The sequence below is a fragment of the Pyruvatibacter sp. genome (assembly GCF_040219635.1).
Taxonomy (GTDB): Bacteria; Pseudomonadota; Alphaproteobacteria; order CGMCC-115125; family CGMCC-115125; genus Pyruvatibacter.
Genome location: NZ_JAVJSC010000001.1, coordinates 1 through 57,671 on the forward strand (window position 1 = coordinate 1; position 57,671 = coordinate 57,671).

A 57,671-nucleotide genomic window follows, 5' to 3' on the forward strand; every position below is an offset into this window, starting at 1 on the left:
ACCCACCACCATCAACAGCATGAACATCACGTCTGTCAGGGCTGTGGCAGGTGTGGCAGCGCGCTACACCCACGAACTGGATAATGGCAGCCGGTTCCTGCCCGAGGGCTATGTCCGCGCGCTGCAGGAACTTGCAGACCCGGGCCAGCCGATCTCAGGTTCGGTTGTGGGCGGGGGCACGTTCGTCTCAAGCCCCACCAAGCGCGACAAGTTCTCCACCGGGGTCGGCGCAGGCTTCACCTATGAGTTCACGGACGTGTTCTCGGTACGCCTGCTCTACGACGGCGAGTTCCAGGACGATTACCGCGAGGACTCAGTCACCGCTGCGGTGCGCCTGGAGTTCTGAAAAAACCTGTGACCTGAGAGCGACTTCATTCCACAATCCTGTCACGTGGATGAGCGATGCATGGTCGCGTGCCGCCGAACCCAACGCTGCTGGCATGAAGAGCAGCCGAGTGGCTGGTTGTTGGCCCACGCCTCGCACCATGCACCTCAGGCGCAACAATCATAAATCCCGGCACGCGCCGCTGCTTTGCGGATACACTCGCGACCAAGGCGGCGACTCAGCGCTGCCTTCTCCATGTCTCGCGGAAATGAGCTTCGAAATGGCCGCTACCCAAATCAGACTACGTGCTCTTGAAAAGCACGACCTGCCGTTTGTGCATGAACTCAATAACAATCGCAGGGTGATGAACTACTGGTTTGAGGAGCCCTATGAATCATTCGTGGAACTGGAGGAGCTTTACCTCAAGCACATCCACGATTTGTCTGAACGGCGTTTCCTGGCGATTGACCAAGCCAACGAACGCGTCGGCCTCGTCGAGCTTGTCGAGATAAGTTACATCCACCGCCGCGCCGAGTTCCAGATCATCATTGCCCCGACGCATCAGGGAAAAGGCTGCGCGAAACGCGTCACCACGCTGGCCCTCGACTATGCGTTTTGCGTGCTCAACCTCAACAAGGTGTATCTTCTCGTTTCAACCGAGAATGCCGCCGCCATCAGTGTTTACGAACAGACCGGATTCATCCAGGAGGGCTGTTTGGTCAACGAATTTTTCGTCGATGGCGCCTATCAGGATGCAATCCGCATGTACCAGCTTCAGGAACCATTTCTGGCCCGGCGAAAAAACTGAGTCCTTCCTCCCTCAGCATGATCGTGCGACCTGGAGACAGGCGCGAGCGGCGGGAGTGGCTGGTTGGGGGACTAGGATTCGAACCTAGACTGGCGGAGTCAGAGTCCGCTGTCCTACCATTAGACGATCCCCCAACGGGAAGCGCGGTTTACCCTAGAGTTTCGCGGTCTGTCAAACCTCTTGGGTGCCGGGCCCTCGTTGGTGTTGGCCGCCCCGCTTTTGCATAATCGAATACATATCCTTAAGCGGGCGTTTACCGGGATATTGCAAACTGCGTTCGCTCGCACCTGCATACCACTAGACGGCCTGAGGCGAGCAAAAGGTACACTTTTTGCGTGCAAATCAGGAGTGCGGCCCGGTGAAGGATATGTCCCGCGAGACAAAAAGAGATCTCTCCGGCATGGATATCGTGCTGGTGGAGGAGTCATCGTATCTGCGTTCTATACTTACGCAGCTGGTGAAAACGTTTCAGCCAAAATCGCTGGATGTTCATCATGACGAAGACAGCGCCATTTCACGGCTGGCATTCGCCCCAACGGACTGCGTCCTGGTGGACTGGCGCCCTGAGGACGGAATTGGCCCCAAACTCATGAAGTTTGTTCGCCGTAACACGGCCTGCCACTCGCCCGAAGCAGGCGTAGTAAGCATGGCGTCGGTGGCCTCGCGCGACAGCGTGGAGCTATCGCGCGATCTGGGCTCGAACGTCTATTTGACCAAACCGTTCTCAGCGACAGACCTTCGCAAGAAAATTGAAGCGTCAATATTTGCTCCCCGCAACTTTGTAGTGGCAGAAGGATTTGTCGGCCCCGACCGGCGTCACCGCAAGGCATCGTTTGATGGCGGGGATCGCCGTGGCAACGGCCCGCTGACGCAAAACGAAATTGATTCGATGATGGCCACCTAAGCCGGGTATCAGTTTGCGCACCTGCGGGCTGGCAAATCGTGTCGGCACAGTGGTACGGTCACTTCAAGTTCAACATATTGGCGCGTGACGCAGCTCATTTGAAGGTGTGGCGCGCGCGGAGTGGAACGGGTGGACGAACCGCACGATACAGTGCGGGCGGCCCCGGCTTCCCCTGGCGACGCCGGCCCTGAGCCGCAGCGCGACGCCGGAGCGCCCGGCGCCGCGCGCGAGGAAACACCGCCCTCTTCGCCGCCCGGCGCAGAGCACGCCGTCTTGTCTGCGACGGGAGCCGACAATCCGTCAGGAGTTTCAGCCACACAAAAACCTCTGCGTCACCAACGCAACAAAAATCGTGGCGACAAGAGCACCCCTGCCTATGCAGCTATAGATCTGGGCACAAACAATTGCCGACTTTTGGTAGCCCAACCGGCCGGCGGTACGTTTGAGGTTATTGATGCATTTTCGCGCATCGTTCGGCTTGGGGAGGGTCTGGGTAACAGCGATGAGTTAAGCGCGGAGGCAATGGACAGAGCGGTAGGGGCGCTGCGCATCTGCGCTGCCAAAATGCGCCGCCGTAATGTCGCCCGTGCGCGCGTTATTGCCACCCAGGCCTGCCGTCATGCGGTCAACTCAGGCATGTTCATTGAACGCGTCGCCCGCGAGACGGGCCTCGAACTGGAAGTCGTAACGCCAGAGGAAGAAGCCCGCCTGGCTGTTTTGGGGTGCACGCCCCTGCTGGACAAATCAGCCAGCAGGGCATTGGTGTTCGATATCGGCGGGGGCTCAACCGAGCTTGTGTGGCTTGATATGACGAACATAGGCCCGGCCGGCGAACCTCATGTGTTGGCCTGGGCATCCCTGCCGGTTGGCGTTGTAACTCTCGCCGACAGATACGACGGCCGAACCCTGAACCGCACCGGGTACGAAAAAATGGTGCAGGAAGTGACCGCGCTGCTGAATGACCGTCCGTGGTCTGAGGAAATGGACGCACAGCTTGATGAGGCTGTAGCCAAGGGTGATATCCACCTGCTTGGCACGTCCGGCACCGTCACCACCATTGCCGGCATCCACTTGGGCTTGCGCCGGTATGACCGTTCAAAAGTGGACGGCACCTGGATTGATTTTGCCGATGTCTCCGCCGTCACCCAGGCTCTCAGCCTGATGACACTTGAGGAACGTGCAAACGTGCCGTGCATCGGCAGGGAGCGCGCCGACCTTGTATTGGCAGGCTGTGCTATCCTCGAAGCTATACAGACGTCGTGGCCCTGTCGCCGCCTGCGCGTGGCGGACCGGGGGTTGCGCGAAGGCATTCTCATTACCCTGATGCGCGAAGACAGGCGCAATCAGAAACGCAAGCGCCGCCGCAGGCGTGGCGGGCGTAAAAGGGCGCAGCAGACAAACCTATGAGCAAACGCAAGGCCGGAAGTGGCACCACCAGCAACACTGCAGGCAGCACACGCGAACTCAAACAGCGCGTTAAGACTGCACGCGGCCGCAAGAACTCGTCCACCCAATGGCTGCAACGCCAGCTGAATGATCCGTATGTCGCAGCGGCCCGGCGCGACGGTTATCGCAGCCGGGCGGCCTACAAGCTGCTTGAAATTGACGACAAACATCATTTCCTCAAGCCCGGTGCCCGCGTGGTGGACCTGGGGGCGGCGCCCGGCGGCTGGACGCAGATTGCCGTCAAGCGCACCGGTGCTGCAAACGGGCGTGGCGGACATGTGGTGGGCATTGATATTTTGCCCATGGAACAGATAGCCGGTTCCACCGTCATCGAACTGGATTTTCGGGCTGATGAAGCGCCCGATACCTTGAAGGAACTGATGGGCGGTCCGGCAGACGTGGTGCTGTCAGATATGGCGGCGTCTGCTACCGGTCATAGGCCGACTGACCATCTGCGCATCATGGCGCTGTGCGAAATGGCACTGGATTTTGCTGTTGAAGTGCTCAAGCCCGGTGGCAGTTTTCTGGCCAAAGTGCTGCAGGGCGGTGCCGAGCGCGACCTGATGAAGGCCCTCAACCGGAACTTTGCCGCCGTCCGTCACGTAAAGCCGAAGGCCAGCCGCTCCGATTCGGCTGAAATGTATGTGCTGGCGACAGGCTTCAAAGGCGGATCCCGCTCTGTTCAGGGCAATTCCGAGGCCTGAATAACCCCTACATCGGGCCGAATGGTCACATGCAGGGCACGTTTGCGTTTGTGCAGCGCAAAACAGTTTGCCGTGCGTCCGCATCATGGTATTTACCCCCGCCAACACCAAGAGCCTGCGGCGGTTCTGTCACCCGGCAGACAAAGAACGCAGAAGCGGAGGTTGGCTTGCAAATCCTGACTGGAAATATCCCCGAGGCCCTCACATTTGATGATGTGCTGCTACGCCCGGCTGCGTCCGATGTTCTGCCCGGTGAGGTAGATACCCGCACGCGGCTGACCGCTGAAATAGACTTGGGCATACCGATTATTTCATCCGCCATGGACACCGTGACCGAGGCCCCGCTGGCCATCGCCATGGCGCAGGCCGGCGGCGTTGGCATTCTTCACCGAAACATGTCACCGGATGAACAGGCCGAGCAGGTGCGGCAGGTCAAGAAGTTTGAAAGCGGCATGGTGGTGAACCCGGTCACCATCGCACCTGATGCCAAGTTGCAGGATGCGCTGAGCTTGATGGAGCAGCATCGCATTTCCGGCATTCCAGTAGTGGAGAGCGACAACAAGCTGGTGGGCATTGTCACCAACCGCGACGTGCGGTTTGCCAGCAATCCAAACCAGCCCGTGTATGAACTGATGACGAAGGAAGTCATTACGGTGCGCGAAAATGTTGGTCAGGACGAGGCCAAGCGCCTGCTGCACCAACACCGCATTGAAAAACTCGTGGTAGTGGACGACGCTTATTGCTGCACTGGCCTCATCACCGTCAAGGACATGGAGAAGGCAAAGCTTCATCCCAATGCCTGTAAGGATGAGCAGGGTCGCCTGCGTGTTGGTGCGGCAACATCAGTAGGTGACGACGGCTTCGCCCGCACCGAGGCGTTGATTGCCGCCGGTGCTGACGTGGTGGTTGTCGATACAGCGCACGGCCATTCATCCCGCGTGCTTGATGCTGTCCGGCGCATCAAACAGCACAGCAACTACACGCAGGTAATAGCGGGCAACGTGGCTACGGCAGAGGCAACCCGCGCGCTGATCGAAGCTGGTGCGGACGCCATCAAGGTGGGCATCGGCCCCGGCTCAATCTGCACCACACGCATGGTGGCGGGCGTCGGTGTGCCGCAGCTTTCTGCCATTATGGAATGCGCCAACGAAGCCAAAGGATCCGGCCGTCCGGTGATCGGCGACGGCGGCATCAAGTATTCCGGCGATCTGGCAAAGGCCATTGCGGCAGGCGCTGATGTCGCCATGCTCGGCTCGCTGTTCGCGGGCACTGACGAAAGCCCCGGCGAAGTCTTTTTGTACCAGGGCCGCAGCTACAAGGCCTATCGCGGCATGGGCTCCATCGGCGCCATGGCGCGCGGCTCCGCTGACAGATACTTCCAGGCCGACGTCAGCGACCAGCTGAAGCTTGTGCCCGAAGGCATTGAAGGTCAGGTGCCCTACAAAGGCCCGCTCGGTGCCGTGCTGCATCAGCTTGTCGGCGGCCTGCGTGCGTCTATGGGCTACACCGGCTGCAGGACTATTCCCCTGCTGCACGAAACAGCACAGTTCCAGCGCATCACCAACGCCGGTCTGATTGAAAGCCACGTCCACGACGTGACCATCACCCGCGAAACACCCAACTATCCGAGCCCAAGCCGTTGACCCCAGGCGCGCGCGTCGCAGCGGCGATCGAGATCATTGAGGAGATCGAGCGCGGGCTTCGGCCCGCCGACGATGTGGTGCGTCAGTGGGGTCGTAGCCACCGGTTTGCCGGCTCCAAGGATCGTCGGGCTATTTCCTCGCAGGTCTATGCCGTGCTGCGGCGGCGCGGATATTATGCCAGGGCCGTGTCTGCGGCTCCACGCGCATTGGTGCTCGCAGACCTTGTGCTGGGCGAGGGCAAGGCTCCGCAGGAGGTTGCCGCACTTTTTTCAGGCGAAGGCCATGCGCCTCTGGCCCTCAATGATGATGAGCACACACTCATCAGTACACTGAGCGGTTTGCATCGGGATGGCCTGCCGTCTTATGATGTGCCGGAGTTTTTGTTGCCTGAGCTTACCAAGGCTTATGGTGAAAATCTTGATGAGGCGCTAGCCGCACTCGATACACCTGCGCCGCTTGACCTGCGGGTCAACACGCTCAGGACAACGCGCGATGACGCCGCTGCGGCACTCGCAGCCGTAGGCATTGAAGCAGCGCCGACACCCCATGCGGCCACTGGCCTTCGCGTTGTCGGCAACCCTCTCATCGCAGGCACCATCGCCTATAAGGAAGGCCATGTAGAGCCAATGGATGAAGGCTCGCAGTTGGCGGCTGCCCTTGTTGATGCCCGACCCGGTATGCAGGTGGCAGATCTGTGCGCTGGTGCTGGCGGCAAGACGCTGGCGCTCGCGGCCACCATGCAGAACAAGGGGCAGATATACGCAACTGACAGCGATGCGCGCCGCCTCGGTAACCTGGCCCCGCGTATGAAACGCGCCGACGCTCGCAACATCCATCCGATGAAATGGCCGCAGGACGGCAATTTCGGCGAACTGCATGGCAAGTGTGACCGGGTCCTGCTGGACGTGCCGTGCTCAGGCTCTGGTGCCTGGCGCCGACACCCCGAGCTCAAATGGCGCATTGACGATGCCGCGCTGGAACAGGTCACCAAAACGCAGGATGCCCTGCTGCGCACAGCCGCGCCCCTGGTCAAGCCTGGTGGCAGGTTGGTGTACATCACCTGCTCGGTTCTGCCGGTTGAAAACGAACGCCGCATTGAGGCTTTTTTGGAGGCAAACCCGGACTTTTCGCTCGTGGTTTCGCCAAACGATCCGGCGCCCTCTGGCGCGACCGGCCTGCGCCTTCAGCCTCATACCCACTCAACGGACGGCTTTTTCATCAGCCGCCTTGAACGCAACACTTCCACTTGAACGAGCCCGCAATGACGCAAAGCCCCCAGCCAGACATTCCAGCCGGCGCCGACGACCGTATACTGATCATTGACTTCGGCAGTCAGGTCACCCAGCTCATTGCGCGGCGTGTGCGTGAGAGCAATGTCTATTCCGAGATCGTGCCGTTTGATAAGGCGGACGAGGCGATTGACCGGCTCAACCCCAAGGCAATCATTTTGTCGGGCGGTCCTGCCAGTGTCACCGGCATGGGCACGCCGCGTGCACCAAAGCGCGTGTTTGAGCTTGGCATTCCCGTGCTGGGCATTTGCTATGGCGAACAAACCATGGTGGCGCAGCTTGGCGGCAAGGTGGAAGCCGCAGACGAACGCGAGTTTGGCCGCGCCGAGTTTACGGTCATGCAAACCAGCCCTTTGTTTGATGGCGTTTGGGATACAGGCTCCAGCGATCAGGTGTGGATGAGCCACGGCGACCGGGTGATCGAAATCCCCGAAGGCTTCAGCGTCATCGGTACCAGCGCCAACGCGCCGTTTGCGGCGATCGCCGATGAAAAGCGCAGATTTTATGGCGTTCAGTTTCACCCTGAAGTTGTCCACACGCCGCGCGGTGCAAAGCTGCTGCAAAACTTCACACAGAACATAGCCGGGTGTGCCGGCAACTGGTCTATGGCTGCGTTCAGAGAAACCGAAATCAAGCGCGTACGCGAACAGGTGGGCACGGGCAGGGTGATCTGCGGTTTGTCCGGCGGTGTGGATTCATCCGTGGTCGCCGTATTGCTGCACGAAGCCATTGGCGAACAACTTACCTGCGTGTTCGTGGATACCGGCATGATGCGCATGGGCGAAGCCGACGAAGTGGTGACGCTGTTCCGCGACCACTACAATATCAAGCTCGTGCATGTGGAAGCGCAAAAGCTGTTTCTGGACAAGCTGGAGGGCGTCACCGACCCTGAACGCAAGCGCAAGATCATTGGCGCGACTTTCATTGATGTGTTCGACGACGAAGCCAAAAAAGTAGGCGGCGCAGAATTTCTGGCGCAGGGCACGCTCTATCCCGACGTGATCGAAAGCGTGTCGTTTGCTGGCGGCCCTTCGGTCACCATCAAGTCACACCACAACGTGGGTGGCCTGCCTGAGCGCATGAATATGAAGCTGGTGGAACCGCTGCGCGAACTGTTCAAGGACGAAGTGCGTATTCTGGGCCGTGAGCTTGGCCTGCCGGAGCTATTTGTGGGCCGCCATCCGTTTCCTGGTCCTGGCCTTGCCATTCGTATTCCCGGCGAGATCACCGGCGAGCGGCTGGATATTCTCCGTAAAGCGGACAAAATCTACCTCGAAGAAATCCGCAACGCAGGACTCTATGACGACATCTGGCAGGCCTTCGCAGTGCTGCTGCCAGTCAAAACAGTTGGCGTCATGGGCGATGAACGCTCTTATGAGTTTGTCTGTGCCTTGCGAGCTGTCACCTCAACCGATGGCATGACGGCCGATTACTACGACTTCAGCCACGCATTTCTGGGCCGCACTGCAACGCGCATTATCAATGAGGTGCGTGGCATCAACCGGGTGGTGTACGATATCACTTCCAAACCGCCCGGCACGATTGAGTGGGAGTAACTGTTTTGCGTAGCCATACCCCGTATTGCCTGATTCCGGGCCTTGTTCTGGGGGTTGTACTTGGCCTGGTACTCCCTGCGTCCGGGGCCGTTGCGCAATTCACCTTCCCGGAGCCTGTCGAGCAGACAGAACCGCAAACACCACAACCCGCGCAAAACGAAACATCTGCGCAGTCAGCCACCCCTGAAATTGTCTTAACACCCCCGCCGCTTCCTGAAGCGACCGCTGCGCCTGAAACATCCCCCGATACTGAGGCTGCCGCCGATACCGCGACAGCGGTCAGGCCGGATGACGTTAACGGCATCGTCGAGAACGAGCTGTGCCATGCACAGTTTTTTGACGACGGCACCCCGGCTCAGGCCGTTATCCATTGCACCCGCGCACTTGAATCCGGCGATCTGTCTGAAGGCGATATCGTCACCGCACTGGTCAACCGCGGCGTGGCCTACAAACTCAACGGCCAGCTTGCTCTCGCAATCGAGGACTACACAGCAGCCCTGGAAAAATCACCCGAGGCCGGTGACATCTACACCACCCGCGCCAACGCATTCCTGGAAATGTCGCAGCTTGATGCGGCCATCTCCGACGCCAACAAGGCACTCGCCTTCAATCCTGAATACGCTGCTGCCTACTATGTGCGCGGCAGGATCTTTGAAGCGCTTGGTCAAAACACATTTGCCGGCGACGATTTCATGCGCGCCTATGAACTGGCCCCCGACAACAAAGACATAGAAGAAAAAGCCTGGGCCTACGGCAGCAACCAGAACTAACGCCCGCAAATCGATCTTAGCCGCTGTTTGTGCAGCAATTGCGTTTAACGGGTGCACTCACTAGTGTGCCGCACCGCACAAAACGGCATTTAAAAGGCCCTCCATGTCCGCCCAGAATACCACTCGCCGCAAAACAGTGCCGCAGATTCGAAACTCCAAGGGCAATACGCCGGTGGTGTGTCTGACGGCCTATCACGCACACACCGCCCGTCTGGTGGACCCGTATGTTGACCTGCTGCTGGTGGGCGACAGCCTGGGCATGGTCATGCACGGCATGGAAAACACGCTTGGTGTCTCGCTTGAGCTGATGATCCTGCATGGCAAGGCCGTGATGCGCGGCGCCGATCAGGCGGTTGTGGTGGTGGACATGCCGTTTGGCACCTATGAGGAAAGCCCGGCAATCGCTTTTCGCAATGCCGCCCGCGTAATGCATGAAACCGGCTGCACCGCCATCAAGCTTGAAGGCGGCGCGCGCATGGCCGAAACCATTCATTTTCTGTCCGAGCGGGGCATACCGGTGATGGCCCATATCGGCCTGACGCCGCAAAGCGTGCAGACCATGGGCGGCTACAAAACCCAAGGCCGCACTACCGATGAATGGGCCGCCCTTGAGGCCGACGCCAAAGCCGTGGCGGATGCAGGCGCTTTTTCTGTAGTGCTGGAGGGCATTGCAGAGCCACTTGCCGCCCGTATAACTGGCCAGATCGACATCCCGACCATCGGCATCGGCGCATCTCCGGCGTGTGACGGGCAGATTTTGGTGCTGGAGGACATGCTGGGCCTCAACCCGCAGCCCGCCAAGTTCGTCAAGGAGTTTGCAACGCTGGGGGCCGCCATCGAAGGGGCAGCGCAAGCCTATGCAAAGGAAGTCCGCGCCCGGCATTTTCCGGCGGAAGAACATACTTACGCGATGAAGAAATAGCTGCCTGGCTCAGGTCATTACAGCGGTCCCCACCCATATCCTTTATGGGTGGTATCCTGCGCCCAGCCCGGCTAATTTAGCGCATTCCTGAAACTTAACTTTCCAAACAGCCAGCGAGCCCGCCTCCGTGAGCGATATTTTCCGCGAAGTTGATGAAGACCTCCGCCGCCACCGCGCCGAGGAAGTGTGGAAGCGCTATGGCACGTATGCCATTGCGGCCGCTATCGGTCTGATCGTGATTGTCGCGGGTTTCACCTTTTGGAGTGCGACCCGGCAATCAGCCTCCGAGGACGCCGCACGGGCGTTCGTAGCTGCCGGCCAACTGGCTGCCGATGGCGATGTCGCCGGTGCCGCCGATGCCTACGCGGCTATCGCGGCTGATGCGGGTGGGGGATATGGCACGGTGGCCAGTATGCGCGCTGCCGGTCTCAAGGCTGAGGCAGGCGATGTGGTTGGCGCTGTTGCAACCTATGATGCCATCGCTGCGGGCGGCGGTGATGAACTGCTACGTGGCCTCGCCAGCATCAAAGCGGCACTTCTTCTGGCCGATACAGCGAGCACGGACGAGTTGAAAGTGCGCCTCACGCCCCTGGCGGAGGATGACAACCCATGGCGTTTTTCTGCGCTTGAGCTATTGGGCTTTACGGAACTGCGCGACAACAACCGCGAGGCTGCCGGCGAATATTATCAGGCACTGGCAGACCTGGAAGGCGCGCCGCCGCTGGCTCGTGAGCGTGCACGGACCATGTTGCGAGGCCTGCAACTCGATGGCCCCGTGGCGCGTCAGCTTCCAGCAGACCCTGCGGCAGACGCAACTGTGGAAGGTGAGGACGCCCAATGACCGTTTCACGCTTTTTGCCAGCACAGCATTTGTCGTCCCGTGCAGCGCTGGTGCTCATCGCAGCGCTGGCTCTTGGCGCGTGTGATACGTTCAACGATCTCATCAGCCCGTCTGATGATCCACCGCTCCCCGGCGAGCGCATTTCCGTGCTGGCCCTTGAGCAGCAGCTTGAAGCTGACCCGCGCATTGCAGGCCTGCAGGTTGTGCTGCCTGCGCCATATGTCAATGACAGTTGGGCACAACCGGGCGGTTTCCCCGACAACGTGCTGCACCACCTTGACGCCTCAGAGGTTTTGGCGCGGGTCTGGCGCGTGAATGCCGGGCAGGGGTCAACCGGCGACGGGCGGCTGACTGCACCCCCCATCATTGCTGATGGGCGCGCCTATGTCCTGGATGCTGAAGGCAGCGTGCGGGCGTTCGACGCTACAACGGGCAATCGGCTGTGGGCCGTTGACCTGACACCTGAAGATGCAGACTCCGAAGAAGGGTTCGGCGGCGGCATTGCGTATGATGCCGGTGCAGTTTTTGTCGCCACGGGCTTTGGCACAGTGGTGGCGCTTGATGCCACCACCGGCGAGCAGTTCTGGGTTCACAATGGCGGTACGCCCTTCAGGGCGGCCCCCTCGGCTGTCGGCGGCCGTGTGTTCGCCATTTCCTTCGACAACCAGATTGTGGCACTGGCGCAGGCGTCCGGTGACGTGCTGTGGACGCATTCCGGTATTCAGGAAACCGCCGGCATCCTCGGCTCACCAAGCCCTGCCGTCTCCGGCGATACGCTGGTTGTACCGTATTCCTCCGGCGAGGTTTTTGCGCTGCGCGTCGAAAACGGTCAGGAAATCTGGAACGACACGCTGACCCGTGTTTTGTCAAACACGGCACTGGCCAATATCAGCGACATTGCCGGGCGTCCGGTCATTGACCGCGACCGCGTGTTTGCGGTCAGCCATGCCGGGCGCATGGTTGCCATCGACATCCGTACCGGCGAACGCGCATGGACGCGCTCCATATCTGGCGTGCAGACACCATGGGTGGCCGGTGACTTTATCTTTCTGGTCACGACCAGCGCTGAAGTGATTGCGCTCTCGCGGCGTGACGGGCGCATCAAATGGGTGACGCAGGTGAGCCGTTTTGAGGATGAGGAAGACCGCGACGGTGCCATATCCTGGTCAGGTCCTGTTCTGGTGGGCGACCGGTTGTTACTTGCATCTTCTACCGGCAACGCGTTGGCTCTTTCGCCTTATACGGGCGAAGTGCTGGGCGACATCGAGATTCCCGACGGGAGCTTCATCGCACCAGTTGTTGCCAACAAAACCGTTTATATTCTGACGGACGGCGCGGACCTTCTGGCCTTCCGATAGACCGGCCCCTTTTGGCCCTCATGGCCTTCACGGCCCCCGGCGCGGCAGGAGCCGCATAGCATGAGCTTTACTCTGGCAATCGTCGGCCGCCCCAATGTGGGCAAATCGACTCTGTTCAACCGTCTCGTCGGCAGGCGGCTTGCGCTGGTTGATGACACCCCCGGTGTCACCCGCGACCGCCGGGAAGGTGTGGCCGAACTTGGCGACATGACGTTTTCAGTCTTTGACACAGCAGGCTTCGAGGATGCCAGCGGCGACGTGCTGCCCGCCCGAATGCGCCGCCAGACCGAAGCGGCAATCGCAGATGCGGACGTTTGCCTGTTTCTGGTCGATGCCCGCACCGGCGTGACACCGCTTGATGAAGAGATTTCCCGCATTCTGCGCAAAGGCAACACGCCGGTGGTTTTGGCCGCCAACAAATGCGAAGGCAAGGCAGGTGAAGCGGGCCGCATGGAGGCTTACAAATTAGGGCTCGGCGAACCACTGGGTATTTCCGCCGAGCACGGCGAGGGAACATCCGACCTCTACGCAGCTCTTGTCCCCTTTGCCGAAGCGTCTAAAGCCTTTGACGACTATGAAGACGAAGATGCTGAAGCGGCAGTCGACAAGCCAATGCGCGTTGCCGTGGTGGGAAGGCCCAATGCGGGCAAATCAACTCTCATCAATACGCTGATCGGCCAGGACCGGCTGCTGACCGGCCCCGAAGCAGGGATTACCCGCGACAGCATCTCGGTGGACTGGAAGGTCGGTGATCGGGCGGTAACACTTTGGGATACGGCCGGTCTGCGGCGCCGCGCCCGCGTGACGGAAAAGCTCGAAAAGCTATCCGTCGCTGATACCTTGCGTGCCATTGATTTCGCAGAAGTTGTGGTGCTGCTGATTGATGCCACCCAGCCGTTTGAAAAGCAGGATCTGCAAATCGCCGACCTGGTTGTGGACGAAGGCCGCGCGCTCATTCTGGCCGTCAGCAAATGGGATCTGGTAGAGGACCGAAGCGCCGCATTGCGTGAAATTGACCAACGCATTGATGAATTGCTGCCGCAGGTAAAAGGCATTGAAGTGGTACCTATTTCCGCTTTGACCGGGCAGGGGCTAAACAAGCTGATGCCTGCCGCATTGCGCGCTTATGAGCGCTGGACAAGACGTATTCCGACTGCAGGCCTTAACCGCTGGCTGGAAATGGCTGTCGGCAGGCACCCACCGCCTGCAGTGCAGGGCCGCCGCATCCGCCTGCGCTATATGACGCAGGCCAAGGCTCGTCCGCCAACCTTCATTGTATTTTCCCAGCGGGCTGAAAAACTGCCTGAAAGCTATGTGCGGTATCTTGTGAACGCCCTGCGGGAGCGTTTTGACCTTGATGGAGCGCCTCTGCGCCTGATGCTGCGTAAGGGAGATAATCCGTATGCAGACCAGCGCACAAGGCGCGGTACGCCGCAAAAGGCAAAGATCAAGAAGCGGGCGGCCAACAAGCCTGTCAAAAAGGCCTAGCCTTCAAAACGCCTGGTTTCGCCATTGGCGGTAAAGTCGGGCAGGGCCATTTGCACAAACATCGGCGCAATATCATTTGGGTGCGGCAATGTTTGCGGGTCTTCGCCGGGCATGGCCCGTGCGCGCATGGCGGTGCGTGTAGGGCCAGGGCTCAGGAGATTGGCACGCACGTTGGTGGACGCCACTTCGGCCGCATAGGTTTTCACCAGCGCTTCAAGGGCTGCCTTTGAGACCGAATAAGGCCCCCAGAACGGACGGCACTTCTGGGCAGCACCCGACGTGACAAAGATCGCGCGTCCCGCGTCTGCAGCCTGCAACAACGGATCCATCGAGCGTAGCAAACGCCAGTTCGCGTTGACGTTGATATCAATGGCGGTATGCCAGTCTTTCGGGGTCACATGCCCGATGGGTGAAATTACGCCCAGTGCACCAGCATTACCCACCAGCACATCAAGGTGACCCCAGCGCTCATAGAGCGCCGCACCCAGCCGGTCCACACCCTCATAATCCGTCAGGTCCAGCGGCACGAGCGTTGCGGCACCACCCGCAGCCTGGATTTCGTCATCAAGCTCTTCAAGACCACCTTCGGTTCGCGCCACAGCCACAACATGCGCGCCTGCCTTTGCAAGTGCGAGTGAGGCCGCATAGCCAAGGCCCCGCGAGGCCCCGGTGACAAGAGCAATTTTTCCGTCGAGTTGTCCCGCCATGCGTCAGGCAATCTCTGCCAGGAGCGAAAGCTGCGCACCGGCCCTGTCACCGTCTTTGTCGGTCAGGCTGGTGGGGTAATCGCCGGTGAAACAATGGTCGGTCAGTTGTGGCTGGTCCGGGTTGCGGCCGTTATATCCCATGGCCTTGTAAAGTCCCTCAACGGACAGGAACGCCAAACTGTCCACGCCGATATAGGAACGCATGCCCTCAAGATCAAAGCGATGTGCCAGCAGCTTCGACTGGTCGGGCGTGTCGATGCCGTAAAAATCTGAATGGGTAATCGGCGGGCTTGCGATGCGCAAATGCACTTCGCGCGCGCCCGCGTCTCGCATCATCTGTACAATCTTGATGGAAGTTGTGCCGCGAACAACGCTGTCATCCACCAGCACAATGCGTTTGCCTTCCACTTGCGAGCGGTTGGGATTGTGCTTGAGTTTGACCCCAAGTTGACGGATCTGCTGGGTCGGCTCGATGAATGTGCGGCCCACATAGTGATTGCGGATCAGCCCAAGCTCAAACGGCAGCCCGCATTCGTTGGCGTAGCCAAGCGCAGACGGCACGCCGGAGTCCGGTACCGGAATGACAACGTCTGCTTCTTCATGAGATTCGCGGGCAAGCTGCGCACCAAAGTTCTTGCGCACATCATATACGCTTTTGCCGCCCACAATGCTGTCGGGCCGGGCAAAGTAAATATGTTCGAATACACACGGTCGCGCAGGCTGTGGTGGAAATGGCTTGTGACTTTCCACACCCTCTTCCGTACACACCACAATTTCGCCTGGCTCCACCTCGCGCACAAAATGCGCACCGATGATATCGAGCGCACATGTTTCAGAGGCAAAAACTGGAGACCCGTCGAGGTCGCCCATCACCAGCGGGCGAATGCCGCGCGGGTCACGCGCGCCAATAAGTTTTTTTGGTGTCATGCACACAAGGCCATAGGCACCCTCGACCTGCGACAGCGCATCGACAAGCCGCTCAATGATGCGTGGCTTGTCTGAGCGGGCCACAAGCTGCAGCACGGTTTCAGTATCGGATGTGGACTGAAAGATGGCCCCTTTACGCACAAGCTGGTCGCGCAGGGTGAGTGCATTTGTCAGGTTGCCGTTGTGCGCAATGGCAAAGCCGCCGCCCCACAGGTCAGCAAACAGCGGCTGCACATTGCGCAGCACTGTCTCGCCGGTGGTGGAGTAGCGGTTGTGGCCGATGGCAGCAGAGCCTGCCAACCGGTTTATCATCTTTTCCGATGAGAAATTATCGCCCACAAGGCCCATACGGCGTTCTGCGTTAAACCGTTCGCCGTCATAGGAAACGATGCCTGCCGCCTCCTGACCGCGATGCTGAAGGGCATGGAGGCCAAGAGCCGTGAGGGCAGCAGCATCCGTGTTGCCGAACACGCCAAATACGCCGCATTCTTCACGCAGCGTGTCGCCTTCCAGCGTTTCATGCCACGTCGCGATGTCAATTTCGGCCTGAGATGGGGGGAAGGTGGGGGCAGCGTGCATGGGGTCTTTGGGGGTCAAGATAGCCTCTTGTGCCGTAACAGGCATTAAACCGGCGCATCACCCAAAAAGCGATGCGGTTAGCCATTCCCTTCAACCGACTCGATCAACTGATCGAGCCGCCTGCGTTCCTCAGCGTTATACCCGTCGTCCGCCGCTGTGTCAGCGCTATCGTTTGACGCGGGCTGCGCGGTGCCGGGTGTACCCCCGGCTCGGGGCGTGGCCCGCAATGCGGCTGGCGGTGTATCGCCATCAGGATTGACCCAGTTTGTAAGGGTTTGTGAGGTGGCTGATACCAGTGGCAGCAAACGGGCGTCATCCAGCCACGGCGGAAAGTCTTCGCGGGATACCAGCCATGCAATGAACATATAGGCGATCGTCACGAGCAAAAAACCCCGCGCCAGACCAAACAGGAAACCGCCCGTGCGGTCGAGTGCACCCACATGGCCGTCCGGCACCATCTCGCCAAGCCGGAAAGTGATGAGAGAGACAACCACCAGCACGATGGTAAAGACCAGAAAAGCCGCCCCGGCATCGGCAAGCCACGCAGGGTCAATCAGGTCGCGGGCCGTGGGCGCCAGGTAGGGAAGGGAAAGAATTGCGGCACCAGCAGCCGTGACCCATGCCAGGATCGACAGGATTTCACGCACAAAACCCCGCACCATGGCGAGCAGGCCGGAAATCAGCGTGATTGCAATGACAACGGCATCAAACCCCGTCACGGTCGTTCCCTTTCGTGGTGGCCGCGCCCCTGGCCATCAGTGCCACTGTCATCATGCTTAGCATTATCGCACCTCGCCCGGCACCTTTGAATGGCAAACGGCGTTAACAAGGCCGCCAATTGTCTCGATTTCCTGCACCGCGAGTCCGCCGGAAAACGCCTTGAGCCCGCCCGGTCCAATAGCCGCCCTGAACCCCAGCTTGGCTGCCTCCTTGGCCCGGTTCTCAGCCTGATTGACCGGACGAATGGCCCCCGAAAGACTGATCTCACCGAACACCACGGTATGCGGATCAATCGGTGTATCATCAAGCGACGACAGCAGCGCGGCGGCTACGGCCAGATCAGCTGCAGGCTCGTTCACCCGCAGACCGCCCGCCACGTTGAGATACACGTCATAGCCGCCAAATGACGCCCCGCAGCGCGCCTCAAGCACCGCCAGCACCATGGAAAGCCTGCCGCCGTCCCACCCCACAACAGCGCGGCGTGGTGTGCCAAGTGTTGTGCGGACAACGAGTGCCTGTATTTCCATGAGCACGGGCCGCGTACCCTCAATGCCGGCAAATACAACAGAGCCTGCCGCACTGCCGGAGCGGTCACCCAGAAACAGCGCGGACGGATTGGACACTTCTGATAGCCCGGTATCGCGCATTTCAAAGACGCCGATTTCATCGGTCGGCCCGAAGCGGTTTTTGACGGCGCGCAGAATGCGAAACTGATGCCCGCGCTCGCCTTCAAAATAAAGCACCGTATCCACCATATGCTCCACCACACGGGGACCGGCGATCTGCCCTTCCTTGGTGACATGGCCCACCAGAATAACGGCCGTGCCCCTGGCCTTGGCAACACGTACCAACGCCTGCGCACATGCACGCACCTGTGCCACCGTGCCCGGAGCGGACTCCAATGCGTCCGACCACATGGTCTGGATGGAATCGATGACGACGGCGTCTGCCGCCGGTGCCTGCTCAAGCGTCGCCACAATGTCGGCAAGGCTTGTTGCAGCGGCAAGCTCGACGGGCGATTTTTCAAGGCCCAGCCGCTTGGCGCGCATCCGCACCTGCGCAATGGCTTCCTCGCCGGAAATGTAGAGCGCTCGCTTGCCGGTTTTGCCCAGCGCAGCCATCGCCTGCAGCAAGATTGTCGATTTGCCGATACCAGGATCGCCGCCCACAAGCAGAGCTGATCCGGCCACCAGACCACCGCCACACACCCGGTCAAACTCCGCAATGCCTGTCACCATGCGTGGTGCTTCGGCGGTTTCGCCTTCAAGTGGCACAAGGTCCAGCAGCTTGCGGTTGCCGCGCGTCAGCCTCGCTGTGGCAGGCGAGGCAGCAGGGCCACTGTCGCCTGCTTCTTCCACCAAGGAGTTCCAGGTGTCGCAGGCATCGCACTTGCCGGCCCACTTGCCGTATACGGCACCGCAGGACTGGCAGACAAAGCGTGTGGTGGATTTGGCCATGGGGCTGAGGCGGGCTTGGGGCGTTACGCCTTAAGCACTTCCATCTGGATCGGGCCTTCGGCGCGCCCGTTGATGAACTGATCCACATACGGATTACCGCAGGTATCAACTTCCGCAGCCGTGCCGGTCCAGATGATTTTGCCCTTGTGGATCATCGCCATGTGGTCGGCAATCTTGCGCGCAGACGCCATGTCGTGGGTGATGGACAGCGCAGTTGCGCCCATATCATCCACCGTATCCACAATGAGCTGGTTGATGACATCCGCCATGATCGGGTCAAGGCCGGTGGTCGGTTCGTCAAAAAAGACGATCTCGGGGTCGTGGGCAATTGCGCGGGCAAGTCCGACGCGCTTTTGCATACCGCCTGACAGCTCCGACGGATTGAGCTCACCGACATCGGATGAAAGCCCCACCTTGGCGAGTTTTTCCATCGCAATGTCTTTTGCCTTGGCGCGCGGCATATTCTCGCCCTGAATCAGCGCAAAGGCGACGTTTTCCCAAACGCTGATGCTGTCAAACAGCGCACCGCTTTGAAACAGCATACCAAATCGCTTGAGCACCTCCTCGCGTTCGCCTTCGGAAATGCCAGTCACTTCCTCGCCGTCCACCTTGATGGAGCCGGATGTGGGATGCAGCAGCCCCAAAATGCATTTGAGCATGACCGATTTGCCGGTGCCCGACCCGCCAATCACCACCATGGAGTGGCCGCGCTCAACACGCAGGTTCACATCATCCAGCACCACCTTGGGGCCAAACTGTTTGTGCACTCCTTTAAGTTCAATCATCGGCGTGTCAGCCATGGTCATGTGCCCTTGGTGTGTCAGACGGCAGTTGAGTGTTACTCGGTGAAAAACAGCGAGGTCATGATGTAGTTGGCAGCAAGAATAAGGATTGAAGACGCAACAACAGCGTTTGTGGTTGCCCGACCTACACCCTGCGCACCACCCTGACTGCGATAGCCGGCGTAGCAGCCCATCAGTGCAATGATGAAGCCAAATACTGCCGACTTGATAAGACCGGATGTCACATCGCGCACTTCGATGAAGTCCACAGTGTTGCCGATGTAAACCAGCGGGTTGAAACCCAGGCTTTGAGTGCCGACGGTAAAGCCACCAAAAATGCCGATGATGTCAGCAACCAGCACCAGCAAAGGCATACAGATAACAGCTGCAATAATGCGCGGGGCCACCAGATATTTGAACGGGTTTGTGGAGAGCGTCACCAGCGCGTCAATCTGCTCGGTCACGCGCATGGTGCCGATCTCGGCAGCAATCGCCGCTGATACGCGTCCGGCAACCATAAGGCCCGCAATTACCGGCCCCAGTTCACGCGTGATGCCGATGGCCACAATGTTGGCCACAAAGCCTTCCGCGTTGAAGCGCGATCCGCCGATATAGATTTGCAGCGCCAGCACGCCGCCGGTGAAGAAGGCCGTGAGGCCCACAACCGGGAGCGAGAAATAGCCGATGCGCATCATCTGCTGGCCGATATGGCGCAGGTAAAACGGCGGCGTGAAGCAAGCCCGGATGGCACGGAATGTGAACCGTGACAGGGCACCTACTTCGGCCAGAAAGGTCAGGACAGCGCGCCCGACAAGCGCAAACACATTCACCGGCAATATCTCCATGAGGGCAGCATCATGTCTTCTGGGTCGCTGATTCATAAATATAGCGCCGAGTATAGCGCCGTCCCAAGCTGGTTAGCACCTCATACCCGATGGTTCCAGCAGCGTTTGCCAGCGTATCCACACTCATGGATGGCCCGATGAGTTCAGCGGCGTCACCGGCCTCAACATCCCGCGCACCAGGGGCTGAGACATCCAGCACTACCAGGTCCATCGAGACGCGCCCGACATAAGGCACAGCAACTCCGTTCACGACGGCAAGTGCCCTGCCCGCAGCGCTACGAAACAAACCATCCGCATACCCCGCAGCGATTGTGGCAAGCCGCATATTTCTTTGTGCTGTGAAGGTCGCGCCATATCCCACAGTTTCACCCGCCGCGATGTCGCGCACCTGAAGGATGCGTGCGGTAGCGGTTATCACAGGCTCAAATGGTGCAGGGGCATCCGCAAACGGCGACGCGCCATACAGGCAGATGCCCGGTCGTGTCAGCTCATAGTGGTAGTCTGACCCCAAGAAAATACCGGCCGAGTTGGCAAGGCTGGCAGGGGCGTCCGGCAAGTGAACGCGCAGGCTGTCGAAGTTGCGGCGCTGCATTGCACTCATCTCGTTGTCGGGAATATCTGCACAGGCCAGATGGCTCATTACCAGCACTGTCTCAAAGTTGCGCAAAAGGGTTGTGTCATTGCGCAGATGTTCCAACTCCGCCATGCCAAAACCCAGCCGGTTCATGCCGGTATCAAGGTGCAGCGCCGCGGGCAGACGCGCGCCTGCTTCGGCGCAGACAGTTGCCCAATGACGGGCCTGAGTGAGGTCATTTATGGCTGGGATGAGTTGGCATTTCACCATCGTCTCACCACACCCCGGCGTTGGCCCGTTCAGCACAAATATTCGCGCATCTGGCGCAACCGCGCGCACCAAAGCGCCTTCCTCGGGAAGGGCGACAAAAAAGCTATCGCACCCTGCATCAGCAAGTGCCTTTGCGACCGGCTCAACGCCCAACCCATAGGCGTCCGCTTTGACGACGGCAGATGCGGTGGCTGCGCCGCTGGCTTCATTGGCTGCCCGCCAGTTGCGCACAAGCGCATCCAGATCAATTGTCAGCGTACAGGCTGACTGTGCAGAGACAGACTGGGAAGGGGGGGGCTGTATAGAGACAGGCTGGGGAGGGGGCTTCAAGGCGCGATCCGATTTACAGTGCGGCGCGGGCAATATCCGCCACAGGGGTCAACTACGGACCATCATAGCCCTGATGGAAATGGTCAAGGTCGCCGAAGCGTGTGAGGTCAGCCTGGAACTGAAGCTGCACCCGGCCCGTGGGCCCGTGCCTTTGCTTGCCCACAATCACTTCTGCCAGCCCATGGGCGCGGGCGCTTTTTTCCTGCCAGGTAAGATGCTCAGGTGTGCCTTCGGTCGGCTCCTCGCGGGACAGATAATATTCCTCGCGATACACGAACATCACCACGTCGGCGTCCTGCTCGATAGAGCCTGACTCACGCAGGTCAGAGAGTTGGGGCCGCTTGTCTTCACGTTGTTCCACCTGACGCGACAACTGCGACAGCGCCAGAATGGGCACGTTGAGTTCTTTTGCGAGCGCCTTCAGACCAGTGGTGATAGCCGTCACCTCCTGCACCCGGTTGTCCTGGTTGCGGCCTGAACTTGTGACCAGTTGCAGATAGTCCACCACGATGAGTTGCAACCCGATCTGCCGTTTGAGCCGCCGGGCGCGGGCTGCAAGCGTTGAAATGGCAATGCCCCCCGTATGGTCGATGTAGAGCGGCACAGACTGCAATAGTTCAGTGGCCTCGCGCAGTTGGCCAAACTCATCGGCTGTAATGTCGCCGCGGCGGATTTTCTCAGACGAAATCCCCGAATGTTCCGCGAGCAGACGCGTGGCAAGCTGTTCAGCCGACATTTCCAGCGAGAAGAACGCCACAATCCCGCCATCGCTCACTTTCTCGCGGCCAAACTCATCCAACTCGGTCTGGTAGGCCCGTGCGGCGTTGAAGGCGATGTTTGTGGCCAGCGCGGTTTTGCCCATGGAGGGGCGCCCGGCGAGGATAACCAGATCAGAGTTCTGCAAACCACCCAGCTTGGCATCCAGATCACGCAGGCCGGTGGAAAGACCTGACAGGTGCCCTTCCCGCTGATAGGCCGCCGCCGCCATATCAAGGGCAGTGGTGAGGGAGGTCTTGAAGGGTTGGAACCCGCCCTCATAGCGGCCTTTTTCTGCCAGGTTATACAGCGAGGCCTCGGCATTTTCGATTTGCTGTGACGGTGGCATATCCACCGGGCTGTCTTCGGCTACCGCCTGAATATCCTCACCCAGCCGGATCAGTTCACGCCGCACGGCCAGGTCATAGATCGCGCGGCCATAATCCTTGGCGTGCGGTGTGGCAACGGCGGCAGCCGCAAGGCGCGCCAGATAGGCCGGGCCGCCGACTTCCGCCAATGTGCTGTCGTGGTCAAAAAACGCTTTCAGCGTCACGGGTGTTGCCAGATGGCCGCCAACCACAAGATGCGCAATCGCTTCAAAAATGCGGGCGTGCAGCGGCTCATAGAAGTGGTCTGCAATCAGAAACTCAGAGACCCGATCATATGCCTCGTTGTTCACCAGAATGGCACCCAGCAACGCCTGCTCCGCCTCAATCGAGTGGGGCATCTCACGGTAGGCGATGCCGTCGAAGGATGAGTCTGGCTCAGTCTCGAAAGGCGGTGTGGGTGCTGCGGCTTGATTCATGAGATTCTTTTTAAGGGGTAAGGGGGAAGCATGTGACAGTTTCGCCAGCCATGCACGGCAAAGTTATTCACACCCTGTGGATGGTGTGCGCGATTCAGCCCAAGTGATTCTTTTTGCTGACAGAATCAAGTGCTCGAAGTTGGGCATTTCTGTGAATGTATCAGGCAGCGCAGACAAATGAGGTGACACAAAAACGCCGCTTCCCTCAAGTGGGAAGCGGCGTCTTGTCAGCGCATTACTTTAGTGTGGTGGTCAGTATCACGCCTTATCGTCCACGCTGTCTTCATCCGCACCAGCGTCATCATCACCCTCTTCAAGGGCAGCAGCAGCGTCAGCGTCCTCAAACACTTCTTCCGCCAGCAGTGCTGCTTCTTCTTCCTCGTCCGTGCGATCAACAGTCACGTCTTCACCGCGGGCCTGACGCTCGGCTTCGTCCTGCGTACGCGCCACGTTGACGGTGACGGTAGCAGACACTTCCGGGTGCAGGCGCACCAGCACTTCGTGGAGGCCAAGGGTCTTGATCGGGCGCTGCAGATCCACCTGCTGGCGCTCAATCGAAAAACCGCCTTCAGTCAGACCTTCGGCAATGTCGCGGGTAGCAACGGAGCCGTAGAGTTGTCCGCTTTCAGATGCCTGACGGATCACAATCACGCTTTGGCCGTCGAGCTTGACCTGTACGGCTTCGGCTTCACCCCGAAGCTCAAGGTTGCGGGCTTCAAGCTGTGCGCGTTCGGTTTCAAAGCGCTGACGGTTGGCCTTGTTGGCGCGCAAAGCCTTGCCGCGGGGCAGCAGGAAGTTGCGGGCATAGCCGGGTTTTACGTCAACGACGTCGCCCATCTGGCCGAGCTTCTCGACGCGTTCTAGCAGAATAACATCCATTGGGTTTAGTCCTCGTTCCAGCAAGCGTGGCCGCAGCACCCTGTGTGCCCGGTCCTTTGCGCCTGTCCCGCGCAGCCCCTTGTCAGGTGATGGCGGTTAGCGGTCGATGTGTGTGGGTGCGTCAGGCGGGCCTGAACTGCCCGCGCCATAGCGCGCCCGAAGTCCCATCCATGCCTCAACCAGCCCCAGAATGCCGACCAGCAGAATAAGCCAGCCAAACAGCGCAAGAGCCACATAAAACACGGCGAGAATGGCAGGTCGTCCCTGCCAGCCGCGCGAGATAGCATGAATTGTCACCAGCCCCAACAGCAAATAGGGCACAAACAAGAGTGCCGCCAGCGACACGCCGGCGAAACCCAGCTCGCCGGGCAAAAAACCCAGCACCAGCGACACTGGAAACAAAATCAGAAATGCCTGCGGATAGGACATGCCCAGAATGTCAGGTGTCGGGCGGGCAGCCAGCCCTGAACGCGATACAATCAGCTGGGCAATCAGCATGTTGGCCAGCGTCATGATCAGCCACATGCCTGCTGCTGTGGCAGGCACAAAGGCTGCGACCATGGTCAAGAACTCGGCCGCTGAAATATCCATGCCCTGCGCATCCAGCATGTTGCGCAGTTCGCCGGTATCAACGATGCCAGTATTGATCATCTGCACAATGGCGCTGCGAATGCCGCCATCTGCGGCCATCATCGATAGGATTGAGACCACCAGCAGTGCAGCGGCAATTGCGGTTGTCCAGACAACCAGCATACCCGGCGGATACCATTCCACTTGCGGTGCTGGTTCATCCTCCGGCGGGCCGTCGCGGCGACCATCTGCAACAGCCTGATGATGCGCCTCGCGCGCCCGCGCGGCGCGCGCTGCCGCAGACGCACCACGTCCACCGGCGGTGCGTGACATCAAGGCCAGGCGCACCAGCCAGATAGGCGCCAGTGCTGCAACGCTGAAAAATACAATGCCACCTGAGATGCCGCTGAGCAGCGCCATCACCACGAGGCCAACACTCCCGGCGATCAACGCAGTGAGCGTACCCCAGCCGAGGCCGGCAATGAATATCGGGAGAGGCGCGAGATAGGCCAGAATAAGAGCCGGCGACGCGCCGGCCGACGCTCCGGCATACAAAACCGAACTGGCAAGCCCTGCCAGAATGCCAATCAGCCAATAGGGAAGGTTAGCCATGCGGTGTGCGCGTCACTGTTCCAGTGGGGCGTGCTCATAGTAGGGCGCGCTCAACCCGGGCAAGCTTGCCGTTGAAGGAAAAGGGCCTGCTCCCAAACAGGGATGCAGGCCCTTTCTATTCGTGCGTATCAGTCAACCACATAGGGCAGCAAGGCCATGAAGCGGGCGCGCTTGATGGCGCGGGCCAGTTCACGCTGCTTCTTGGCGGAAACCGCCGTAATGCGGCTTGGCACAATTTTGCCGCGCTCCGAGATGTAGCGCTGCAACAGCCGGGTGTCCTTGTAATCGATCTTCGGCGCATTGGCCCCGGAGAACGGGCAGGTCTTGCGGCGGCGGAAGAATGGCCGACGCGCGGCATCTGACTGGATGATCTTCATGCGGGTGTTCCTTCTGCAGCGGCGGCAGGTGCGCGCTCTTCACGGTCGCCCCTTGGCCGGTCATCGCGAGGCTTGTCGTCACGATCACCACCACGCGGGCGATCATCACGATCACGGCCACCACGGCCACCACGACGGTCGTCACGACCGCGCGACTGCATCATGGCTGACGGGCCTTCCTCGTGCTCTTCGACGCGCAGCGTGATGAACCGCAGAATGTCGTCATGCAGACGCATCTGGCGTTCCATCTCAGCAACCGCGTCATGCGGCGCATCGATGTTGAGCAGGGTGTAGTGACCCTTGCGGTTTTTCTTCACTTTGTAGGCGAGGGTCTTGATGCCCCAGTACTCTGATTTTGCAACCGAGCCGCCATTGCTTTCCAGCACGGTCTTGAACTCCTCGGTGAGGGCCTCAACCTGCTGCGCCGACACATCCTGTCGGGCAATAAATACGTGTTCGTAAAGCGCCATGAAAATGGGCTCCCCTAACAAATCCGCCGATCCGGGCGCGAAGCCCCGTTCTTCGTCTGGAGATGGGGACATCTCCGTCATGACGAACCGGGCGGGAACACTGGAAAACCGTTGTGCCAAGCACGTAATCTGGTGTGCAAACAGGCAAGCGCTAAAGCGCCGTTCCTTCAGCCCCCGGCTCCGGACCTTGAGCGAAGCGGGGGAAATACGTGAAGTAGCGCCTGAAAGCAAGCCCACTTGGCACCGGCGGACCAAGGCGCGCGACCTTGACTCATATGGTCTGCCCGGTGTCTCTCCGGGGAAACGCTTTCCAAAGCGACGAGTCGAGGAACCGGCAGGCGAGGAGCCAAGTATGAGCGACACCCCAACCCGCGCATTTACCTTTCCCGGACAGGGCGCTCAGGCCGTTGGAATGGGCAGAGAACTGGCTGAATCGTTTGCCCCGGCAAAAGCTGTTTTTGACGAAGTGGACGAAGCGCTGGGCCTGAAGCTCACATCAATCATGTGGGACGGCCCGGAAGAAGATCTGACCCTGACCATGAACACCCAGCCCGCGCTCATGGCCGTGTCGATGGCATTTTTCCGGGTACTTGAAGCCGAAGTGGGCCTCGACCTCTCCAAGCACGCTAAATTTGTGGCAGGGCATTCGCTTGGCGAATACTCGGCCCTGTGTGCGGCGGGATCGCTGGACCTGACGACAACCGCCCGCCTGCTGCGGTTGCGCGGTGAGGCCATGCAACGCGCGGTGCCCGCAGGCAAGGGCGCGATGGCGGCAACGCTTGGACTGGCAAACGAAAAGGTCGCGGAAGCCGTTGCCGCTGCAGCTGCTGAAACCGGTGAGCCTGTGAGCGTCGCCAACGACAATGCAGACGGTCAGGTGGTTATTTCGGGCTCCAAAGCAGGTGTTGACCGCGCCTGTGAACTGGCCAAGGAAGCTGGTGCCAAGCGCGCCATGCCACTGGCCGTGTCAGCACCGTTTCACTCTTCGTTGATGCAGGCCGCCGCCGATGAAATGGCTGATGCCCTCAAGGACGTTGAGATCGCCGCCCCCAGTGTGCCAGTGGTGGCGAATGTGCGGGCAGAAGCCGTCAGCGATGCTGAGATACTCCGTACGCTCCTCGTGGAACAGATTACCGGTCAGGTCCGCTGGCGTGAAAGCGTCATCTATATGCGCGATCAGGGCGTCAGCGAACTGGTGGAGTGTGGCTCCGGCAAGGTGTTGACGGGCCTGACCAAGTGGATCGACAAATCCATCAAAGGTCAGACCATCAATTCGGTGGACGCCGTACGCGCGCTCGCGGAAGCTGGCCTTTAAGCCGCAAACCCAGACCCGACACCATTCAGAAGAACAACCGGAGTTTTCGCGATGTTTGACCTCACCGGCAAGACAGCCCTTGTGACCGGCGCAACCGGCGGCATCGGCGGGGCCATTGCACAGTCTTTGCACGCCCAAGGGGCCACCGTGGCCCTCTCCGGCACCCGTGAAAACGTGCTGGCAGATGTGGCATCAGACCTTGGAGACCGCACTCATGTGCTGCCCTGCAATCTCAGTGACCTTGAGGCGGTGGACGCGCTGGCCAAACAGGCCGAAGAGGCGATGGGGCAGGTGGATATTCTGGTCAACAATGCCGGCATCACTCGCGACAACATTTTCATGCGCATGAAAAATGATGAGTGGGACCAGGTGATTGCGGTCAACCTGACAGCAGCTTTCCGATTATCGCGCGGGCTGATGCGCGGCATGATGAAACGCCGCTGGGGCCGCATTGTCGGCATTACGTCCGTGGTGGGCGTGATGGGCAATCCGGGGCAGGCCAACTATGCGGCCGCCAAGGCGGGCATGATAGGCATGTCCAAATCAATGGCGCAGGAAGTGGCCAGCCGCGGCATCACCGTAAACTGTGTGGCGCCCGGTTTCATCCAGACCGCCATGACGGACGTTCTCGACGACAAGCAGAAAGAAACCATTTCGACGATGATTCCCGCAGGCCGTCTTGGCACCTCGCAGGAAATTGCCGCCGCCACGCTTTATCTTGCCAGTGAAGAAGCAGCCTACGTGACCGGCCAGACCATTCACGTGAACGGTGGTATGGCCATGATTTAGCCTTGATACGTGGCATGTTCCACGGTCAGGATACCCGTAATTGTTGACTTTTTATGCGCGTATTGCCTCCCATTGCCCTATGGCCTGCAATCTGGTCAAAGGAATATGAGTATGGTACCAAGCGACCGCTTTTATGAATTATGGCGGGCGGCGCGAGCCGACAGTACAAGCCCCAGATCAAGCCTCCGCAGGCTGGTCGCATACAATGAGCTGAGAGAAGAAATATGAGTGACATCGCAGAGAGCGTGAAAAAGATCGTCGTTGAACACCTCGGCGTCGAAGCCGACAAGGTCACCGAAAATGCCAGCTTCATCGACGATCTGGGCGCCGACAGCCTGGACACGGTGGAACTCGTGATGGCATTTGAGGAAGAGTTTGAAGTTGAAATCCCCGACGACGCCGCCGAAACCATTCTGACGGTTGGCGATGCGATCAACTTCATCAAGGCAAACGCCAGCAGCTAGGCTGTGGGCGGCAAATTTTGCGTGTTTTGACGGGCGGACATGTTTTGGCATGTTCGTCCGTCTTGCTATCTAATAGGCCGTCGTCGGGCATACTGGCTGCAGGCGCTGAAAAAAGAGTATCGGGAGAGCACCATGGTTGAACTGAGACGGGCCGTTGTAACCGGGCTGGGACTGGTAACGCCCCTTGGAACCGGCGTTGACGCTACATGGTCGCGGCTTCTTGATGGCCAGTCGGGCGCCGGGCCAATCACACGCTTTGATGCCTCCGGCTATCCCTGCCAGATCGCCTGCGAAGTAAAGCGCGGCGATGGCACAGATGGCACGTTCAATGCCGACGACTGGGTGGACCCCAAAGAACAAAAGCGCATGGATCCGTTCATCATCTATTCGCAGGCGGCCGCCAAGCAGGCGCTGGATGATGCCAACTGGCACCCTGAAAGCTACGAAGATCAGATTCGTTCCGGCGTGATTATAGGCTCAGGCATTGGCGGACTTCCCGGCATTGAAGAAGGCGCGCTGACGCTGCACAACAAAGGCCTGCGCCGCCTGTCGCCTTTTTTCATCCCCGGCCGCCTCATCAACCTGACATCGGGCTATGCCTCCATCCGCTGGGGCCTTAAAGGACCAAACCACTCGGTCGTCACAGCCTGTTCCACCGGAGCGCACGCCATCGGTGATGCGGCGCGGATGATCATGCTGGGCGATGCGGACGTCATGCTGGCGGGCGGTGCGGAAAGCGCCATCTCACCGCTTGGCATCGGCGGGTTTTGTGCCTGCCGCGCACTTTCCACCGGCTTCAACGACACACCGGAAAAGGGCTCGCGCCCCTACGACAAAGACCGCGACGGCTTTGTCATGGGAGAGGGCGCGGGCGTTGTTGTGGTTGAAGACTACGAACATGCCAAGGCTCGCGGTGCCAAAATCTATGCCGAAATTGTCGGCTACGGTATGTCCGGCGACGCGTACCATATTACCGCGCCCGCGGAAGACGGCGACGGTGCGTACCGCTCCATGCGCATGGCCATTGAGCGCGCAGGCATTTCGCCAGACGAGATCGACTATGTGAATGCTCACGGCACCTCCACGCCGTTGGGCGATGAAATTGAACTGCGCGCGGTTGAGCGCCTGTTCGGCAACGAGCAGCCGGATGTTTCCATGTCGTCCACAAAATCGGCCGTCGGCCATTTGCTTGGTGCTGCCGGTGCCGTCGAGGCGATTTTCTCGATGCTGGCCATCCGCGACAACGTCGTGCCGCCAACAATCAACCTTGATAATCCATCCGTTGAAACCGCCCTTGATCTGGTGGCCAACACCAAAAAAGAGAAGGAAGTGAACATCGCGCTGTCCAATTCCTTCGGCTTTGGCGGCACAAATGCTTCACTCGTCTTTAAGGCTGTTGAGGCATAAAAAGACAACGGCACCTCAGACCTTAGATCACTAAGATGGCACGGCGCGCATGAACGAAATGCCTGACAGCGAAAACGGCCCCACTGGCACTGAGCCTCGCGTAAAAGGTCGCAAGCGCCGCGCTGCGGCACGGGGCATCGCATTTTTCGTGGTCGCGTTTGTTGTGGCGCTGGCGATTGTTGGCACGCCCATGTGGCTGGCCTGGCGTGGCTTTACCGGACCCAGCGAAATCCCTGACCGGACAACGGTACTCATTGAAGAAGGCTCAGGCCTTAACCGCATTGCCAGCCAGCTCGAGAGTGAAGGGCTTGTGGCCAATGCGCTGATGTTCCGCGCGGGCGTTGAGCTGCACCGCAAATCGTCAGCGCTCAAGGCCGGTGAATACGAAATCCCGCGTCACGCCAGTATGCGCCAGATCATGCGTATTCTCGTGGATGGAAAACCCATTCTGCATCCCATCACGCTGTGGGAGGGCATGACCTCCTGGGAGATCGTCGAGCATCTCAAGCTCCAACCCGTCCTTACCGGCATAGTGCCGTTTGTGCCTGCTGAGGGAACACTTCTTCCCGAAACATATCTGGTCACGCGCGGCACGTCCCGGCAGGAGGTGATTGACCGTATGCAGCGCGCGCAGGCAAAGGTCATTGAGGAATTGTGGCCCAACCGCGCCGAAGGGTTGCCATTTTCCACGGTCGAGGAAGCGCTGATTCTGGCGTCGATCGTTGAGAAGGAAACCGGGCAGGGCGATGAGCGTCCCAAGGCTGCCAGCGTGTTCATCAACCGGCTCAATCTGGGTATGCGTCTTCAGTCCGATCCTACCATCATCTATGGCATAACCATGGGACAGGGGGCGCTGGGCCGCCGCATCCGCCGCTCTGAGCTTGATGGCGTAACGCCGTACAACACCTATCAGATTGACGGTCTGCCACCCACGCCCATCGCCAACCCAGGCGAGGCATCCATTGCGGCTGTGCTGAACCCGGCGGACACTGAGTATCTGTTCTTTGTGGCTGACGGTACTGGCGGTCACGCATTTGCCCGCACCAACCGCGAGCACGCAAACAATGTGCGGGCATGGCGACAGATACAGCGCGAGCGCGGACTGCGCTAAGGTGCGGCCATGACACTCAAAAGCATGACGGGATTCGGCCGTGCCGAAGGCGCCCGCACCAACAGCTTAGGCGACCAGTGGCAGTGGCATTGGGAAATCAAAACCGTCAACGCACGCGGCCTCGACATCCGCCTGCGGATGCCACCTGGCCTGGATGCTGTCGAGCGCGATGTACGCAAGGCGCTGCAGACCGCCCTCAGGCGCGGCGCTTGCCAGGTCGCGCTGACCCTTGAACGGTCGAGCGATACAGCGCAGGTGCGCGTCAACGAGGAGCTTGCCGCGCGCCTGACAACAGACCTACAGGCGCTGGCCCATAAACTTGGCACGCCCTCGCCAACGCTTGATGCAGTGCTATCTATCCGAGGCGTTGTGGAAGTTGCCGAAGAGCCGGTTGATGAAACCGAAGCAGCGGCACGCGAGGCGGCCATTACAAAGTCCTTTGGCGACGCTGTTGAGAGTCTGCTCACATCGCGCACCGACGAAGGCAACAAGCTACACGCCGTGCTCGAAGCAGTGTTGCTGGAAACCGAAACGCTGGTAAACCGCGCTGCTGATCTGGCTGCCACAACACCCCAAGAGCTTCAGGCGCGCCTTGAGGAACAGGTGCACGCGCTGTTGGCAGACAGGGCCGAGATGCCCGCAGACCGCATCATTCAGGAAGTGGCGCTGCTGGCTGGCAAGGCCGACATCCGAGAGGAACTTGACCGCCTGCGTGCCCACATCACGCAGGCCCGTGACCTCTTGGCCAGCGGCGAAGCGGTTGGCCGCAAACTTGATTTTCTGGCGCAGGAGTTCAACCGTGAAGCGAACACCCTGTGTTCCAAATCATCCAACAGCGAGTTGACGCGGATCGGCCTTGATATGAAGGCGGCCATCGAACAGTTGCGCGAACAGGTGCAAAACGTTGAGTGATCTTTCCATCAAACGCCGCGGGCTGATGTTTGTCATGTCGTCGCCGTCAGGGGCGGGTAAAACAACGCTCTCACGTGGCCTGCTTGAAACCGACGACGAAATTTTCATGTCCGTTTCCGCAACAACACGCCTGCCACGGCCCGGCGAGGTTGACGGCAAGGACTACTTTTTCGTCAGCGTCGAAGAGTTCGGCCTGATGGTGAACAGGTCAGAGTTTCTGGAACATGCAAAGGTGTTCGGGAACTACTACGGCACGCCACGCGCGCCGGTTGAAACAGCGTTGAGTTCGGGCCGTGATGTGCTGTTTGATATTGATTGGCAGGGCACCCAGCAGCTCAAGCAGAATGCCGGAGCAGACGTTGTGAGCATCTTCATTTTGCCACCGTCAACGCAGGAGCTTGAGCGCCGCCTCCATGCCCGCGCGCAGGACAGTGCCGAAGTTGTGGCAGGTCGCATGGCCAAGGCCGCTGACGAAATGAGCCATTGGGCTGAGTATGATTACATCATCGTCAACCAGGATGTGACCCAAAGCGCCGCACAGGTGCGGGCGATCCTTGACGCGGAACGCCTGAAACGCCCGCGCCAGACCGGCCTTGACGGCTTTGTAAAAGGCCTGCGTGAAGGCCTTTAGAAAGTGCCTTTAGGGCACCAGCACCACGCGACCCAAAACGGACCCCTGACGCAGATCCTCGAGCGACTGTGTGGCTTTATCCATGCCGCGTTCTTCAACGGGGATCGGGTCAACCTTGCCCGCACGCACCAGCTCCATCATGTCAGCCGCCTCCTGCGGCGAGCCCACAAAGGAGCCTGCAATCGTAAGAGCGCGCATGGGGAACATCGGGATAGGCATGGCAAAACCACCGCCAAACAGACCAACGACCACAACCTGCCCGCCTTTGCGCACAACCGATGAGGCAAACGCCAGGGACGATTCAGAGCCGACAAAATCAATCGCGGCATAGGCACCGCCATTGGTATCAGCAATAACCTGCTGGACAGCACCTTCATCCTTGGGGTTGTACACAGCCGCCGCGCCGGCACCCTGTGCCGCCTGCAGCTTGCCCGCATCCACGTCCGCCGCAAGCGGAGCTGAGGACAACAGCGCGCGGGCAAATTGAATGCCCATCATGCCAACGCCGCCGCACCCGACAATCACCACCTTGTCGTCGGGGCCGGGATCACCTATCCGCTTGATGGCGGAATAGGCCGTGAGGCCGGAACACATATAGGTGGCCGCCAAACCTTCCGTCACACCGGTGCGATCCAGCAGATACTTCTGGTCCGGAACCAGCACATGAGTTGCAAAACCGCCGGCCACATTGATGCCAAGCTGGCGCGGCTTGTTGCAATAGTGTTCGTCGCCACGTTCACAGGTGGGGCACTCACCGCAGCCGATCCACGGATACACCACGTAGTCGTCGCCTAGCTTGATGCCCTCCACGTCAGGGCCAACAGCTTCCACCACGCCTTCAATCTCATGGCCGAGGGTAAACGGCAGTTTGCGACCACCCTTCACGTCAAGCTTGTTACCACCGCCCATATCGAAGTAGCCGTCATGCAGGTGCACATCTGAGTGGCAGACACCACAATGAGACACTTTGATGAGCACTTCGCGGCCCTGCGGCTGCGGTGTGTCCGAGGTGGTTTCTTCAAGTGCTTCGCCATAGGTGACGATTGACTGGCTCTTCATGGCAGGTAACTCCTTGGCAACGGATGGTGTGTGTCGGCGGCGGGCAGGGCGTGGCTGGCTTTAGCCGATGGCCTGCTCAAACAGTTTTTCATAATCGCTGGCTTCAAGCGGGCGCGGATTGGTGAAGGTGCTCACATCCGTCAGCGCATTTTCAACAATGCCCGGCGTGTTCATGCTGACGCCCATCTCGCCAAGGTTTTTTGGCATACCCAGCTTGGCGTTGATGGCTTCAATCGCTTCCGCCAGATCAGCATTTGGTGCAAGCCCCATGGCGTCGCGAATGCGCTCATATTTGTCGCCCACATGGCCCTCGTTGTAGCGAAGGATAGTCGGCAGAATGACAGCGTTCAGCGTGCCGTGGTGCAGGCGCAATTCTTTCACCCGACCGCATGCATGGCTCATGGAGTGAACAGCGCCCAACCCCTTGATAAAGGCCATCGCTCCTTCGCTGGCGGCCATCATCATGTTGTAACGCGCATCCCGGTCCTGACCATCCGCAACGGCACGTTCGAGGTAGCCAAGCTTGACTGCGCGCCGCAGACCATCCAGACCCACGGCTTCCGCAGGCGGGTTTTCGATTGGCGACAGCACAGCCTCGATGCAGTGTGTGACGGCATCCATGCCGGTCGCTGCCGTCAGGCGGGCAGGCAGACCAAGCGTGAGTTCCGGGTCGCAGATAGCAACATTTGGCAGCATCTTCTGGCTGGCAAAAATCAGCTTGCGTCCGTCCTGCGTGATGATGACCGAACCGACAGAGACTTCCGAGCCCGTGCCAGCCGTTGTGGGCATGGCAATGTGCGGCGCCATGTCGCCGATCAGCGCGCCGCCGCCTTCGATGGCTGCATATTGCGTAAGCGGACCCTTATGCGTGGCCAGTAGCGCGAGCCCCTTGGCAAGGTCCATGGATGAGCCGCCCCCCAGGCTCACGACACCGTCGCAACCAGCATCCTGATATTGCTTTAGCGCCTCAAGAGTTGCTTCTTCCGTCGGGTTTTCCGGTGTGCCGTCAAAAACCTCCGGCGCAAACTCGTTGCCCATTGCTTCGCGGGCTTTGTCCAGAATGCCGGCGGCAACAATGCCTTTGTCGGTCACAATCATTGGACGCTTGATGCCAAGCTGCTTGAGCGTATCCGCCAGCATCGAGCGGGCACCAAAGTCAATATGGGTTGTCGTGAGATAATTGAGCGTTGCCATTACATGCGTTCCTTGAGTCCCTGGAAAACCGGGCCATTCCAGCAATGACCCAATCAGCCGACATTATGTCAGTTCATTGTTGGCGCTACTGTGCCACTCGCACGGCGTGGCCACAACATGGATCGACCACAATACCGGCGCAAAAAGAAAGCCTATCGGGGTGCCATTTCAAGCCGCCGGGCAAGACTGAGGAAGTCGGCAACGGTCAGGCGCTCAGCGCGTGTCGTTGGGTCAATGCCAACTGCCGCACAGTGCGCTTCAGGGTCGCGGAACACCTGCTTGAGTGACGCCCGCAGCATCTTGCGACGTTGGCCGAAAGCCGCCGCGGTCACCTTCTCGACGCTGGCCAGCGATGGGTCATCCGGCGCTGCCTCACGCGGCATGAGGTGTACGATGCTCGACATCACTTTAGGCGGTGGCGTGAAGGCACGCGGGTCCACGTCAAACACAATTGCCGCTTTGGCGCGCCACTGGGAAATGACCGACAGACGGCCATATGATTTGGTTCCCGGTGCCGCAACAATCCGCTCGGCGACTTCGCGCTGGAACATCAGCGTCATGCTGGCAAACCATGACGGCCACGTGTCAAGGCTCAGCCATTTGAGCAGCAGCGCGGTTGAAATGTTGTAGGGCAGGTTGGCAACAATCCGCGCGCCGGGCTGTACATGTGAACCCTCATCCACCTGCATCGCATCAGCCTCAATAAGCTCCAGTCGTCCGGGATAAGCCGCGGCAATTTCGCCAAGTGCCGCCACGCAACGTGCGTCGCGCTCGACAGCAACCACGCGCCGGGCACCTTCCATCAGCAAGGCGCGCGTAAGACCGCCGGGGCCGGGGCCGATTTCAACAACGTCGCACGATGACAAGTCGCCCGCCGCCCGCGCAATGCGGCGGGTCAGATTGAGATCCAGCAAAAAATGCTGGCCCAGTGATTTGCGCGCATCAAGCCCATGGCTCGCAATGACATCGCGCAGAGGCGGAAGCCCGTCATCGCTCATTGGCCGACCCGTATCATGGCGTGCCGTATCATGAGATCGCCTTGCGGCGATTCTCAGCACATGAAGCTGCAAGTTTCATCGCGGCGATCAGGCTGTCGGCGCGGGCTTCTCCGCGCCCGGCAATGTCCAGCGCCGTGCCGTGATCAGGGGAACTGCGCACTATCGGCAGGCCAAGTGTGATATTCACGCCTTGGTCAAAATCCAGCGTCTTGAGCGGGATCAGCGCCTGATCGTGATACATGCACAAAACAGCGTCAGCCTGCTCGCGGGCACGAGCATGAAACAACGTATCGGCAGGGTGTGGCCCGTTGGCGCGAATGCCCTGCTGGCGAAGCGCCTCAATCGCAGGCGCGATAATCTCGCGTTCCTGTGTGCCAAGTGTGCCCCCTTCACCGGCATGGGGATTAAGTGCTGCGACAGCAAGGCGCGGCGACTTTATGCCAAAATCGGTTCTGAGCGCTGCCGCCGTGACGCGGCCTGCATGAATAATCGTCTGTGTATTCAGGCTCTGCGCTACATCAGCCAGTGGCATATGGATAGTGACCGGCACGACCTTCAACTGAGGCGACACAAGCATCATTACCGGTGCGCCCTCGGCACCCGTGAGGGCAGCAAGGTATTCCGTGTGCCCCGGATATCTGAAGCCCGCCTCATAGAGGGTTTGTTTTTGAATGGGGTTGGTCACAACCGCGCAGGCCTGACCTTCAAATACCCATTGTGTGGCAATCTCGATCGACCCCATGACCGCTTCCGCATGGGCAACAGATGGTGTGCCGGCTATGGGAGGTGGCGAAAGTGGCTCGTCAAGCGCTGCAACGGGAAGGGAGTGGGCAAATGCATCAAATGCCTGTCTGGCGCTGCTGACGCGGACAATCGGCACGTCAACGCCTAGTGATGCAGCTTCAGCCGCAAGACGCGCCGGGTCGTCAATGGCAACGAACGCAGGCAGGTCATGTGTAAGCCGGGACAGCCATGCCTTGATGAGTATTTCGCCGCCTATCCCGGACGGCTCTCCCATCGTCACGGCAAGCGGAGCGGTCAGATCAGATGGCAGCCCTTGATTGGCAGGAGCCTGCGTCACCGCATTTCAACGACGGCGTTGCGCCGCAGATCACGCAGATAGCGGCGCGACATCATGGCCAGTTCCTGATTGAAAAGCTGATTTTCAATGTCATCACGGCTGGGCAATTCGCGCTCTGTCATGGTGCGACTGCACAACACAATCAGCTCAATGCCTTCCGGCGTGCGCTGAGGGGCGCCCCACTGGTTTGGCTGTAATGCCAGCAGCGCTGGGCGCGCCGGTTCAGGGAACGCGCGCATCGGCCTGTTCTCAATCCTGTTGAACCGGGCCTCAGGGTCGATCGACCTGCCAAGGGCCTCAAGCTGGCCACATGCAATCGGGCGTTCCAGGGCCTGGCGGACGGCATTGCTGTTACGGGCAAGTCGCTCGCGCGGGAGATCATCCGCAAACGGAATATTGACGGCTTCCAGCGTGATGGTTGAATCCATAGGGTCCTGCTGGTCGCCCGCCAGCCGCCGATCACGCAGCTGCAAAATATGAAAACCGCTGACGGTGCGGATCGGGTCTGATACCTGACCCACCTGCATCCGTCGCAATACCGAGTTGAGCTCGTCTGAAAACTGCCCGTCAATAATCCAACCGGCATCACCGCCATTGGCAGCCGTCGGTGCCTGACTGAACTGGCCGGCAATCGCGCGAATGTCGCCCCCCAAACGAATCTGCTCGGCGAGTTGCGCAGCGGATGCCCGTGCCTCGGCTTCCTCGTCGGGGCTTTCGACAGGAATCAGAACCTCTGACACCAGATAGGATGCCTGCTCCGACTGATTGATGATGCGCTCCAGCACAGTGTCAACTTCGGTGTCTGTTACGGTAACGCGGGGGCCAAACCGGTTTTGCACCAGCTCGTTCCATGCAAGCTCTGCATAAACCTGCGTGCGCAAGGTGGTCGCGTTGACGTTAACGCTCTCAAGAAACGCTTCGATTTGCTCAAGCGTCATGTTGTTGCGGCCACCAAGCCGCTCAATCGCCTGATTGACCTGGTCCTCGTCAACCGTGATGTTGTTTTCGGTCGCTTCCTGAATCTGCAGCCGTTCGTCAACCAGGGTACGCAGTATCTGAGGTCTGATGCGTTCCAGGTTTTCAGGTGTTGGTGGGACACCTGCTGTTGCAACAATCAGCCCCAGTCGCTGGTCAAGGTCATAGCCCGAGATAACGCTGTCATTCACGATAGCGGCAATCCGCTGCACCATTTGTGCGGAAGCAGGCGCAGGCATGGTCAGCATCAGCGGTGCGGCAAACAGTGCAAGTCCGGCAAGCCCGCCGACAGCGGCAGGCAGCCACGAAACTGCCAGGCGATCCATGAATGATGTGAGTTTTTTTGAGCTCATTTTCGTTGTGTAACTTTGCTTACTGGCGGCGCAGTTTTCCGCCGCTTGGAGGTCTGAACCGGCATTGAAAATGTTGCCGCATCTTTCCGCGCGGCGTCGACATTCTCATCTTGTGCCCCCGCAAGTGATGCTGAGCATAGAGAATGTTGTCCGCCAATCAAGCCGTTGCAACACCCGCGCGACTCTCTGATCGCAGGTGCCTAATTGCCTGTTGGGCCCGCAACATCTGTGGTGCCGCCGAACTCGCCCAATGTAACAAGCTCAATCCTGAAAACCACGGACGTTGTCGGCTCAATATCGCGGTCGCGAATGAAGCTTTGTTCAAAAGCGAGGCTGAACAGGAAGCATTCGTCGAGGTAGGTGAGGCCTATCCAGTTCGAGACCATAGCCGAGCGTCTCAGGTCACGGCGCGCTGAAGCGCTCAGCCACCAGTCATCCGTAAAATTGTAGGAGAACCCCCCATTTATTTCCTCACCCTCGCGGCGGTTGGTTGTATCCAGGCTCTGATCCAGAAACACATAGTTCGCATAAAGCGCAAACGGGCGGTTCTCAAAGACATTGAAGCTGGACGTCAGGTCCACTTCGTTGCGCAGCAGTTTGCCGTCGGACGGGTCAACCCGAAACCGGCTGACCACATCCAGATAGGGTGCCGGGTTGATCTGAAGGCGACCTACAACATCTGATTCGCTGCTTTGCAAACCGCTGCCGCGCGGGAAAGCGGCACTGTCTTCCAGCTGGTAAGATTGCCCCAAGAGCAGATTGGCCTCCCCACCTTCATCGCCGACATAGGAATACTGAAGGCCGTAATTAACGCGTGCACCGTCTTCGAAACGGTCGAAGCCAGGATATCGGTTTCGATCAAAAAGGTGAGTGGTGTCAAAATCAACCGCCAGACTGTCGTCGTTGGGGATGTCTCGCGGATTGGAATTGCTCGGCGAGTAGATGGCCTGAACAATTGGCTCTATCACGTGCGCGCCGCCGCCGCTGTCGCTTATCCAGGGCCAGCTGTATTCAAGGCCCACAGTCGGGAGGAGGCGTGTTTGAACGGAAGACTGGTTCTTGCCACCCGGCACCAGAACATCCTCGTCCACCACATACACGTCGCCGCGGACGTCCACAAAAGCACCAAACTGTTCACCGGTACGTGCGGTTCGCGACAGGTCCCAGCCGATGTCGGCAGAGTATCTTTGGAAGCTGGTACCCTCGACGCGTTGCAGATTTAGGGCGTTGACACTCGCCTTTACCTGACCTCCGGCAATCAGCGGCTTGAAGTAGTACTCAGCGTCAATCAACGGCGCCACAAAGGGAATGCTGGCCTGATCGTCTGTTGTCAGCAGGCCCTGAAAATAAAATGCCTCCGCGCGGGCGTAGTTTCTCCCGTCAATGGTTTCAGCATAGGCTGTCGAGATCAGGTCGTTGTCGTTGAAAATGTCGTAGCGCCGTAAATAGGTCTCATCCGAGGTGAGTTTCAGTTCCAGCCCGGCAGTGGTCTTTTGCGTGATATCGAACTTGGCGTCTGCAAACACATGTCCGCGGAACGGCTCAATGGCATTGACGCCCACGGCATCTTCATCCGGCCATGTGGCGCTGGCATCGATAGTGTATTCGCCGAAGCCCAGATGATGGCGAAACTCGCCCGCATATACATGCCCCACTTCCGTTTGCCATCTCGGCCGGAAAGTGAAATCCATATTGGGCGCAATGTTCCAGAAGAACGGTGTTCTGACGCTTGTGCCGAAGTCTTCTGAAATGGCAATGGTCGGTGTCAGCAACCCTGTCTGGCGTTTGACGCTTGGGTCCGGGTGGCTGAAATAGGGCGTGTAGAAAACCGGGACACCAAAGAACTCGATAAAGGCGTCTTCGTACTCAACCCGCTTTTTTTCTTTGTCGTGTACGACTTTGAATGAGCGTATCTGCCACAACGGCGAAGAGTCCGGATCTTCCGCACATACATCGCAAACCGTATAGACGGCTTTGTTGAGCTCCGTCCTGTTGCCGGCGCTGCGCGTGCCAGAGTTGGCCGCAACACGCGCGTTGTCTTCCAACAACAGCCGCACCGTGTTGCCAACACCATCAGCAAAGTCATCCGAGAGAACCATCGTGTCGGCAAACATGACCTGTCCGTCAGGTTGCAGCAGACTGACATTGCCGCTTGCTGTCACCGTTTTGGTTCCGCGGTCATAGACCACGCTGTCAGCAAGGAGCACGTGACTGTCGGAGGTGATCTCGACATTGCCGTCAGCGGTGACAACGTCGTTGTCGCGGTCGTGGACCATTTCGTCGGCTTCAATGAGCACGGTGTCGCCTGCGACGTCAGCCGATTGCGCGACTGCGACCGAGGAGAGCGCTATGGCTGGCAATAGTGTGAATGCAGCAGCAAGCATGGCGGGACCCCGCGTCCGCACAGATGTGCGGGCGATCGGTCCGACCAAACGCATCAAGGCTGAAAAGACGCCCCCGTCCCCCATCTGGTGCTAACCATCCTCCTGGTGAAAAATCAGCGCTGCGCCAAGCATGGCACTGATAAAGGCCGGCGACCATGCGGCCAATACAACAGGCATAACCCCCCGTGCGCCCAACGCAAGGGTAACGTCGGTGAAAAAATACAGAAAAAAGCCACTGACCACGCCCGCCACAATAAGCTGGCCGATGCCCCCCAGCCGTGTCAGACGCAAACTGAAGCAGGCCGCAATCAGCACCATGGCGGCCATCAAAAAGGGCCGCGATGCCAACTGGTGCCAATGCAACTCATAGCGCAGCGCGGAAAAACCAGCCTCCTGTGCCGTTTCAATGAACTCCGGCAGATCCCAAAACGACAAAGTGTCGGGTGAGGCAAAACTTTCCTGTACCCGTTCAAGGGTCAGGCTGGTTGGCAGTTCGTACATCTCGTGAAACTGGCGTTGCTGGCCAGGTATTGTGACCTGCGCGTTGGATATCTGCCACCTGCCGACGGCAAGTGTTGCGGTATCCGCGTCAATGCGCCCGGTAAACTCCTCGTCATTGCCATACAGGAAAATGATGACATCGCGCAGGTCCACGCCCTGATTTGTGGCCCCCAGCGCATGGATCACTGACTGACCGGCTTCATCGGCCTGCCGTAGCCAAAGTCCTGATTCGGAAACCGCCAGTAGGCTGGTGCGCCCGCGCACATGTTCGGATTCCAGCGCTTCAAAGCGCGACACCATGGCAGACGCCAGCGGATTATAAACCGCCACCGCCCCCACGCCGATAAACAGCGCCAGCACAACAGCCGGAGCCAAAAACTGCCACGCCGAGACGCCGGATGCGCGGGCCACCACAAACTCATTTGAGCGTGACAGTTGCAGGAACGCCCACATTGAGCCGAACAACATTGAGAACGGCATCATTTTTTCGGAGATGCTCGGCAGCCTCAAGAGACCCATGGTCAGCACAGTGCCGAAGGGAACCTCGCGTGACCCGGTCCGCCGCAACAGCTCAACAAAATCAATTACGAAGGCCAACGCCATGCTGATGATGAATGCGGCGATGACGGCAAACAACACCCGCCGACCAAAATACAGGTACATGGTCCAGGGCAGTCTCATGATGCGCCTGCCTCCGCATTGCCGCTGTGTTTCAAACGATCACGGACCGCGAGAACCATTGCCGTGGGCCGCCAGCCATTGATGATTGCGCACGCCCCGGCGAGCGCCAGCAGTGGAACAAGATACTGGATGCTGATGAGTATCGGGTACCGAGTTGCCCAGCCGACTGCCGCCAGATCAAACAACCGAATGCCAAGGCCAAGCGCCACCGTAAGTGTAATACGCTTGCCGTAGCCCCGCCGGCTAAACTCATTGGGCAGCAATCCGGCCATGGCGAAGGCGGCCAGTACAAGTGCAAACAGCGGCGATGTTATGCGTGCATGACCTTCTGCAATAAGTTCATTCGCATACTGATTATCATAGGCCAGCGTCATGTCGGGCCATAGCAACTCGTGCAGATATCGCTCATAGGCCTTGAAATAGCGTTCGTCTGCGGGGTTGGAAAACTGGCTGAGGTCAAACGCATATTTGTCGAAATACAAAAAGTCGGTTTTACGGTTTTCGTCGCGTCGCTGAATGTTGCCATTCAGCATGATGAGCCGTGGACCTTCCGGCGTATCCACAAGCTGTCCGCGATCAGCGATGTAGCTAACGGGTTTGTCCTTGTCACGGTTGTCATGCACCAGCAGCCCTTCAATCAGACCGCCGGGAAGCCGGTTTTCCACAAACACCGTCAGACCGTCAGCCGGGAGGGTAAACTCACCTTCCTGTAGCAGCGACGAGGCAAACTGTGTGCGCATGTCCAGCAACACCGAGCGCATGTCGCGCATGGCCATGGGCAGCAGCAGCATGTTGACCAGGTAGGTGAGCAGCATGACCGCAATCGCGCAGGCAAAGATTGCCCGCGCCACGCGCCAGCGGCTCATGCCGGCTGCAAACATCACCACCAGTTCGCTGTCAGACCGCAATCTGTAAAGTGCATACAGGCACGCGAAAAACAAAGCGATGGGAAGCACCACCACCAGAATGGATGGTATGACGAGCACAGACAGATAAAGGAACACACCGATGTTCTGTCCCTGCTCAATCACATCATTGAGCAGTTCAAGCGACTGGGTAAGCCACACAACCCCGGTGAGAATGAGCAGGAAGATGAAGAACGGGCCGGTAATCAGCCGCGCCACATAAGTGTCGATCTTGAAAAAACGGGATGGGCGCTCGCTGGCCATCGGCCTCGTGTCCAGTCTTGTGTTTTCAACCCGTAAGGCCGCCCGCGCCACTGCAAGCGCCGCGCACGCAATTAAGGGCAGTACCGGGATAGGTTAAGCGCATTGCGATCCTTTTTGGTTAACGCCGTACGCCTGACAGGCTTCGTTTTGACCACCCCATTTCAGGCAATACCGCATTTTGACGGTTTGGCGAAGCCCCGCAGCATGTGATATTTGGCCAAACACAACACTTTTTGGGCATCTCAGGGGCCAATCAGGATACAGTTAACGGAAAGCAGGGCATTTGCACTTTTAGAACAGGGTAGTTCCCGCCTCACAAATACACCTTCCGGCACTCATCCCTCTGGCATTTCTAAGGAATATCTGATGAACGTGACTATCTCCGGCAGCACGCTGCCTAAATCAGGCGTCTTGATTCTGCTGGCGGTTGAGGGTGCCAAGTTGCTGGCATCCGCAAAATCCGTTGATGACGCCACCGGAGGCGGTGTTGCTGCAGCCATAAAGGCTGCTGGCTTCAAGGGCAAAAGCGGCCAGGTGCTGGATATGGTGGCCCCGCAGGGCGTGGGTCTGTCGCGCATTTTTGTTGTCGGGCTGGGCGGCGCCAAGTCGCTCAAGGTTCAAGCCCTTGAGACGGCTGCCGGAAACATGGTGGCGCGCGCCAACGCGCAGCGCATCAAGCAGGTGGCCATCGCCGCTGACCCGATCGCCGACAGTGACATCGCCGATGCCGACATTGCAGCGCATCTGGCCATGGGGGCCATGCTCGCCGCCTATCGGTTCGACGGCTACCAGACCAAACTGAAGCCCGACCAAAAACCTTCTCTTTCCAAAGTGGCTGTCCACACCAAGGCGATGGCCGCGGCCAAAAGGAAATGGGATGTGCTGTCAGCCATCGCGCAGGGCGTCTATCTCGCCCGCGACCTGGTGAACGAGCCGCCAAACATTCTTTATCCCGCAAGCTACGCCAAACGCTGCAGGGCGCTGACATCCCATGGCCTCAAGGTCGAGGTGCTGGGTGAAAAACAGATGGAAAAACTCGGCATGGGGTCTTTGCTGGGCGTGGGGCAAGGCTCCGTGCGCGAAAGCCAGCTCGTCATCATGCGGTGGGACGGGGGTGCGCCTAAAACAAAGCCGATAGCATTTGTCGGCAAGGGCGTGACGTTTGATACCGGTGGCATTTCCCTCAAGCCCGGCGCGGGCATGGAAGATATGAAAGGCGACATGGGTGGGTCCGCCGCTGTGACGGGCACCATGCTGGCGCTGGCCGCCCGCAAGGCCAGGGTCAATGCGGTTGGCGTCATTGGCCTTGTTGAAAACATGCCGGACGCGGGTGCTCAGCGCCCCGGCGATATCGTCACCTCCATGTCGGGCCAGACCATTGAAATCCAGAACACCGATGCCGAAGGCCGCCTCGTGCTGGCGGACGCCCTTTGGTACACGCAGGATCGCTTCAAACCGAAGTTCATGATCGATCTTGCCACGCTCACCGGCGCCATTCTGGTGGCGCTGGGTGAGGAACATGCGGGTCTCTTCTCCGATAACGATAAGCTGAGCGAGCAACTGCTTGAGGCCGGCAAGGCAACGGGGGAAACCCTGTGGCGTCTGCCCATGGGCGAGGCGTATGACAAGCTCATCAAGTCCAAGTTCGCTGACATGCGCAATATTGGCGGACGCAACGCAGGGTCCATTACCGCCGCGCAGTTCCTTGCGCGCTTCACCAATGGTGTGCCCTGGGCGCACCTGGATATTGCGGGCACCGCCTGGCAGTCCGGCAGCAAACCGACGTCACCGTCATGGGGTACAGGCTGGGGAGTGCGGCTGCTTGATCGTCTCGTTGCAGACAATTTCGAGCGCTGATGGCTGAGCTGCTTTTCTATCATCTGGAACGCTCATCGCTTGAAAAAGTGCTGCCGCAGCTTCTGGAAAAAACCCTTGAGCGTGGCTGGAAAGCTGTCGTGCGTACCGGCTCGTCCGAACGCGCCCAGTCGCTTGACGCCCACCTGTGGACCTACAGCGACGATGCATTCCTGCCCCACGGCCTGAGCGGTGGCGGTAACGATGCTGACCAGCCGGTGCTGCTGACAACCGGCGAGGATAACCCGGCAGCCGCCAATGTGTTATTCGCGGTGGATGGTGCCGACATCGCCGGTGCGCAGACCTATCAGCGCTGCGTGTTGATGTTTGACGGTGGCGATGCTGAGGCGGTGAACGCTGCACGCGGTCACTGGAAAGCCGGCAAGGAAGCAGGCCACGACACTACCTACTGGCAGCAGTCAGCCGCAGGCAAATGGGAAAAGAAAGCCTGAGAGCCCGCTAGCTGTCATCCAGCTCCGCGACGGCACTTTCGTATTTCTGCATCAGCTTCAGCCATCGCGCTTCGGCCTTTTCCAGTCGGGTGCCGAGTTCACCGCGTGCGCGCGAAATGAGGTCGGCCTTTTTAGGGTCACGCTCAAACAGGCTGCCGTCAGCCAGTACCGCATCCATTTTGGCAATCTTTTCTTCGATTTCCAGAATGGCGTGTTCGGCGTCGTCAGCCTCCTTTTTGAGCGGTGCAATGCCCGCCCGCTGCTTCGCGGATGACTTGCGTGCATCCTTGCCGCGTGACGCATCAGGCTCGCTCTCCCTGCGTGCGTCTGTCTGTGCGGTATCCAGCGACGACGTGCCGCCAGCCGCTGGCCCGCCGGGCCGCCCGCGCTGGCTTAGCAACAGACGGCGATAGTCATCCATGTCGCCGTCATAGCTTTCGACCCGACCGTTGTGCACAAGCCACAACCTGTCCGCGCAAGATTCAATCAGGTGCTGGTCATGGCTGATGAGAATGACCGCGCCGGGATACTCGTTGATGGCGTTCACCAACTGGTCGCGCCCCTGCATGTCCAGATGGTTTGTCGGCTCATCAAGCACCAGCATGTGCGGCTTGTCATAGGTGGCGATGGCCAGCAGCAGCCGGGCTTTCTCGCCGCCAGACAAATTGCCGACTTTCACATTTGCCCGCTCACCCGAAAATCCGATGGCCCCGACACGCGCCCGGACGGCAGCATCTGTGACCTCGCCAAACTTCTCCATCAAAAGGCGCATGTTCTGGTAGGGCGTCAGCCCCTCGGCCAACTCATCCACCTGATGCTGCGCGAAATAGCCGATGCGCAGTCTTGGCGAGCGCCGCAGCCCGCCGGTCTGTTGCTTGAGCCGCGCCGTGACCAGCTTGGCAAAGGTGGATTTGCCGTTGCCGTTGGCCCCCAGCAGCGCAATGCGGTCGTCCTGATCTATCCGCAATGTCAGGTTTGACAGCACCGGCGGGTTGTCGCCATAGCCAACCGCGGCATCCTGCATGGTAATGATCGGCGGCGGCAGCAGATCATCCGGGCCGGGCAGGGAGATGGGCGCGGACAATTCGTCCGACAAAATGTCCGGCAGTTCGAGCTTCGACAGCGCTTTCAGGCGGCTTTGCGCCTGCCGTGCCTTGGACGCCTTGGCACGAAAGCGTTCAACAAACGCTTCCATGTGCTTGCGCTTTGCATCCACCTTTTTGCGTAACGCCAGATTATGCGCCTGCTGCTCGGCTTTGAGACGCTGAAACCTCTCGAAATTGCCGGGGTAATAAGACAGCCGCTGATGCTCCACGTGCAAAATGCCGCTTGCCACCTGATCCAGCAGATCGCGGTCATGGCTCACCACCAGCAGCGTACGCGGATATTTGCGCAGATAATCAACCAGCCAGATCGCCCCTTCGAGGTCCAGATAGTTGGTGGGTTCATCAAGCAGCAAAAGATCCGGCTGAGTGAACAGCAAGGAGGCCAACGCCACCCGCATCCGCCAACCGCCGGAAAAATCGCTGGTAGGGCGAGCCTGGTCTTCGTCGGAGAAGCCCAGGCCAGCCAGAATGGACGCCGCACGCGCCGGGGCGCTGTGGCTTTCAATGTCTGCAAGGCGCATATGCACCTCGGCAATGCGCTGCGGATCAGTGGCCGTTTCAGCCTCCGCCAATAGCTCCAGTCGCTCGGTATCGGCTTCCAGCACCGTGTCGAGCAGGCTGGTGCTGCTGGCAGGCGCTTCCTGTTCAACGCCGCCGATGCGCCAGTTCTTGGGCACGGAGATGCTGCCCTGGTCGGCTGCAAGGTCGCCATTGATGAGGGCGAAAAGCGTGGATTTACCCACCCCATTGCGGCCCACAACACCCACATGCTTGCCCTCCGGAATGCCGGCGGTGGCATCACGCAGCAACACCCGCTCGCCGATGCGGTAGGTCAGATCGTTGATTTGCAACATGGCGGCGGCAGGCCTCAATCGGGTTTGGCGATGGCAGGTCGGCGGATGGCGGATCGGTGGTTGCGGTGGGTGCGCCCGCGCGGCTATAACCCGCTCCAATTCAGCCCCGCGGGGCCTCCTTGAACCCGACCTTCTACGCTTCCCGTCTCAAAAGTCCACAGCGCCCAAGGCAAGGCTGCGTTGCGGTGGCAGGAAAGCGACACAACAACCCCGATCAAGCCACGTCCAGCGAAAGGCACTTACCCCTATGGCTCTTGAACGCACGTTTTCCATCGTCAAACCCGATGCCACCAAGCGCAATATCACCGGCAAGGTGATTGACCGTCTCGAATCAGCAGGCCTGCGTGTCATCGCGTCCAAGCGTCTGCATTTGTCCAAGGCACAGGCTGAGGGCTTTTATGCAGTTCACAAAGAGCGCCCGTTCTTCAATGACCTTGTGTCATTCATGACATCCGGCCCGGTCATTGTGCAGGTGCTTGAAGGTGAAAACGCCGTGGCCAAGAACCGCGAAGTGATGGGTGCGACCAACCCCAAGGACGCCGCGCCCGGCACCATCCGCGCCGACTTTGCGGAAAGCATTGAGGCCAATTCCGTACACGGATCAGATGCGCCCGAAACAGCCGCAGAAGAAATCAAGTATTTTTTCAAGGACGACGAAATCGTCGGCTGAACCACTGTTTAGAGTGGTGGCGAAATAAGGGGCGGGCACTTGGTGTCCGTCCCTTTTTCGTGCGCCTGGCCGGCCTCCGGACCGTCGAACGACGCGCGCCCCTCACAGATCAGTCGTACGGCATGGGGATAAAGTACATGTTCGGCTGCCAGAATGCGGTCAGCCAGGGCCTCAGCGGTATCCCCGGGCACAACCGGCACTGCTGCCTGCGCCACGATTGGCCCACTATCCATTTCGGGCGTCACGTAATGCACCGTGCAGCCTGACAGTGTGACCCCCGCATCAAGCGCACGCTGATGCACATCACGGCCCTTGAAAGCGGGCAGAAGCGATGGATGAATATTTATCATCTTGCCGCGCCAGCCATTTACGAAGCCATCTGTCAGCAGCCGCATGAACCCGGCCAGGCAGACCAGATCAACATTTTCCCGGCGCAAGACCGTATCAAGGGCGGCATCGAACGCCGCCCGGTCATCGTATTTTTTGTGGTCGATCACCAGCGTGGCAATGCCTGCTTTTTTGGCAAGCGCCAGGCCCGCAGCGCCGGGGCGGTTGGCAATAACAATGGTGATCTCCGCCGGAAATGCTGTATCGGCACACGCGGCAATCAACGCGGATAGGTTGCTGCCGCGACCGGAAATAAGCACCGCCAGCTTCTTCATGAGGCCGCGAGCACACCGATGGGCCGTGCTGCGATGCCTGTGTCGCCAAGCGCTGCAACCAGGGCGTCGGCGGTGTCTCCGGGAGATGTTATTGCCACCATGCCAATGCCGCAGTTGAACGTACGGCGCATCTCGCCGTCGCTCATGCCGCCCAGAGATTGCAGCCAGCCAAACACCGGCGGCAAATCCCACGAGGCATAGTCGATGTCCGAACGCAGATGGTCAGGCAGCACGCGAGGGATGTTTTCACTAAACCCGCCGCCGGTAATGTGCGCCAGCGCCTTGATGTGACCGGCGCGGATAGAGGGCAAAAGCTGCGTCACATAGAGCTGCGTCGGTGTCAGCAGGGCCTCGCCAAGTGTTGCGGCGGGCGTATCAAATGGTGCCGGAGCTTCAAGTCTTGCGCCATGGTCGCCAATCAGCCGGCGCACCAACGAAAATCCGTTGGAGTGCAGGCCGCTGGACGATAGCCCCACAATCACGTCGCCAGGGGCCATGTCAGTGCGCGGCAGGAGTGTGCCGCGCTCAGCCGCGCCCACGGCAAAGCCCGCAAGATCAAAATCGTCGCCTGCATACATGCCAGGCATCTCAGCGGTTTCGCCGCCAATCAATGCGCAGCCCGATTGCATGCAGCCCTGCGCAATGCCGGAAATCACCTGGGCTGCGGCATCCACATCAAGATGGCCCGTGGCAAAATAATCGAGGAAAAAAAGCGGCTCGGCTCCCTGCACCACAAGGTCGTTGACGCACATGGCCACAAGATCAATCCCGACCGTGTTGAGAATGCCCGTATCGATTGCGAGCCGCAGCTTGGTTCCCACGCCGTCATTGGCGGCAACAAGCACCGGGTCTTTGAAACCGGCAGCCTTCAGGTCAAACAGCCCGCCGAACCCGCCAAGGTCACTGTCAGCCCCTGAGCGCCGCGTGGCCTTCGCCATGGGCGCGATGCGGCGCACCAGTTCGTTACCCGCATCAATATCCACGCCGGCATCCGCATAGGTGATGCCGTTTTTCCTGTCAGCCGTGCCGCTGCTTTCGCGCGCCATGAAACCCTCTTGGTGGTCCGTGTTGACGGATCGCGCACATGTCAATCCGTTGTTTAGCCTGTTATTTTTTCGCCGCAATCCGCTGGTTGGCTGAAGAGGCTGTTGCGCTCAGGTCAGCGCGCGCCTAAACGAGCCCAAAGGTCATCAGAATGCAAGCCCGTGTGCCCTACAATCGGGCCATGTGCAGCCGGCCTGACCGCGGCGTATTGAGGGCGGACGGGCAGGGGCCACGGGTGCTATAGTCTGTCGATCAGCACGCCAGATAACGGGAGACACTATTGGTACAGCACGCAAAGCGCCTTTTAAGCGCCCTTGGGGTTCTCTTGGTGTGCATCGGCGGCGCAGCAACGGCAGCGTCGGCGCAGGGTTCATCTGACGTTTATACGGTCACCGGCGTGTCCGTTGATGCGACGGGGGCGGATGCCGAACAGGCGCGTTCTGTGGCACTGGCCGACGCCCGCATCAAGGCCTCCGATGAGGTGCTTCGGCGGTTCACGCTATATGAGGACTGGCCGCGCCTGCCGGAACTGGATGCACAAACCGCAGAACTTCTTGTTGCCGGTATCGGTGTGGCCAACGAGCGGGCCTCCGCCACCCGCTATATTGCTGACGTCACCGCCCGCCTGAACCCGCAGGCCGTGCGAGACCATCTTCGCCGCACCGGAGTGCGCTTCACCGAAAATCAGGCCGCGCCATCGCTGCTGCTGCCGGTGCTCGATACGCCCGGCGTGCGTGTGTTGTTTGACGAACCCAACCCGTGGCGTGCGGCCTGGGAGCAGACCGGCCTCGCCAATTCGCTGGTGCCCATCTCGTTGCCGCTGGGTGACCTGCAGGACTTTTCTGCGATTGATGCTGGCTCTGCCATCACCGCCGACTGGCCCGCCGTCGCGCAAATCGCCGCGCGTTACAACGTGGAGCAGGTGCTGGTCGCCCATGCCCGCGGCGACGAGACCGGCCAACTTGAAGTAACGCTGCATCGTGTCACACCAACGGGCAGCGAATCGACGGTACGCACTTTTTCAGGCGCCACTGTTGAAGAAGCCGCTGCCGCCGGCGCCGAAGGCATCCGTAATTCACTGATTGCAAGCTGGAAAACTCAAAACGCAGTGGCTTTTGGGTTAGAGCAGATTGTGTCTGCCTCTGTTGAGTTCACATCGCTGGCTGAATGGGCGGCAATACGCAGTCGGCTGAACGCCGCCTCCATCGTTCAGGGGCTTGACGTTGTGGCCATGTCACCGCGTGGCGCGCAAATCAATCTGCGGGTCGCAGGCCCGATGCCAGCGCTCGCGGCCAACCTCAGCCAACGCCAGATTAGGCTGGTTGAAGAGGCTGGCTTCTGGACCATTACAGTGGCGACAGCTATGACCACGCCGCAGGCAGATGTGCGCCCTGACGCAGCGGCGCCGGTTTCAGGCGGCAATGCAAATACGGCCCCTGTCCCGCGTCCATCGCCCGCTGCGGGTGGAGATTTACCCGCAGATGAAGCCACCGCTGACCGGCTTACACGTCAGAATATCGGGTCGCAGGCTCCGTGAGTTTCCTACCTAACCTCATTACGATCGGACGGCTTATTCTTGTTCCGGTCATTATTTTCCTGATCGGGGCACAGCAGTTTGAAGCAGCCTTCTGGGTGTTTGTCGCTGCAGGCATTTCGGATGGTGTGGATGGTTTCATTGCCAAGCGTTTTGGCTATGTGACAACACTTGGCACCTATCTGGACCCGGTCGCCGACAAAGCCCTGCTGGTGTCAATTTTCGTGTCGCTGGGTATGCAGGAGGTCATCCCCAACTGGCTGGTGATTGTCGTTGTCAGCCGCGACATTCTGATTGTCGGCGCGGTGCTGATGTCCTGGCTCATCGGCTTTGCGGTCACCATGCGGCCCCTGATGATCAGCAAGGTCAACACCACCGTGCAAATCGGATATGCCGCTTTTGTGCTGGCTGTGCTCGGATTCGACTTCCAGATCGCGCTGGGCGCGGCACTTGTCATGGCCGCTTATCTCACAGGTATGACCACCGTTTTGTCGGGGGCCAGCTATCTGGTGGACTGGGTACGCGAAGTAAGTGCCTGGGAAACCGAGGAGAGCCATGACAAGGACACGCCGGGTTCAGTGCCGCAGCCCCGGCCTGAACTCAAACGACCCGAGATCAAGCACCCGGAGCACAAGGAAACGCAGTCATGACCCTGGGTCGCCAGGCACTTATCTGGTTTGTGGTGGCGCTCATCTTTGGCGTCATTCTGTTCACGCTGAGCGGTATCATGCTTCCCTTCGTGGCGGGCATGGCCGTTGCCTATTTTCTGGACCCCATAGCCGACAGACTCGAAAGCTGGGGCCTGAGCCGCTTTGCTGCCACCAGTGTCATCACCATTGTCGGTCTGTTGGTGTTCTTGCTGGCCCTGGTGCTGCTGCTGCCGGTGTTGCAGGAACAGATCTTGCGTTTTATCGAGCGTGCGCCGGGCTATGCAGAGCAGATACGTTTGCTGTTCGCACAGTTTCTTGAAGGCCGGATCGGGCAATTCATTTCAGGCGTTGACGCGGATTCCCGCGCTGCTCTCACCGACATTGCCAAGGCCGCAGCCGGATGGGCCGGCCGCGTCATTCAGGGAGCACTGAGCGGCGGCCTTGCCTTCATCAGTTTCCTGTCGCTGGTTTTCGTAACGCCTATCGTTGCATTCTACATGCTGTTGGACTGGGACCGCATGATGACACGGGTGGATGGCTGGCTGCCCCGCGACCATGCACCCACCGTGCGAAAGCTGGCCGCTGAAATAGACGACATGCTGTCGGGTTTCGTGCGCGGTCAGGTGACGGTGTGTCTTGTACTGGGCACGTTTTACGCAACTGCCCTGAGCCTTCTGGGCCTTGAGTTCGGCCTTGTGGTTGGACTTGTCGCGGGGCTTATCAGTTTTATTCCGTTTGTCGGCGCGACGGTGGGGCTTGTGGTGTCCGTGACACTGGCGCTTATACAGTTCTGGCCGGACCCCATCATGATCGGTGCCGTCGCCGCGGTGTTTCTGGCAGGTCAGGCGTTGGAAGGTAATGTGCTGACACCGTGGCTGGTGGGTTCGCGGGTGCGGCTGCATCCGGTGTGGGTCATCTTTGCGTTGTTTGCATTCGGCGCGATCTTTGGCTTTGTCGGTGTGCTGCTGGCCCTGCCACTGGCTGCGATGATTGGCGTGCTCGCCCGTTTTGGCATCGGTGAGTACATGAAAAGCAATCTGTACCGCGGCACCTCCAGCCAAAAAGGGGCCGACGAGCCCGGACCCAAACCGTGAGTAACGACACACCGAATAATGACGGCCCGCAAATGCCGCTACCTCTGACGCACCGCATCGCGCGCGGTCGCGAGGCTTTTTTGGTGTCGCAGTCAAATGCCATGGCTGTGGCATGGATTGATAAATGGCCTGAGTGGCCGCAGCCGCTGCTGGTGCTTGCAGGCCCCCAGGGCAGCGGCAAATCGCATCTGGCCGATGTGTGGCGCACCAGAGCCAATGCCCTGATTGGTGAGGCCGCAGACCTTACGGGCGCTGCTGTGCCGGCGTTGTTGCAGGCTGACGCGCTGGTGCTGGAGAATATCCACCGCACGCGCGACCACGCGGCTCTTTTTCACCTGCTCAATTTCGCCCGCGAAAACACCAAGGCGCTGCTGCTGACCAGCGCCCGCACCACCCATACCTTGGGGTTCCCGCTTGCTGACCTTGCATCGCGCCTGAATGCAGCGCCACAGGCGGTTCTGGAGGAGCCCGATGATGCGCTGCTCATACAGCTCATCGCCAAACTGTTTGACGAGCGCGGTGTGCATGTTGGTGCCGATATGATCGATTACATAATCAAGCGGATCGACAGGTCTGCCGCGGCCGCCCGCGACGCCGTTGAGCGCATCGACAGGCATGCGCTCAGCCACACAAAACGCCTGAATATTGGTGTTCTGCGCGAGGTTCTGGCCTAATGGCGCATCAGACTGCGCACACATTTTCCGCAGAACGCGTGCGCCATGTCATTGATCCGTCATGACTTGATGCGAAGGCTGGGATAGCTTCAGTAAAACGAGACTTTCCAGCCGTTATCTGCACACAGTTCTGACTGACAGGGCCCATAAAAATGTCTGACGCACAGCCAACCGAAATCCATAGCCAGCCGGCGGATGACCAGCCGAAAGATGACATGCCGGAACAGCAACGCATTGCCGCCGACTCAAAGGACCGGTTCATAAATCGGGAATTGTCATGGTTGGCCTTTAACGGGCGTGTGATGGAGGAAAGTGGCAACACCAGCCATCCGCTGCTGGAGCGCCTGCGCTTTTTGTCGATCTCAGCATCCAACCTGGATGAGTTCTACATGGTGCGCGTGGCAGGTCTGCACGGTCAGGTGCAGGCAGGTGTGGATACGCTGAGCCAGGAAGGGCTTACAGCCGCCCAGCAGCTTGAGCAGGTCAACGCCGCAGCCGGCATTCTCATGCGCTCGCAGCAGGAAGGCTGGCAGCAGCTTCTGGTGGATTTGGCCGCGACCGGCATCGAAGTGGTGGATGAAAAAACGCTGCGCCCCTCGGAGCGGGATTGGCTGGAAACGTTTTTCCTTGAGGAAGTTTTCCCGGTGCTGACGCCGCTCGCCGTTGACCCCGCGCACCCCTTTCCCTTCATCCCCAATCTTGGAATATCCATGGCGCTTGATCTGCAACGCAACGCAGATGGTCGCAGGCTTTCAGCGTTGCTGCCGATCCCGGCAAAGATAGCGCGTTTTGTGCGGCTGCCGGATACGCCAGACGGATCAGGCGATAGCGCAGGCGCAGGCATTCGCTTCATTACCCTTGAAAACATCATCGGGCTTTTTTCCGGCCGACTGTTTCCCGGCTATGAAGTGATGGGCTCCGGCGTATTCCGTGTTATCCGCGACAGCGACCTGGAAATCGAAGAAGAAGCCGAAGATCTGGTGCGGCTCTTTGAAAGCGCACTCAAGCGCCGTCGTCGGGGCAATGTGGTACGCCTCAAAATTGCCAGCGACATGCCCGAAAGTCTGCGGCGGATGGTCATCTCTGAGCTCGAAGTGAGTGCCCGTGACGTCATTTTGGTGGATGGACTTGTGGGGCTGGCCTCTACGTCGCAGCTCATTGTAGATGACCGGCCGGACCTCAAGTTTGAACCTTACAACGCCCGTTTCCCTGAGCGCATCCGCGACCATGGCGGTGATTGCTTCGCTGCGATCCGCCAGAAGGACATTCTGGTTCATCACCCCTACGAGTCGTTCGATGTCGTGGTACAGTTTGTGCGGCAGGCGGCAGCGGACCCTGACGTGGTGGCAATCAAGCAAACGCTGTATCGCACCTCCGCGGACAGCCCGATTGTCCGTGCCCTGATTGAAGCTGCCGAAGCCGGTAAGTCGGTGACCGCACTCGTGGAGCTGAAAGCGCGTTTTGATGAAGCTGCCAACATCAAGCTGGCCCGCGATCTTGAGCGCGCAGGTGTGCAGGTTGTGTATGGCTTCATTGAGTTCAAAACCCACGCGAAGCTGTCACTTGTAGTGCGGCGGGAGGGTGGTGACCTGCGCACCTACTGCCACTTTGGCACCGGCAATTATCACCCGATTACCGCGAAGATTTACACCGACCTGTCGCTGTTCACGTCAGACCCCGTGCTGGCACGCGATGCGGCGCAGGCGTTCAATTACATCACGGGCTACGCCGAGCCCATCGGCCTCAAAAAATTATGTCTGTCGCCGCTTATTCTGCGTGACAGGCTGATCGAGGACATCGAAGGCGAGATCGCCAATGTTGAAGCTGGCCGCCCTGGCGCTGTATGGGCAAAAATGAACTCGCTGGTGGACGCGTCGATAATTGATGCGCTGTATCGCGCCAGCCAGGCAGGCGTAAAGGTGGAGCTGGTAATTCGCGGCATCTGCTGCCTGCGCCCTGGCGTGCCCGGCCTGTCGGACAACATCGCCGTGAAAAGCATCGTCGGTCGCTTCCTGGAGCATTCGCGCATTGTGTGTTTCGGCAATGGCGGCGCGCTGCCCAACCCGAAGGCAAAAATCTATATTTCTTCGGCGGACTGGATGCCGCGCAATCTGTATCGCCGGGTTGAAACGCTCGTGCCGGTGGAAAACCCGACCGTGCACGAACAAATCCTCGACCAGATTATGGTTGCCAATCTGGAAGACACACAGCAAAGCTGGGATCTTATGGCGGACGGTTCCTATGTCCGAACGGTGCTTGAACCTGACCAGAAGCCGTTTAATGCACACCAGTATTTCATGACCAACCCCAGCCTTTCGGGCCGTGGCAAGGCATTGGAAGAAAGCCTGCCCAGACACTTTCGCTTCCGCACATCACCACAGTGACACATCAACCCAGTGAAATGGCGCATTGATTAGGTTATGAGTGTGACGGGAGACCAATAGCGGTGCCGAATAATTGACGCCAATCGCCCTCAATCTTCGCGAAACACCTGACCTCAGTCAGGGCGTCGGTATTATTGATATCGGCTCCAACTCCGTGCGCCTTGTGGTCTATGCCGACCATCGCCGTACACCGTTTCCCATCTTCAACGAAAAAGTGCTGTGCGGTCTTGGCCGCACCATTGGCACGACAGGTGCTCTGGACCCGGAGGGCATCGACAAGGCCCTTGCGGCGCTGGCCCGATTTCGCGGACTTACCAGCGCTCTGGGTATTACCAATCTTGATGTAGTGGCAACGGCAGCGGCGCGCGAGGCATCCAACGGGGCGCAATTTATCGAGCGCGCAGAAAATGCATGCGGCGTTCGTATTGCCATCCTGTCGGGTCAGGACGAGGCGCACTATGCGGCGGAAGGTGTTGCCGCCGGTTTTCCGGATGCGGACGGTATGGTGGGCGACCTTGGCGGGGGGAGCCTCGAACTGGTCGAGATTGCTAATGGCCGTCATGGCGAAGGCACAACACTCCCCGTTGGCCCCTTGCGATTGATAGATCTGTCGGGCGGGGACATTGCCAAGGCGCGCGATCTGGTTACCAAGGCGTTTGATGAAGCAAAATGGCTGGCCGACAGCAATCCCAAGGCATTTTATGCGGTTGGCGGAAACTGGCGCAATCTGGCGCGGATGCATATGGCGGGTACGGATTATCCGCTCAGGGTGCTGCAGGCCTATACGATGCGCAAACGAGCTGCCTTGGAGCTCTCCCAACTCGTTTCAGCCCAAAGCCGAAAGTCGCTTGAACATGTGCCTGATGTTTCGCGCCGACGGCTTGAAACTCTTCCATTTGCAGCGCTTGTGCTTGAGCAGGTTTTGCAGATTGCCCAGCCCGCAACTGTGGTCGTTTCAGCCTATGGCGTGCGCGAGGGTCTGTTGTATTCGCGTCTCTCCCCGGAAGAGCGTCGCGTTGACCCCTTGATAAGTTGGGCAGAGCGCACAGGCGCCCGGCTCGGCCGTTTTACTGAGCACGGTGAGGAACTGAAACGGTTTACGGCTCCGTTGTTCAAGACCGGTCTTTTGGCTGCCGCCGATACAGACGAGCAGCGCCTGCACCACGCTGCGTGCCACCTCAGCGATATCGGCTGGCGTATTCACCCCGACTACCGCTCACAGCATGTGATGTTGGAAATCCTGCGCGCGCCGGTTTCAGGTATTGACCATCCCGGCCGCGTCTATTTGAGCCTCGCAGTCGCAAACCGCTATCGGTCGGGTCTTGAAGATACATCGAACGACCGGGTGATTGCCCTTCTGGACAGCGACAAGGCGCGCCGCGCCACGGCGTTGGGGCTGGCGCTGCGCCTGGCGCACACATTGTCTGCGGGCGCACCGCGATTGGTTGAGGGCTTCAGGCTCAAGGTGGAAGAAACCCGCCTGACACTGCAAGTGCCGTCCGGCAAGCGCACTTTGTTGGGCGAAGTTGTTGTCAAGCGGCTTACCGGTCTGGCCCGTGTGCTCGGGCTTGAAGCTGATGTCGAGATTTCCGACATTCCTTAGCCTGGATCTGTATCGCTACCCGGTTGCATCCTGCGCCACACGCACCGGCTTAATCATCTGGTTCTCAATCGAGAGCGACAGCCGCCCGTGCTTCAGATCCAGGGCATCCTTGCCAAAAATCTCGCGCCGCCAGCCGCGAAGGGCGGATACGTCTGCATTGTCGTCTGCGGCAATGCGCTCAAGGTCAGCCACGTTGCAGATCAGCTTTTGCGCAACATCATGTGCTTCGCATTTGTATTTCAGCAGCACTTTCAACAATTCCACCGTCGGGCCCAGACCCTGCGGCAGTTGCTCCGGTGCGTCCGGCATTTTGATGTCACCCGGTGGCATTGCGAGGCCGCGTTTAACAGCA

The 57,671-nt window shown here is 59.4% G+C and carries 53 protein-coding genes and 1 tRNA gene (1 of these 54 running past the window's edge); 29 read left to right on the forward strand and 25 right to left on the reverse strand.

The window, feature by feature from the left end; genetic code table 11:
• The coding region (locus RIB87_RS00005) for an autotransporter domain-containing protein (RefSeq protein WP_350142262.1) at positions 1 to 346 on the forward strand (346 nt) is incomplete at its 5' end.
• Between the two features lie 49 nt (positions 347 to 395).
• On the forward strand, positions 396 to 1,133 hold the full coding sequence (speG, locus tag RIB87_RS00010) for a spermidine N1-acetyltransferase (RefSeq protein WP_350142263.1): 738 nt from the start codon (positions 396 to 398) through the stop codon (positions 1,131 to 1,133).
• 60 nt (positions 1,134 to 1,193) lie between these two features.
• Here speG and RIB87_RS00015 read toward each other — a convergent pair.
• Positions 1,194 to 1,267, reverse strand: a tRNA-Gln gene (locus RIB87_RS00015).
• A gap of 233 nt (positions 1,268 to 1,500) precedes the next feature.
• On the opposite strand from RIB87_RS00015, the gene RIB87_RS00020 reads away from it, so the two are divergent.
• The 11 genes from RIB87_RS00020 (at position 1,501) to der (ending at position 14,054) form a co-directional block, all read left to right on the forward strand.
• Positions 1,501 to 2,037 (forward strand): response regulator, encoded by a 537-nt coding sequence (locus RIB87_RS00020; protein ID WP_350142541.1) that lies wholly within the window; start codon positions 1,501 to 1,503, stop codon positions 2,035 to 2,037.
• Between the two features lie 129 nt (positions 2,038 to 2,166).
• A complete protein-coding gene (locus RIB87_RS00025) occupies positions 2,167 to 3,444 on the forward strand; it encodes a Ppx/GppA phosphatase family protein (RefSeq protein WP_350142264.1) in 1,278 nt (425 codons plus the stop codon).
• A complete protein-coding gene (locus tag RIB87_RS00030) occupies positions 3,441 to 4,187 on the forward strand; it encodes an RlmE family RNA methyltransferase (RefSeq protein WP_350142265.1) in 747 nt (248 codons plus the stop codon). Before RIB87_RS00025 ends, RIB87_RS00030 begins: the two co-directional genes overlap by 4 nt.
• A gap of 173 nt (positions 4,188 to 4,360) precedes the next feature.
• On the forward strand, positions 4,361 to 5,830 hold the full coding sequence (gene guaB / locus RIB87_RS00035) for an IMP dehydrogenase (RefSeq protein ID WP_502943187.1): 1,470 nt from the start codon (positions 4,361 to 4,363) through the stop codon (positions 5,828 to 5,830).
• Positions 5,827 to 7,080: an RsmB/NOP family class I SAM-dependent RNA methyltransferase gene (locus RIB87_RS00040; protein WP_350142267.1), complete on the forward strand. Its 1,254-nt coding sequence runs from the start codon at positions 5,827 to 5,829 to the stop codon at positions 7,078 to 7,080. Before guaB ends, RIB87_RS00040 begins: the two co-directional genes overlap by 4 nt.
• 11 nt (positions 7,081 to 7,091) lie before the next feature.
• Complete coding sequence (gene guaA / locus RIB87_RS00045; protein WP_350142268.1) at positions 7,092 to 8,675, forward strand: glutamine-hydrolyzing GMP synthase; 1,584 nt, start codon at positions 7,092 to 7,094, stop codon at positions 8,673 to 8,675.
• Between the two features lie 5 nt (positions 8,676 to 8,680).
• The gene (locus tag RIB87_RS00050) at positions 8,681 to 9,445 is read left to right on the forward strand and encodes a tetratricopeptide repeat protein (RefSeq protein WP_350142269.1); all 765 of its coding nucleotides are present in this window, start codon (positions 8,681 to 8,683) and stop codon (positions 9,443 to 9,445) included.
• Between the two features lie 103 nt (positions 9,446 to 9,548).
• Positions 9,549 to 10,367, forward strand: a complete 819-nt coding sequence (panB, locus tag RIB87_RS00055) for a 3-methyl-2-oxobutanoate hydroxymethyltransferase (protein WP_350142270.1) — start codon at positions 9,549 to 9,551, stop codon at positions 10,365 to 10,367.
• Between the two features lie 127 nt (positions 10,368 to 10,494).
• The gene (locus tag RIB87_RS00060) at positions 10,495 to 11,208 is read left to right on the forward strand and encodes a tetratricopeptide repeat protein (RefSeq protein WP_350142271.1); all 714 of its coding nucleotides are present in this window, start codon (positions 10,495 to 10,497) and stop codon (positions 11,206 to 11,208) included.
• Complete coding sequence (locus tag RIB87_RS00065; protein ID WP_350142272.1) at positions 11,205 to 12,566, forward strand: PQQ-like beta-propeller repeat protein; 1,362 nt, start codon at positions 11,205 to 11,207, stop codon at positions 12,564 to 12,566. Before RIB87_RS00060 ends, RIB87_RS00065 begins: the two co-directional genes overlap by 4 nt.
• A gap of 60 nt (positions 12,567 to 12,626) precedes the next feature.
• Positions 12,627 to 14,054 (forward strand): ribosome biogenesis GTPase Der, encoded by a 1,428-nt coding sequence (gene der, locus RIB87_RS00070; RefSeq protein ID WP_350142273.1) that lies wholly within the window; start codon positions 12,627 to 12,629, stop codon positions 14,052 to 14,054.
• On the opposite strand, the gene RIB87_RS00075 is transcribed toward der, so the two are convergent.
• The 12 genes from RIB87_RS00075 to rpsF form a co-directional block, all read right to left on the reverse strand.
• Positions 14,051 to 14,761, reverse strand: coding sequence for an SDR family NAD(P)-dependent oxidoreductase (locus RIB87_RS00075; RefSeq protein WP_350142274.1), 711 nt, complete (start codon positions 14,759 to 14,761; stop codon positions 14,051 to 14,053). The genes der and RIB87_RS00075 overlap by 4 nt on opposite strands.
• Before the next feature lie 3 nt (positions 14,762 to 14,764).
• Positions 14,765 to 16,267: an amidophosphoribosyltransferase gene (purF, locus tag RIB87_RS00080; RefSeq protein WP_350142543.1), complete on the reverse strand. Its 1,503-nt coding sequence runs from the start codon at positions 16,265 to 16,267 to the stop codon at positions 14,765 to 14,767.
• Positions 16,268 to 16,344: 77 nt separating this feature from the next.
• Entirely contained in the window at positions 16,345 to 16,986 is a 642-nt protein-coding gene (locus RIB87_RS00085; protein ID WP_350142275.1) for a CvpA family protein, read from the reverse strand.
• A 63-nt stretch (positions 16,987 to 17,049) separates the two neighbouring features.
• Positions 17,050 to 18,444: a DNA repair protein RadA gene (radA, locus tag RIB87_RS00090; protein ID WP_350142276.1), complete on the reverse strand. Its 1,395-nt coding sequence runs from the start codon at positions 18,442 to 18,444 to the stop codon at positions 17,050 to 17,052.
• A 23-nt stretch (positions 18,445 to 18,467) separates the two neighbouring features.
• The gene (locus tag RIB87_RS00095) at positions 18,468 to 19,244 is read right to left on the reverse strand and encodes an ABC transporter ATP-binding protein (RefSeq protein ID WP_350142277.1); all 777 of its coding nucleotides are present in this window, start codon (positions 19,242 to 19,244) and stop codon (positions 18,468 to 18,470) included.
• A gap of 38 nt (positions 19,245 to 19,282) precedes the next feature.
• On the reverse strand, positions 19,283 to 20,071 hold the full coding sequence (locus tag RIB87_RS00100) for an MlaE family ABC transporter permease (RefSeq protein ID WP_350142278.1): 789 nt from the start codon (positions 20,069 to 20,071) through the stop codon (positions 19,283 to 19,285).
• 10 nt (positions 20,072 to 20,081) lie between these two features.
• Positions 20,082 to 21,245 carry an alanine racemase gene (gene alr, locus RIB87_RS00105; protein ID WP_350142279.1) on the reverse strand — a complete coding sequence of 388 codons (1,164 nt, stop codon included), beginning with the start codon at positions 21,243 to 21,245 and terminating at the stop codon, positions 20,082 to 20,084.
• Between the two features lie 52 nt (positions 21,246 to 21,297).
• Positions 21,298 to 22,806 carry a replicative DNA helicase gene (locus RIB87_RS00110; protein ID WP_350142280.1) on the reverse strand — a complete coding sequence of 503 codons (1,509 nt, stop codon included), beginning with the start codon at positions 22,804 to 22,806 and terminating at the stop codon, positions 21,298 to 21,300.
• A 258-nt stretch (positions 22,807 to 23,064) separates the two neighbouring features.
• Positions 23,065 to 23,685, reverse strand: a complete 621-nt coding sequence (gene rplI / locus RIB87_RS00115; RefSeq protein WP_350142281.1) for a 50S ribosomal protein L9 — start codon at positions 23,683 to 23,685, stop codon at positions 23,065 to 23,067.
• Between the two features lie 96 nt (positions 23,686 to 23,781).
• Complete coding sequence (locus tag RIB87_RS00120; protein ID WP_350142282.1) at positions 23,782 to 24,867, reverse strand: DUF2232 domain-containing protein; 1,086 nt, start codon at positions 24,865 to 24,867, stop codon at positions 23,782 to 23,784.
• A 128-nt stretch (positions 24,868 to 24,995) separates the two neighbouring features.
• Positions 24,996 to 25,244 (reverse strand): 30S ribosomal protein S18, encoded by a 249-nt coding sequence (gene rpsR / locus RIB87_RS00125; protein ID WP_350142283.1) that lies wholly within the window; start codon positions 25,242 to 25,244, stop codon positions 24,996 to 24,998.
• The gene (gene rpsF, locus RIB87_RS00130; protein WP_350142284.1) at positions 25,241 to 25,714 is read right to left on the reverse strand and encodes a 30S ribosomal protein S6; all 474 of its coding nucleotides are present in this window, start codon (positions 25,712 to 25,714) and stop codon (positions 25,241 to 25,243) included. Before rpsF ends, rpsR begins: the two co-directional genes overlap by 4 nt.
• Before the next feature lie 352 nt (positions 25,715 to 26,066).
• Between rpsF and fabD the strand changes: the two genes are divergently transcribed.
• From fabD to gmk, 7 genes are all read left to right on the forward strand, one after another.
• A complete protein-coding gene (fabD, locus tag RIB87_RS00135; RefSeq protein ID WP_350142285.1) occupies positions 26,067 to 27,029 on the forward strand; it encodes an ACP S-malonyltransferase in 963 nt (320 codons plus the stop codon).
• 51 nt (positions 27,030 to 27,080) lie between these two features.
• Positions 27,081 to 27,818, forward strand: coding sequence for a 3-oxoacyl-[acyl-carrier-protein] reductase (fabG, locus tag RIB87_RS00140; protein WP_350142286.1), 738 nt, complete (start codon positions 27,081 to 27,083; stop codon positions 27,816 to 27,818).
• 224 nt (positions 27,819 to 28,042) lie between these two features.
• The gene (locus RIB87_RS00145; protein WP_350142287.1) at positions 28,043 to 28,282 is read left to right on the forward strand and encodes an acyl carrier protein; all 240 of its coding nucleotides are present in this window, start codon (positions 28,043 to 28,045) and stop codon (positions 28,280 to 28,282) included.
• A 141-nt stretch (positions 28,283 to 28,423) separates the two neighbouring features.
• On the forward strand, positions 28,424 to 29,689 hold the full coding sequence (gene fabF / locus RIB87_RS00150; protein WP_350142545.1) for a beta-ketoacyl-ACP synthase II: 1,266 nt from the start codon (positions 28,424 to 28,426) through the stop codon (positions 29,687 to 29,689).
• Between the two features lie 49 nt (positions 29,690 to 29,738).
• Positions 29,739 to 30,800, forward strand: coding sequence for an endolytic transglycosylase MltG (gene mltG, locus RIB87_RS00155; RefSeq protein ID WP_350142288.1), 1,062 nt, complete (start codon positions 29,739 to 29,741; stop codon positions 30,798 to 30,800).
• 9 nt (positions 30,801 to 30,809) lie between these two features.
• A complete protein-coding gene (locus RIB87_RS00160; protein ID WP_350142289.1) occupies positions 30,810 to 31,712 on the forward strand; it encodes a YicC/YloC family endoribonuclease in 903 nt (300 codons plus the stop codon).
• 25 nt (positions 31,713 to 31,737) lie between these two features.
• Positions 31,738 to 32,343, forward strand: coding sequence for a guanylate kinase (gmk, locus tag RIB87_RS00165; protein ID WP_350142547.1), 606 nt, complete (start codon positions 31,738 to 31,740; stop codon positions 32,341 to 32,343).
• A 9-nt stretch (positions 32,344 to 32,352) separates the two neighbouring features.
• Here gmk and RIB87_RS00170 read toward each other — a convergent pair whose 3' ends face one another.
• The 8 genes from RIB87_RS00170 to lptF all read right to left on the reverse strand — a co-directional run bounded on the left by RIB87_RS00170 (position 32,353) and on the right by lptF (position 42,738).
• Positions 32,353 to 33,402: an alcohol dehydrogenase gene (locus tag RIB87_RS00170; RefSeq protein WP_350142290.1), complete on the reverse strand. Its 1,050-nt coding sequence runs from the start codon at positions 33,400 to 33,402 to the stop codon at positions 32,353 to 32,355.
• Positions 33,403 to 33,462: 60 nt separating this feature from the next.
• Complete coding sequence (locus RIB87_RS00175) at positions 33,463 to 34,596, reverse strand: iron-containing alcohol dehydrogenase (protein ID WP_350142291.1); 1,134 nt, start codon at positions 34,594 to 34,596, stop codon at positions 33,463 to 33,465.
• 152 nt (positions 34,597 to 34,748) lie between these two features.
• The gene (rsmA, locus tag RIB87_RS00180; RefSeq protein ID WP_350142292.1) at positions 34,749 to 35,594 is read right to left on the reverse strand and encodes a 16S rRNA (adenine(1518)-N(6)/adenine(1519)-N(6))-dimethyltransferase RsmA; all 846 of its coding nucleotides are present in this window, start codon (positions 35,592 to 35,594) and stop codon (positions 34,749 to 34,751) included.
• A gap of 28 nt (positions 35,595 to 35,622) precedes the next feature.
• The gene (pdxA, locus tag RIB87_RS00185) at positions 35,623 to 36,675 is read right to left on the reverse strand and encodes a 4-hydroxythreonine-4-phosphate dehydrogenase PdxA (RefSeq protein WP_350142293.1); all 1,053 of its coding nucleotides are present in this window, start codon (positions 36,673 to 36,675) and stop codon (positions 35,623 to 35,625) included.
• Positions 36,672 to 38,003: a peptidylprolyl isomerase gene (locus RIB87_RS00190; protein WP_350142294.1), complete on the reverse strand. Its 1,332-nt coding sequence runs from the start codon at positions 38,001 to 38,003 to the stop codon at positions 36,672 to 36,674. The genes pdxA and RIB87_RS00190 overlap by 4 nt, the downstream gene beginning before the upstream one ends.
• Positions 38,004 to 38,203: 200 nt before the next feature.
• Positions 38,204 to 40,387: an LPS-assembly protein LptD gene (locus RIB87_RS00195; RefSeq protein WP_350142295.1), complete on the reverse strand. Its 2,184-nt coding sequence runs from the start codon at positions 40,385 to 40,387 to the stop codon at positions 38,204 to 38,206.
• Between the two features lie 90 nt (positions 40,388 to 40,477).
• Positions 40,478 to 41,569: an LPS export ABC transporter permease LptG gene (lptG, locus tag RIB87_RS00200; RefSeq protein WP_350142296.1), complete on the reverse strand. Its 1,092-nt coding sequence runs from the start codon at positions 41,567 to 41,569 to the stop codon at positions 40,478 to 40,480.
• Complete coding sequence (gene lptF, locus RIB87_RS00205; RefSeq protein ID WP_350142297.1) at positions 41,566 to 42,738, reverse strand: LPS export ABC transporter permease LptF; 1,173 nt, start codon at positions 42,736 to 42,738, stop codon at positions 41,566 to 41,568. Before lptF ends, lptG begins: the two co-directional genes overlap by 4 nt.
• A gap of 366 nt (positions 42,739 to 43,104) precedes the next feature.
• On the opposite strand from lptF, the gene RIB87_RS00210 reads away from it, so the two are divergent.
• The gene (locus RIB87_RS00210; RefSeq protein ID WP_350142298.1) at positions 43,105 to 44,595 is read left to right on the forward strand and encodes a leucyl aminopeptidase; all 1,491 of its coding nucleotides are present in this window, start codon (positions 43,105 to 43,107) and stop codon (positions 44,593 to 44,595) included.
• Entirely contained in the window at positions 44,595 to 45,044 is a 450-nt protein-coding gene (locus tag RIB87_RS00215; RefSeq protein ID WP_350142299.1) for a DNA polymerase III subunit chi, read from the forward strand. Before RIB87_RS00210 ends, RIB87_RS00215 begins: the two co-directional genes overlap by 1 nt.
• A gap of 7 nt (positions 45,045 to 45,051) precedes the next feature.
• On the opposite strand, the gene RIB87_RS00220 is transcribed toward RIB87_RS00215, so the two are convergent.
• On the reverse strand, positions 45,052 to 47,004 hold the full coding sequence (locus tag RIB87_RS00220) for an ABC-F family ATP-binding cassette domain-containing protein (RefSeq protein ID WP_350142300.1): 1,953 nt from the start codon (positions 47,002 to 47,004) through the stop codon (positions 45,052 to 45,054).
• 247 nt (positions 47,005 to 47,251) lie between these two features.
• Between RIB87_RS00220 and ndk the strand changes: the two genes are divergently transcribed.
• Positions 47,252 to 47,674, forward strand: a complete 423-nt coding sequence (ndk, locus tag RIB87_RS00225) for a nucleoside-diphosphate kinase (protein WP_350142301.1) — start codon at positions 47,252 to 47,254, stop codon at positions 47,672 to 47,674.
• An 8-nt stretch (positions 47,675 to 47,682) separates the two neighbouring features.
• Here ndk and purN read toward each other — a convergent pair whose 3' ends face one another.
• Positions 47,683 to 48,336: a phosphoribosylglycinamide formyltransferase gene (gene purN, locus RIB87_RS00230; RefSeq protein ID WP_350142302.1), complete on the reverse strand. Its 654-nt coding sequence runs from the start codon at positions 48,334 to 48,336 to the stop codon at positions 47,683 to 47,685.
• Positions 48,333 to 49,382 (reverse strand): phosphoribosylformylglycinamidine cyclo-ligase, encoded by a 1,050-nt coding sequence (purM, locus tag RIB87_RS00235; RefSeq protein ID WP_350142303.1) that lies wholly within the window; start codon positions 49,380 to 49,382, stop codon positions 48,333 to 48,335. Before purM ends, purN begins: the two co-directional genes overlap by 4 nt.
• 278 nt (positions 49,383 to 49,660) lie before the next feature.
• Between purM and RIB87_RS00240 the strand changes: the two genes are divergently transcribed.
• From RIB87_RS00240 to RIB87_RS00265, 6 genes are all read left to right on the forward strand, one after another.
• Positions 49,661 to 50,917, forward strand: coding sequence for a DUF2066 domain-containing protein (locus tag RIB87_RS00240; protein ID WP_350142304.1), 1,257 nt, complete (start codon positions 49,661 to 49,663; stop codon positions 50,915 to 50,917).
• Entirely contained in the window at positions 50,914 to 51,564 is a 651-nt protein-coding gene (locus tag RIB87_RS00245; RefSeq protein ID WP_350142305.1) for a CDP-alcohol phosphatidyltransferase family protein, read from the forward strand. The genes RIB87_RS00240 and RIB87_RS00245 overlap by 4 nt, the downstream gene beginning before the upstream one ends.
• Entirely contained in the window at positions 51,561 to 52,658 is a 1,098-nt protein-coding gene (locus RIB87_RS00250) for an AI-2E family transporter (RefSeq protein WP_350142306.1), read from the forward strand. The genes RIB87_RS00245 and RIB87_RS00250 overlap by 4 nt, the downstream gene beginning before the upstream one ends.
• Entirely contained in the window at positions 52,655 to 53,332 is a 678-nt protein-coding gene (locus tag RIB87_RS00255) for a P-loop NTPase family protein (protein WP_350142307.1), read from the forward strand. Before RIB87_RS00250 ends, RIB87_RS00255 begins: the two co-directional genes overlap by 4 nt.
• Positions 53,333 to 53,484: 152 nt before the next feature.
• A complete protein-coding gene (locus tag RIB87_RS00260; RefSeq protein ID WP_502943184.1) occupies positions 53,485 to 55,716 on the forward strand; it encodes an RNA degradosome polyphosphate kinase in 2,232 nt (743 codons plus the stop codon).
• 73 nt (positions 55,717 to 55,789) lie between these two features.
• Positions 55,790 to 57,319 carry a Ppx/GppA phosphatase family protein gene (locus RIB87_RS00265; protein ID WP_350142308.1) on the forward strand — a complete coding sequence of 510 codons (1,530 nt, stop codon included), beginning with the start codon at positions 55,790 to 55,792 and terminating at the stop codon, positions 57,317 to 57,319.
• A gap of 15 nt (positions 57,320 to 57,334) precedes the next feature.
• Here the strand turns inward: RIB87_RS00265 and rnd are convergent, their stop codons facing one another.
• A protein-coding gene (rnd, locus tag RIB87_RS00270; protein WP_350142309.1) for a ribonuclease D crosses the window boundary here: on the reverse strand, positions 57,335 to 57,671 show its 3' portion. It continues 833 nt past the right edge of the window; the window shows 337 of its 1,170 coding nt (coding positions 834-1,170); its start codon lies off the right edge, out of view — the gene reads right to left on this strand; its stop codon occupies positions 57,335 to 57,337.

Bases quoted from the DNA above. Each gene is read 5' to 3' on its own strand.
- rpsF (WP_350142284.1), bottom strand. From the start codon at position 25,714: ATGGCGCTTTACGAACACGTATTTATTGCCCGACAGGATGTGTCGGCG.
- fabG (WP_350142286.1), top strand. From the start codon at position 27,081: ATGTTTGACCTCACCGGCAAGACAGCCCTTGTGACCGGCGCAACCGGC.
- der (WP_350142273.1), top strand. From the start codon at position 12,627: ATGAGCTTTACTCTGGCAATCGTCGGCCGCCCCAATGTGGGCAAATCG.
- gmk (WP_350142547.1), top strand. From the start codon at position 31,738: ATGTTTGTCATGTCGTCGCCGTCAGGGGCGGGTAAAACAACGCTCTCA.
- RIB87_RS00100 (WP_350142278.1), bottom strand. From the start codon at position 20,071: ATGGAGATATTGCCGGTGAATGTGTTTGCGCTTGTCGGGCGCGCTGTC.
- fabD (WP_350142285.1), top strand. From the start codon at position 26,067: ATGAGCGACACCCCAACCCGCGCATTTACCTTTCCCGGACAGGGCGCT.
- RIB87_RS00095 (WP_350142277.1), bottom strand. From the start codon at position 19,244: ATGGCTGACACGCCGATGATTGAACTTAAAGGAGTGCACAAACAGTTT.
- guaA (WP_350142268.1), top strand. From the start codon at position 7,092: ATGACGCAAAGCCCCCAGCCAGACATTCCAGCCGGCGCCGACGACCGT.
- RIB87_RS00250 (WP_350142306.1), top strand. From the start codon at position 51,561: ATGACCCTGGGTCGCCAGGCACTTATCTGGTTTGTGGTGGCGCTCATC.
- ndk (WP_350142301.1), top strand. From the start codon at position 47,252: ATGGCTCTTGAACGCACGTTTTCCATCGTCAAACCCGATGCCACCAAG.
- RIB87_RS00065 (WP_350142272.1), top strand. From the start codon at position 11,205: ATGACCGTTTCACGCTTTTTGCCAGCACAGCATTTGTCGTCCCGTGCA.
- speG (WP_350142263.1), top strand. From the start codon at position 396: ATGAGCGATGCATGGTCGCGTGCCGCCGAACCCAACGCTGCTGGCATG.
- radA (WP_350142276.1), bottom strand. From the start codon at position 18,444: ATGGCCAAATCCACCACACGCTTTGTCTGCCAGTCCTGCGGTGCCGTA.
- RIB87_RS00175 (WP_350142291.1), bottom strand. From the start codon at position 34,596: ATGGCAACGCTCAATTATCTCACGACAACCCATATTGACTTTGGTGCC.
- RIB87_RS00215 (WP_350142299.1), top strand. From the start codon at position 44,595: ATGGCTGAGCTGCTTTTCTATCATCTGGAACGCTCATCGCTTGAAAAA.
- RIB87_RS00190 (WP_350142294.1), bottom strand. From the start codon at position 38,003: ATGAGCTCAAAAAAACTCACATCATTCATGGATCGCCTGGCAGTTTCG.
- rplI (WP_350142281.1), bottom strand. From the start codon at position 23,685: ATGGATGTTATTCTGCTAGAACGCGTCGAGAAGCTCGGCCAGATGGGC.
- RIB87_RS00170 (WP_350142290.1), bottom strand. From the start codon at position 33,402: ATGAAGAGCCAGTCAATCGTCACCTATGGCGAAGCACTTGAAGAAACC.
- RIB87_RS00075 (WP_350142274.1), bottom strand. From the start codon at position 14,761: ATGGCGGGACAACTCGACGGAAAAATTGCTCTTGTCACCGGGGCCTCG.
- panB (WP_350142270.1), top strand. From the start codon at position 9,549: ATGTCCGCCCAGAATACCACTCGCCGCAAAACAGTGCCGCAGATTCGA.
- lptF (WP_350142297.1), bottom strand. From the start codon at position 42,738: ATGGCCAGCGAGCGCCCATCCCGTTTTTTCAAGATCGACACTTATGTG.
- rsmA (WP_350142292.1), bottom strand. From the start codon at position 35,594: ATGAGCGATGACGGGCTTCCGCCTCTGCGCGATGTCATTGCGAGCCAT.
- rpsR (WP_350142283.1), bottom strand. From the start codon at position 25,244: ATGAAGATCATCCAGTCAGATGCCGCGCGTCGGCCATTCTTCCGCCGC.
- mltG (WP_350142288.1), top strand. From the start codon at position 29,739: ATGAACGAAATGCCTGACAGCGAAAACGGCCCCACTGGCACTGAGCCT.
- RIB87_RS00210 (WP_350142298.1), top strand. From the start codon at position 43,105: ATGAACGTGACTATCTCCGGCAGCACGCTGCCTAAATCAGGCGTCTTG.
- RIB87_RS00120 (WP_350142282.1), bottom strand. From the start codon at position 24,867: ATGGCTAACCTTCCCTATTGGCTGATTGGCATTCTGGCAGGGCTTGCC.
- purF (WP_350142543.1), bottom strand. From the start codon at position 16,267: ATGCACGCTGCCCCCACCTTCCCCCCATCTCAGGCCGAAATTGACATC.
- RIB87_RS00020 (WP_350142541.1), top strand. From the start codon at position 1,501: ATGTCCCGCGAGACAAAAAGAGATCTCTCCGGCATGGATATCGTGCTG.
- purM (WP_350142303.1), bottom strand. From the start codon at position 49,382: ATGGCGCGCGAAAGCAGCGGCACGGCTGACAGGAAAAACGGCATCACC.
- RIB87_RS00145 (WP_350142287.1), top strand. From the start codon at position 28,043: ATGAGTGACATCGCAGAGAGCGTGAAAAAGATCGTCGTTGAACACCTC.
- RIB87_RS00110 (WP_350142280.1), bottom strand. From the start codon at position 22,806: ATGAATCAAGCCGCAGCACCCACACCGCCTTTCGAGACTGAGCCAGAC.
- lptG (WP_350142296.1), bottom strand. From the start codon at position 41,569: ATGAGACTGCCCTGGACCATGTACCTGTATTTTGGTCGGCGGGTGTTG.
- RIB87_RS00195 (WP_350142295.1), bottom strand. From the start codon at position 40,387: ATGCTTGCTGCTGCATTCACACTATTGCCAGCCATAGCGCTCTCCTCG.
- RIB87_RS00030 (WP_350142265.1), top strand. From the start codon at position 3,441: ATGAGCAAACGCAAGGCCGGAAGTGGCACCACCAGCAACACTGCAGGC.
- RIB87_RS00220 (WP_350142300.1), bottom strand. From the start codon at position 47,004: ATGTTGCAAATCAACGATCTGACCTACCGCATCGGCGAGCGGGTGTTG.
- purN (WP_350142302.1), bottom strand. From the start codon at position 48,336: ATGAAGAAGCTGGCGGTGCTTATTTCCGGTCGCGGCAGCAACCTATCC.
- RIB87_RS00260 (WP_502943184.1), top strand. From the start codon at position 53,485: ATGTCTGACGCACAGCCAACCGAAATCCATAGCCAGCCGGCGGATGAC.
- RIB87_RS00160 (WP_350142289.1), top strand. From the start codon at position 30,810: ATGACACTCAAAAGCATGACGGGATTCGGCCGTGCCGAAGGCGCCCGC.